This is a genomic window from Micromonospora sp. NPDC005686 (assembly GCF_042871665.1).
Classification (GTDB): domain Bacteria; phylum Actinomycetota; class Actinomycetes; order Mycobacteriales; family Micromonosporaceae; genus Micromonospora.
The window spans coordinates 1-56,185 of record NZ_JBIAIY010000015.1 but is presented as its reverse complement, the minus strand read 5'-3'; the positions used below and the strand labels follow the sequence as shown (position 1 = coordinate 56,185).

Below are 56,185 nucleotides of genomic sequence, written 5' to 3'. Positions count from 1 at the left end.
CCTCCTCAGTTTCGACGCAGCAATCGACGCAACTCGTAACCCTAGGGTACGCTCGCCCACATGGCCAACGACGCAGTTGCGGGTAATGCGCTCCGCGTCGCGCCGGCTCAGCCCGGGGCGACGGACGATCCGGTCCGCGGCGTACTGGCCGCGTTCACGAAAGACCTGATCAAAGGGGTCGACGAGACGCTCACGGCGTTCCTCGCCGCGGAGGTCGACTCGCTCACCGAGATCGACGCAGCGATGGGTGGTTTCGCCGCGACGGCACGTGACTGCGTGCTGGCCGGTGGCAAGCGGGTCCGCCCCACGTTCGCGTACTGGGGATGGCGGGGTGCGGTCGGCGGGGAGGAGTCGCTGTGCTCGGTGCTCCCGGCCCTGTCCGCGCTCGAACTGCTGCACACGTTCGCGCTTGTGCACGACGACGTGATGGACGCCTCCGACACCAGGCGAGGGCTGCCCACCGCGCACCGGGCCGCCGCCGCCCGGCACCGGGCCGCCGGACACACCGGTGACCCCGACCGGTACGGGGAAGCCGTCGCCGTCCTCATCGGCGACCTCTGCATGGTGTGGGCCGACCGGCTGATGGCACACGCGGCGGTTCCGGCGGACCGGCTGCTCGACGTACGCCGCTGCTACGACCAGATGCGGGTGGAGACGGTCGCCGGGCAGTTCCTGGACGTGCTCGGCGAGAACGACCCGGCGAGCTGGACCGTCGACCGGGCGCTGCGGGTGGCCCGGTACAAGACCGCCAGCTACACCGTCCAGCGTCCGCTGCTGTTCGGTGCCTGCCTGGCCGGCGCCGATGCGGACGACCCGCTCATCACCGCGTACACCAGGTACGGCCTGGCCGTCGGTGAGGCGTTCCAGCTCCGCGACGACCTGCTGGGCGTCTACGGCGACCCGGAGACCACCGGCAAGCCGGCCGGGGACGACCTGCGTACCGGCAAGCCGACCGCCCTGCTGATGCTGGCCCGGCAGCTCGCCGACCCGACGCAGCGCCGGGCCCTGGGCCGGGCCGGCTCGGTCACCGAGGACCACGAGGTGGACCGGCTCGCCGACGTCGTCCGGGACACCGGTGCCGCGGCCCGGGTGGAGCGGATGATCTCCGACCGGGTCACCGAGGCGCTCGCCGCGCTCGACACCGCACCGATCGATGAGACCGCGCGCACGGCGCTGACCGGTCTCGCCACCGCCGCCACGGCGCGGCGGGCATGATGAGCAACTTCGTGAGCAAGGGGGCCGGAATGCGTACCGTCAAGGGACGGACCGACCGGGTGGTAGTGGTCGGCGCCGGGCTGGGTGGGCTGGCCTGCGCGCTGCACCTGGCCGGCAGCGGCCGGCAGGTCACAGTGCTGGAACGCGAGCCGGTGCCGGGCGGGCGCGCGGGACGGCTGAGCGTCGACGGGTACGAGTTCGACACCGGCCCGACGGTCCTCACCATGCCCGACCTGATCGCCGAGGCGCTCGGCGCGGTGGGCGAGGAGCTGACCGACTGGCTGGACCTGACGCCGCTCGACCCGGCCTACCGCGCGTACTACCCGGACGGGTCGACGCTCGACGTCATCACCGACACCACCCGGATGGCCGCCGAGATCGCCCGCGTCTGCGGCCCCCGGGAGGCGGACGGCTACCTGCGTTTCGTCGACTACGCCCGCAAGCTGTGGCAGTGGGAGCGGACCGACTTCATCGAGCGCAACCTCGACGCGCCGACCGACCTGCTCACCGGCAACCTGCTGAAGCTGTTCGCCAACGGGGCCTTCCGGCGGCTCCAGACGAAGATCAACCAGTTCTTCCGCGACCCGCGTACCCAGCGGATCTTCTCCTTCCAGGCCATGTACGCCGGCCTGTCGCCGCACGACGCGCTGGCGATCTACGCGGTCATCGCGTACCTCGACTCGGTGGCCGGCGTGTGCTTCCCGCGGGGCGGCATCCACGCGGTCTCGCGCGGCATGGCCGGCGCGGCCGAGAAGCACGGCGTGCAGATCCGGTACGGCACCACCGTGACCCGGGTGGAGACCGCCAACGGCCGCGCCACCGGCGTGGTCACCGCGGACGGCGACTTCATCCCCGCCGACACGGTGGTGCTCAACCCGGACCTGCCGGTCGCCTACCAGGACCTGCTGCCGCCCAGCCGCCAGCGCAAGCTCACCTACTCGCCGTCCTGCGTGGTGCTGCACATCGGCTCGACGCAGGGCTATGACAAGATCGCGCACCACAACATCCACTTCGGGCGCTCCTGGAAGGGCACGTTCGACGAGGTGATCCGGCGAGGCGAGCTGATGACCGACCCGTCGCTACTGGTGACGAATCCGAGCCGCACCGACCCGTCGGTGGCGCCGGCCGGAAAGCACACCTACTACGTGCTGGCCCCGGTGCCGAACCTGGAACGGGCGCCGTTCGACTGGCCGGGCGACCTCACCGACCGGTACGCCGAGCAACTCGTCGGCACGCTGGAGGAGCGCGGCTACATCGGCTTCGGCGACGGCATCGAGGTGATGCGAGCCGTCACTCCGGCCGACTGGGAGGCGCAGGGCATGGCCGCCGGCACACCGTTCGCGGCCTCGCACAGCCTCTTCCAGACCGGCCCGTTCCGCCCCGCCAACCTGCACCGGACGCTGGAGAACGTGGTCTTCGTCGGCTCCGGCACCCAGCCGGGCGTCGGCGTGCCGATGGTGCTGATCAGCGGCAAGCTCGCCGCCGCCCGGGTCACCGGGGCGATGTCGTGAGCGAGCGGGAGACCCACCTGGTCGAACTGGTCGACGACGACGGGCGGGTGCTCGGCGAGACCACGGTCGCCGCCGCGCACCAGCCACCCGGGCGGCTGCACCGCGCCTTCTCGGTGCTCCTCGTCGACCCCGAGGGACGCGTGCTGTTGCAGCAGCGGGCCGCGGTCAAGACGCGGTTCCCGCTGCGCTGGGCGAACTCCTGCTGCGGGCACCCGCTGCCCGGCCAGTCGCCGGCCGAGGCCGCCAACCGGCGGCTCGCCGAGGAACTCGGCGTCGACCCGGTCGACCTCACCGAGGTCGGCGTCTACCTCTACTACGCCGAGGACCCGGCGACCGGCCGGGTCGAGTTCGAGTACGACCACGTGTTGCGCGCCGACGTACCCGCCGACCTGGCCACGCGGCCCGACCCGGACGAGGTGGCCGACCTGCGCTGGGTCGACCCCGGCGCGGCGGTGGCCGACCTGGACGCCCACCCCCGCGAGTACGCCCCGTGGCTGGGCGGTGTGGTCAACCGGCTGCTGCACCCGACCGACGCGTCCCGGCCGGGTGTACCGGCCACCGAGGCACCGGAGCGGTCGGGTGGCCGATGAGGCGCTGAGCGCGGGGGCCGTCGCACGCCGTCTGGGCGTGGCGGTCACCACGCTGCGTACCTGGCACCAGCGCTACGGTCTCGGCCCCAGCGAGCACGTACCGGGCCACCACCGCCGTTACACGCCGGCCGACCTGGCCCGGCTGGAGATCATGCGTCGGCTGACCACCGAGGGGGTCGCGCCCGCCGAGGCCGCCCGCTGGGCCCGGCAGGCGCCGGCCGTGCTGCCGCCGGAGCGGCTCGGCCCCAAGGCACGAGCCTCGACCGTGCGCGACGGCGGCGGCACCACCATCCCGGTCGGCCGGGCCGGACCGGCCGCGCGCGGACTGGCCCGTGCCGCGATGCGACTGGACTCGGTGACCATCGCCCGGACCCTCGCCGACGCGCTGGCTGCCGACGGGGTGGTGGCCACCTGGGAAGGGCTGCTGCGGCCGGTGCTCGCCGGCATCGGGGAGCGGCACGCCGCCACCTCCGCGCTGATCGAGGTGGAACACCTCATGTCCCGGTGCGTCTCGGTGGCGCTCGCCACGGTCGCCCGGGCCCATCCGACCACCGGCCCGCCCCGGATTCTGCTCTCCTGCGCCGACGAGGAGCAGCATTCGCTGCCACTGGAGGCGCTTGCCGCCGCGCTGGCCGAGGTCGGTGTGAGTTGCCGCATGCTCGGCGCCCGGGTGCCGGTGCCCGCCCTGGTCGAGGCGGTCAACCGGACCGGGCCGGCGGCCGTGGTGCTCTGGTCGCACGCCCGCGCCACGGCCGACCCGTGCCAGCTCACCGCGCTGCTGGCGGTGCCGCGCCGGCCGCTGCTGGTGCTCGCCGCCGGGCCCGGCTGGCGGGCCGACTCGCTGCCGGCCGGGGTGGTCCGGCCGGTCGACCTGGCCGAGGCGCTGTCGCTGGCCGTGGCGGTACGGGACTCGCTGGACCAGTCGACGACGAGCTGAACCCCTCTCCCGTTCCGGGGCGGCGTCCACTACGGTCGGAAAGTCCGTCTGACCCCGACCCCTCCGGGAGTGACGAATGCGTCCACGCGCCCTGTCGGCGCTCGCCCTGGGCCTGGCACTCCTCGTCACCGGCTGCGGCGACGCCGGAAAATCGCCCGAAAAGGTCGCCGCGCCTCCGTCGGCCTCGGCGTCACCCTCACCGACGCCGGTGACGAAGCCCTCACCGGCCCACACCCCCGCGAAGCCGAAGCTGCGCCCGCTGCCGAAGAAGCTGCCCACGGGCCTGCACCGGGCCAGCGGGAGCAAGGGCGTGGCGCTCACCTTCGACGACGGGCCGGATCCGCGCTACACCCCGCAGATCCTGGCCCAGCTCCGGTCGGCCGGCGTGAAGGCCACCTTCTGCGTCGTCGGCAAGCAGGCCAAGCGCTACCCGGAGCTGGTGGCCCGGATCGCCCGGGAGGGCCACCAGCTCTGCAACCACAGCTGGCACCACGACGTGAACCTGGGCCGGCGCTCCCCCGCCGAGATCCGATCCGACCTGGAGCGGACCAACCAGGCCATCCACGCCGCCGCGCCCAAGGCACCGATCACCTGGTTCCGCCAGCCCGGCGGCCGCTGGACGGCCGAGGAGGTCACGATCGCCAAGCAGATGGGCCTGCGCCCACTGCACTGGAGCGTCGACCCGCAGGACTGGGACCACCCTCCGGCGAAGGCGATCATCAAGCGGGTGACGGGTGCCACCCGGCACGGCTCGGTCGTGCTGATGCACGACGCGGGCGGCGACCGGGCTCAGACGATGGCCGCCTGCCGGCACCTGATTCCGGACATCAAGCGGCGGTACGGCGTCGTCCTACCGCGCTGAGCTGCGGTTTCGCCCGGCACCGCGGTCACGCCCATACCGGTTTTGTCGTCCGTGCAGGCATGGCATATGCTTCTCCTGCCTCCGGCGGGGCCGGATGGGAGCAAGTCCGCTTGAAGTTGCGAGTGTGCAATGATGGCGGGGCCGCCCTCATCGTCTAGCGGCCCAGGACGCCGCCCTTTCAAGGCGGTAGCACGGGTTCGAATCCCGTTGGGGGCACGGTCCGGCTCGCGCCGGATGCAACACCAGCCAGGTCCTGTGGAGCAGTTGGAGTGCTCGCCGCCCTGTCAAGGCGGAGGTCGCGGGTTCAAGTCCCGTCAGGACCGCAAGCGCTGACGCCGCGCAGATCTATGCGCGGCGTTCTGCGTATCGGCCCGTGCGGTAGCATGTGCCGAGCACCACGGCCAGGTAGCTCAGTTGGTACGAGCGTCCGACTGAAAATCGGAAGGTCGGCGGTTCGACCCCGCCCCTGGCCACATAGCCTTTCGCCGGGCTACAGAGATCCCCACCAGCGGAAACGCGGGTGGGGATCTTGCTTTGTGCCCTCATCCCGCATCTGTCAGCGTTGCCCGTGAGGGCGACAGCTCTTGCAGTCCGCCGACTGTCCGTCCCGTCCGGCCGAACCTGGCACCTTCCGTCGCCAGCCCGCTACCGAGCCTCGACGGGCGACGATGGCGGCATGGCTCGGCGGATGAAAGTCTCCTCCAGCCGCGCGAACGACGCGGTCGAATGGAGACCCAGCCATGGTTGTCGTGACAGGCGCCACCGGGAACGTGGGCCGTACCCTCTTGTCGATCCTCGCGGCGTCGGACGCCGAGGTGACGGCGGTGTCCCGTGGGCGACGGCCGGTCGTCGCGCCGGACGGGGTTCGCCACCACCACGCGGACCTCGAACGGCCGGAGAGCCTGCGTCCGGCGCTCGACGGCGCCGAAGCGCTGTTCCTGCTCGTCGAGGGCGCCGGAGCGCACCTCGACGTGCCCGAGATCCTGCGGGCCGCCACGGCCGGTGGCGTGAAGCGCATCGTGCTGCAGTCCTCGCAGGCCGTCGGGACGCGGCCGGGGGCGCCGTCGCACGCGCCCCTGCACGCCATCGAGGACCTGGTGCGCCGGTCCGGCCTCGGTTGGACGATCCTGCGCCCCGGCGGCTTCGCCTCCAACGCCCTGGTGTGGGCCGAACCGGTCCGGGCCGGGCGGCGGGTGGCCGCGCCGTTCGGCGACGTCGGCCTGCCCGTGGTCGACCCGGACGACATCGCCGAGATGGCAGCCGTCGCGCTGCGCGACGACACGCACGACGGCCGCACGTACGAGCTGACCGGCCCGGCGCTGAGCACGCCGCGCCAACGGGTCGCCGATCTGTCCGCCGCGCTCGGGGAGCCGATCGACTTCGTCCAGCAGACGCCGGACGAGGCCCGCGAACAGATGCTGCGGTTCATGCCACCACCCGTGGTCGACGGCACGCTGGCCATCCTCGGCTCGCCGACCGAGCGGGAGCAGCGGATCAGCCCGGACGTGGCGGAGGTGCTGGGCCGATCGCCACGCCCCTTCGCGGCATGGGCCGCGCGGAACATCGACGCCTTCCGCTGACCTCCGACGTCGGTGCATGCTGCAAGAATGCGGCCATGAGTTCACAGCCGGGCACGGTCGTGGTCACCGGGGCCGCCGGGCGGATCGGTTCGGCCGTCCGCCGATACCTGCGCGACGACGTCCGCCGACTCGTCCTGGTCGATCGGGTTCCCGTGCATCCGAGTCCCCGGCGGAGCGGGCGGTCCAACTGGATCTGGCGGACCTCGACGCGGTCGTCGCCGCGCTGGAGGGCGCTGACGCCGTGGTGCACCTGGCCGGCATTCCGGACGAGGCGCCGCTGGCCGACCTGCTCGACGCCAACGTGCTGGGCGCCTACCACGTGCTGGAGGCGGCCCGCCGGCAGGGCGTGGGGCGGGTCGTCCTGGCCAGCAGCAACCGGGTCACCGGCTTCTACCCGGTGGGCCAGGTCGTCGCACCGGACGCGCCGGTACGGCCGGACGGGTTCTACGCGGTGAGCAAGGTTGCCGTGGAGGCACTCGGGCGCATGTACGCCGACAAGTTCGGGCTGTCCGTCGTGTGCCTGCGGATCGGCAGCTTCGAGGACGTGCCGGACGAGGCGCGGTATCTGGCGACCTGGTTGAGCCCGCGCGACGGCGTGGGCTTCATCGGCGCGGCGCTCAGCGCGCCGGGGGTGCGGTTCCTGACCGCCTATGCCGTGTCCGCCAACACCCGCTCGTTCTGGGACACCACCACCGGCGCCCAGCTCGGCTATCTACCGGTGGACGACGCTGAGGTCTTCGCCCCTCAGGTGCCCGGTTCGGAGGACCCGATCGACGCCGCCGCCTTCCAGGGCGGCGCCTACACCAGCGCCGAATATTCCCTGCGGCACATCAGAGCCGCTCCTCCACCCTGACACCCGGCAGCGCGGCGGTGCCGGAGTCGCAGCAGGCTCTCCCGGCCACCTTTTCCAACTGCGGCGAGTCGCCCTTGACCGTGTAGACCTCCCAGCGCTCGTCGCCGGGGCCGCGTACCCAGACCTTGTCCTGGAGCGCGTAGCAGCACTCGGTGTCGTTCTCCTCCAGCGTGATCAGGCCGGACTCGGTGAGCCGGTTGGTCGCGGCGTCGACCTCCTCGGTGGTGGCCACCTCGACCCCGAGGTGGTCCATCACCGTCGGCAGGCCGGGCTCACCTTCGAGGAGTACGAGCTTCAGCGGCGGGCTCTCCACCACGAAGTTGGCGTAGCCGGGGCGGCGCTTGGCCGGCTCAGCTTGCTGTAGAAGGCCACGGAGCCTTCGAGGTCGGACACGCGCAGGGCGAGCTGGACGCGGGACATGTGCGCTCCCTATCTAGATGCCTGCCGAAGCAGCGCTAGCCTTGGCTCTTGTTTCGAACTCTGTCAACCTAGATAAGGGTCGAAAAAGTCACTTGCGGTCGTGAACCTCGACGCGGTCGCCGCTGCCCGCCGATGTCCGTACGCCTGGTGGAGCCGTGCCGGTGGTCCGGACACAAACTCTCGGATCACCGGAGCGAGGGCCGGGCGAGGGGTGCGACGGCGGTCAGGGTTTGGGAGGTTGGCGGTTCTGGGAGGGGTTGCCCTGGATCGCCTCCCAGACGCTTCGGCCGGCCTGCCGGAGTGCCTGTCCGGCCTGGCCCGCCAGTTGTGCCGCCTCGGCGGTGGCGCTCGCCGGCTGGCCGGAACGCTCCGAACCGCGCTTCTTCTCGGCGGGGCGGCCGGCCGACGGGCCAGCGGCCGGCGCCGACCCGGACTCCGCCTTTTCCTTCCGCCCGGCATCGGACCCCGGTGGCGGCTCCGGCCGTCGGGCACCGGCTGCCGGTGCGGGCTTCGCGCGATCACCACCGGTCGGCGGTGATGGCTCCGCCCGCGCCGGACCGGTGCGCTCGACCACCTCGCCGGCCGCGGCCACCGTACGGCCGTTTCGATTTACCACCGGCGCGGTGAGCCGGTGCACGTCGTCCAGGGTGGCAGTGGCCGAGCGGGCCAGCGCGTCGATCAGCTGCGGGTTGCGGTCGATGGTGGTCAGCGCCCGGTCCAGGATCCGCATCAGATTCTCCAGCCGTACCTTGAGCAGAGCCTCGGCGCTCACCCCGGTGACGTCGAGTTCGACGCCCGTCAGGTGTACCCGCACTCCGGCGTCGATCTGGAGCAGGTCGGCCAGCCGGGCGCGCAGCGACAGGTCGGCGTCGAGCCCGTCCACCGCGAGCCGGATCTCGTCGACAGTCAGTTCGGGCACGTCGAGCAGGACATCCGGCTCCGGCTCGGGACCGCCCGGCGAGGTGGGCTGCTCGTCGCCGGGGTCCGGAACTGGTTCGGTGGCTCGGCTGTCGGTCATGCTCCCCGCTCTCCCATCGGTCCGGTCGGCGGCGCTTACCCGCTTTCCGGTACGGCATCCGTCGCCCGCCGACACCTCCCGAAGCGCCGCCGCCCTTTGCGCAGAGCGTCTGTCCCGCCACTCAGCGCTGTCGGGAACCGGAGCTGCGGATGTCCGAAAGCGGCCGCTTCGGGAGCTGCACACCGAGACATGAGCCGGTATGGTCCGGACCTATGGGACAGGAGATGGCCGATCCGGATGAGGTCCGGCAGGAATCCGACCGCTTCTCCCTCCGCAGCAACCTGCTCGTCCCGGCGTCCGCCGAGCGGGCGTACGCCGTCTTCACCGGCGCACTGGCCGACTGGTGGGTACGTGAATACACCTGGTCCGGCCCGGAAGCGCTCACCGCGATCGGCATCGAACCGCGAGCCGGCGGCATGCTCTACGAGATCGGGCCCTACGGCTTCCGCAACGACTGGGGCCGCGTGCTGACCTGGGATCCGCCCCGACGGTTGGTGTTCACCTGGCAGATCGGCCCGGACCGGGTGCCGGTGCCGGATCCGGCGCGGGCCAGCGAGGTGGAGGTGCTGTTCCACTCCGACGGCCCGGAGCACACCCGGGTGGACGTCGAGCACCGCTACTTCGACCGGCACGGCACGGCGGCCGAGGGCTACCGCGAGGCGCTCACCGCGGGCTGGCACGAACTGCTCTGCCGCTACCTCGCGACCGTCGCCCGCACCACCGCCTGACCCGCACCGCCGGACGCACCCCGGGCGTCCCGAGGTCAGCCCGCGATGCCGGGCGCCGTGCCGCTGCCGGCCACGCCGGTGCCGCCCAGGTCGGCCCGGCGGCCGGCATCCGCGCCGGAACCGAAGCCACCGCCCGCCAGCCGCCGTCGCGGGGCGGTGCGTAACCGGGGGTACGCCTCGACGACCCGGCGCTGCACGCGGTCGGAGCGATCGGCGAGCACCAGAGCCGTCGAGGGCCCACCCGCCTCCGCCACCGCCTTGCTCTCGGCCGCGCGCAGTCTTTCCGCGACGACGTACGCGAACCCGGCCAGCCAGGTACGCCGGAACGCCGCCGGATGCTCCCCGGCCGGTACGGCAGCACCGGCGAGCCCGTGCGCGGCCTGCACCAGCAGCGAGGTGAACAGCAGCTCGACCCGTTCCAGGTCGCTGGCGAAGCCGAACAGGTGCATGACGAAGCCGTTGCCCTGCCGGCGGCGTACGCATCGGCAGCGCAGCGGTTCGGCGACCGCCGCGAGCAGGCCGGCCTTGTCCCGCGCGTACGGCGCGACCAGCTCGACGGTCCGGTCACCCACCGGGTCGACGGCCGGATCGCGTGCGGCGAGCAGCGCCCGGTCCACCCCGTAGCGGGCGATCAACTCGGTGGCCTTGGCCATGAAGGCCGCCGACTCGGCGGGCGTGCAGGCCCGGTCCTCGGCCTGGGCGAGCAGCTTGCGCACCTTGCTGAGCATCGCCTCGGACATGCACCCAGAGCTACCACAGTCGGGGGCGCCGACCGCGCGGCGGGCTCAGTCCGACCGGCTGCGCAGCGTGGCGATGGTCGAGCCGGCGAGGGTGAGGAGGCAGTCGGGCAGCAGCCCGTCGGCCGCCGCCGCCCCGAACAGCGCCTCGCCGGTGTCCGCGTCGTCGTTGGCGCACGCGCTGACGAAGCGGGCCACCCAGCGGGTGTCGTAGTCGGCCTGGTCGATGCCGGGGAAGTCGAGGGCGGCGCCGCCGGCCGGGGCGTCGTCGCCGAGCATGGTGGCGGCCAGGCACCACGCCACTCCGTACGCCCCGGCGAGGCCGGAGCGGTCCACCACCGCGTCGAACGTGCCCACCACCCCGGCGCCGTCCCCGGCGAGGGCCGAACGGAGCACGGCGGTCGCGTCGTCGAGCGTCTGCTGTGCTTCGTCGTTCACCCGCGGAACAGTATCGCCGGAGGTCAAGCGGTGACCCGGAAACAGCCCGTCGACCACGCACAGTGATACCCGCAGTCGGGGTGCCGACGCGGCCCACTCCACGGCCCCGTGTGCCGCACGAGCACGCTAAGGTGCGCAGCGGACCTTCGCCGGAGGAAGGACGACCATGCTGAGAACACGCACGTCGCGCGCGGCCCTGTCCATGGCCTGCGCGGCGCTCCTGCTCGCCACGAGCGCCTGCGGGAGCGACGAGCCGGAGGAAGCGCCCGCCACCCAGCTGCGCCTCTACGGCACCGACGGCAACATGACCAATTCGTACGCCGCGGAACTCAAGGACCGGGCGGATCTGGTGAACGGGATGAAGGGCACCACGCCCCTCACTCCGCTGCCGGAGAGCTTCAAGGAGCGGCTACTCGCCGTAGATCCGAAGCTGACCGACTTCCTCTACTCCGCCGAGTCCTACGACGCGGTCGTGATCAGCGTGCTGGCCGCCCAGCTCGCCGGCACCACCGCGCCGGCCGAGATCGCCAAGCAGATCGTCGGCGTGACAAACGGCGGCGAACGCTGCGACGACGTGACGGCCTGCCTCCAGCTCGCCCGCGCCGGCCGGGACATCGAGTACCGGAGCGTGTCGCTGATTCGCGCCGGATTCACCGACGCCGGCGAGCCATCCACCGCGAGTTACGGCACCCGGCACTTCGACAACCAGAAGATCGACGACAGCAAGACGGAGTTCGTCGGCGCCGGTGAGGAGTCCGGGGCGAGCGCCAAGACCGCGCCGCGTGGTCGCAAGCTGCGTGACGGCAAGGCCAAGGACGCCCCGCTGGTCCTCGGCGGGCTGCTGCCGAAGACCGGTGACCTGGCACTGGCGGGACCGCCGCTTGTGGCCGGCGCCGCGCTGGCGATCCGCGAGGTGAACGCCGCCGGCGGCGCGCTCGGTGAGCCGGTCAAGTGGATCGAGGGCGACGACGGCACCAACCCGGAGATCGCCAAGGCCACTGTCGCCTCGCACGTCAGCAAGGGCGTCCACGTCATCATCGGCGCGGGCGGCTCCGGCATCTCCCGGGCCGTGCTGCCGGACGTGGTGGCCGCCGGGCGGATCCTGTTCTCCCCGACGAACACCGACGCCGGGCTGAGCACCGTGGACGACAAGGGCCTCTACTTCCGTACCGCGCCGCCGGACAGCCTCCAGGGTCGCGCGCTGGCCGACGTGATGCTCCGGGACGGGCCCCGCAAGATCGTGATTCTGGCCCGTAAGGACTCCTACGGTGAGGGTCTGCAGGAGAACGTCCGCTCCGAGCTGGAGAAGGCCGGGATCGGCGCGGACCGGGTCAAGCTGCTGACCTACGAGCCGCCCGCGGACCCGAAGACGCCGCTCGACTTCACCGGCGTCGCCAAGGAGATAAAGGCCTTCGGGCCGGAGGCGCTGCTGCTCATCGGCTTCGGTGAGTCCGCACCGGCCATTCCGGCGCTCGCCGACGCGGGAGTCGACATCAAGCACTGAGGCCTACCGACGTGGGGGCCGCACCGGAGGACACCGGTGCGGCCCTTGTCGTCTCTCGCCGTCGTCAGCGCGACCGGCGCCGCTCCAAGAACTCGGTCATCCGCCGGTGCTTCTCCTCGTCCTCGAACAGCACCGCCTGGCTCAGCAGGTCGAGCTGCGGGTGCGCGGCCGCAGGGGCGTCCACCGCCAGCTTGGTCAGCCGCAGCGCCAGCGCGGAGCCCTTCGCCATCTCGTCGAGCAGGCCGTGCGCGGTCGGCAGCAGCTCCGCCGGGTCGGCAACCACCCGGTTCACCAGCCCGATCCGCAGCGCCTCCTCGGCGTCCACCCGCCGGCCGGTGAACAGCAGCTCCTTGGCCCGGGCCTCACCGATCAACGCCGGCAGCCGGTAGGTCGCGCCGGCGCCGGCCAGGATGCCCAGCCGTACCTCGGGCTGGCCGAACACCGCGCGGTCCGTGCACACCCGGAGATCGCAGGCGTACGCCAGCTCGGCGCCGCCGCCCAGCGCCGGCCCGTCGACGGCCGCGACGGTGGGCATCGGCAGCGCCCGGATGCGGGCGAAGACGCCCTGGTTGATGGCGGCCAGCGCGTCCAGCCGGCCGCGTTCACGGAGCTGGGCGATATCGGCGCCGCCGGCGAAGATGCCCGCCGTCCCACCGGTGAGCAGCAGCAGCCGGGGGCGCGCCTCCAGGTCGGCGCAGACCGCGTGCAGCTCACCCACCAGGTCGGCGTCGATGGCGTTGCGCTTCTCCGGCCGGTCCAGTGTGACCACGAGCCGGTCCGGCAGCTCCTCGATCCGCAGCCCGCTCACCGTGCCAGCCTTTCGTTCGCGACTGCGGGGCTCGCAAGCTCACTCCTCGCGCTCACTGCTTCACGCCGTCCTTCCAGGTGTAGAAGCCCTGCCCCGACTTCTTACCCAGTTTGCCGGCGGCGACCATCTCGACGAGCAGCGGCGGCGGCGCGAAGCGGTCCCCGTACGCGGCCTGGAGCGTGCGCGCGATGTCGAGCCGCACGTCCAGCCCGACCAGGTCGGTCAGCTCCAGTGGGCCGATCGGGTGCCGGTAGCCGAGCACCATCGCCTTGTCGATGTCGGCCGGGCTCGCCACCTCGTCGGCCACCATCCGGATCGCCTCCAGCCCGAGCGTGACGCCGAGCCGGGAGGTGGCGAAGCCGGGCATGTCGCGTACCACGACGGGGTCCTTGCCCAGCCGGCCGGCGAGCGCGACGGCCGCCTCGGTGGTCTGCGGTGCGGTGGCCGGGCCGACCACCACTTCGAGCAGCGCCATCGCCCACACCGGATTGAAGAAGTGCAACCCGAGGAAGTCAGCGGGACGCTCCAGCCCGGCGGCCAGGCCGGTGATCGGGATGCTCGACGTGTTGCTGCCCAGCAGCGCCGGACGGCGGCTCTCCGCCTCGCGCAGGACGGCGCGCTTCAGGTCGAGCCGCTCGGGCACCGCCTCCACGATCACGTCGGCGCCCTCGGCCACCTCGGCGAGCCCGCCCCGGAGCGTGACGCGGGCCCGGTTGGCGGTGGCGGCCGCCTCGGTCAGCTTGCCGCGCCGCACACCCCGGTCCCACAGTTCGCCGAGCCGGCGCAGTGCCTCGGCGCCCCGGGCGGGGTCGACCTCGACCAGTTCGACCGCGTACCCGGCGCCGGCCGCCACGTACGCGATGCCGAGGCCCATGGTGCCGGCCCCGACAACCACAAAACGACCACTCATCGGTGTCCCCTCGCCGCGGCGGGGGCGCGCGGGGTCTCCGCCGCCGGGCCCGTCCGCTCGCTCGTTCCTGCATGCGACCCTATGCATGGCCGGGCCGCCGGAGATGCGTGGGGGCGAAGCGGACGGGGTAAGGACGGCCGTCAACGCCGAAGGAAGGAACGAGATGAGCCAGGCACCGGAGAGCGCGGAGAGCACCGAGACGGTCGAGACCCGCGGCGACGAGCGGGTGGACCTGCTCCGTGCGGACACCAACAACGACGGCAAGACCGACGTGTGGGTGGTGGACACCGACGGCGACGGCAAGGCCGACCTGTTCCAGTTCGACACCGACGGTGACGGCAAGGTGGACATCACCATGGTGGACATCGACGAGGACGGCACGCCGGACGAGGTGGTCGACGGCGACGGTGGGCTGCCCCCGGAGGAGACCACCCCCACCATCCAGGTCTGAGCGGTACGGGGGAACCGCCGGATGCCCGGCGGCTCCCCCGCTCACCGCAGCGCCAGCGTGGCGAGGTAGTAGGGGTGGTCGGTGTCGTCCACGTCGGTCAGTCGCCACGGTGAGCCGTGGGCCAGCTCGGCGAACTCCTCGGGCGAGCAGACCAGGTAGTCGAACCACTCGGTGCCGAGCATGCGGTACCGCAGCCGAAGCCGCAGTTGCCCGCCGATCCGGCCCCGCTGCCGGTTGCGCTCGTGATAGGCGGTGTGCACCGGGTCGGTGGTGCCGTACGGGTCGGTGCCGTGGGCGATCACCCGCGCGCCGGGGCGGGCCAGCGCGGCGAGCGCGGCGAGCATCGCCGGGGCCCGTTCCCGCCCCTCGAACAGGCCGAGATTGTTGCCGAGCAGCAGGAACGTGTCGTACCGGCGGCCGTCGGCGGCGTGCTCGTCGACGGTGCCGTGCACGAGGTCGCGTACGCCCCGGTGGCGGCTGACCCGCAGCGCGCCGAGCGAGGTGTCCAGCCCGGTGACCGGCACGCCCCGGTCCTGGAGGTGCAACGCGATCCGGCCGGCGCCGACGCCGACGTCGAGCACGTGCCCGCGTACCCGGTCCACGGCCCGGTGGTCGTGCGGCTGCCACAGCTGCGGCGGGTCCAGGTAGTGCCCGGCGGGAGCGCCGTTGACGAGCCCGTCGTCACGCTCGATGATCTCGATGACCGGCCGGGGCAGGCGACCGCCGGCCATCGGGCGCGGCCCGATTCCGGTGGCGACCGCGTACGCGTCGCGGATCATCTCGCCGAACACGTCGCCGATCTCGGGTTCCCCGGTCATGCCCGCAACGCTATCCGGGGGTCGGCGACGCCGTATCCTTGGCGGCGTGACCGACCTGGACCGCCTGGCAGCGGAGAAGTACGTCCTGCTCACCACGTTCCGCAAGGACGGCCGGGCGGTGCCGACTCCGGTGTGGGCGGTACGCGACGGCGACGGCCTCGCGGTGTGGACGGTGGCCGACTCCGGCAAGGTGAAGCGCATCCGGCGGGACGGCCGGGTCACCGTCGCGCCGTGCGACGTGCGCGGCCGGCCGCACGGTGCGGCGGTGCCGGGGCACGCGACGATCGCCGATCAGGAGGGCACCGACCGGCTGCGGGGCCTGCTGAAGCAGAAGTACCGGCTGATCGGGCGGCTGAGCCTGCTGGGCAGCCGGCTGCGCCGGGGTGGGCGCGGCACGGTGGGGCTGCGGATCGTGCTGGACGGGCCGCCCCCCGGACACGACTGAGTCCTGGAAACGACTGAGGGCGGTGGATCGTCGCTGCCGCGACGGCACCGCCCCTGATCGGAACGCCGGAGAACGCCGGTTCGTCAGTCTCCTTGGCGCTGCTGGGGGATCTGCCCCTGTAGCAGAGCCCGAACCTCAGACTCGCGGTAGCGGCGGTGGCCGCCCAGGGTCCGGATGGCGCTGAGCTTGCCAGCCTTGGCCCACCGGGTCACCGTCTTCGGGTCGACACGGAACATCGACGCCACCTCGGCCGGTGTGAGTAGCGGCTCAGGTTCGTGCGTTCGCGATGCCATCGGGGTCACTCCTCCACATGTATAGACATCGGCCGGGGTCCCGCCGGCCGACGCGTCTCCCATGGTCCGGCTAGTCCCCGATGTCCGACATGGGCCGAACGGCTGAAGGTCCCTAGACGGACGGATGAACCATGCCCGATTTTTACGACTTTTATGCCGCAGAACCTGCCTTATCCGGACTCATGATCACGGGTCGTGACGCATCAACTACGAGACACACTCGTGTCCAAGGCCATTAAATATGGCAAACCGGGCGTCAGTTGCAGCGCTCCAGCAGTTGCACCGCGCGCCAGCGGGCGACCAGCTTGTCGTACGCGGCGGACGCCTCCTCGGCCTCGCCCCGGCCCAGTCCGGACAGTCCGGTGGCGACCAGTTCGGTCGAGTCGTCGGCCTCCAGCGTCTCGTCCGGCAGCAGTTGCACCAGGCCGCCGTAGTCCAGCTCGACCACCGAACGCGGGTGGAACTCCTCCAGCCACCGGGCCGCCTCCTCGACCGCCTCGGTGATCGGCGCCTCGCCTATCGACTTGCGCAGCACCGACAGCGCCCGGGACGCCCGGCGACGCGCCTTGGAGATCTCCGTGCGGTAGCGCAGCGCCCGCCGCTCCGGCTCGGTGACCAGGTGCCGCTCACCGGCCTCGAACAGCACGAACCAGCGCAGCGGCACCCCCCAGGTGGCGATCTGCTCGTGCACCCGCGGCACCCCGTGCTCCAGCACCCGGGCCCCGCTGCGCCAGTCCTCCACCACGGCCTTCGCCTGCCCGGCGAGCACCGGCGGCACGAACGCGTCGGCCAGCACCGGGGGCACACCGTCGCGGGCGCTCAGCGCCGCCTCGGCGACCCGGATCCGCAGGTTCCACGGGCAGACCAGCAGCGCGTCGTCGGCCTCCAGGACGTACGCCTCGTCGGGCAGGTCGGGCAGCCGGGTCCAGCCGGCGCCGAGCGCCTCGATCACCGCCGTCCGTTGCCGTACCGGCCCCTCCAGCGGGGCTATGGCGCGGCCCTCGCTGACATACCGGCGCCAGTACGACTGCCGATCCCGGTCGAAGGCGGTGAGCGGCTCGTACACGCGCAGGTATGAGGCGAAGAGCGACGGCACGGCGCGATCCTCCCACGAGACGGGACCGCCCGTCGCCGCCCTCGGGTCCGTGGCGTGACATGCGCGACAGTACGGCTCGGGCCGATATTAGGCTCAACGACACCGGCAGCATCCCGCCGGCGTGCCACCAGGTTCCGCACCCCACAAGGGCGCTCACCGACACAGGAGTCAGCCATGAGCGTATTCGCCAGTACCGACGACCCCGTTCCCACAGGGCATGAGCAGGTCGTGTTCTGCCAGGACAAGCAGTCCGGCCTGAAGGCGATCATCGGGATCTACTCGACCGCGCTGGGTCCCGCGCTCGGCGGCACTCGGTTCTACCCGTACGCCAGCGAGGCCGACGCCCTCGCCGACGTGCTCGACCTCTCGCGCGGCATGGCCTACAAGAACGCCCTGGCGAACCTCGACCTCGGTGGCGGCAAGGCGGTCATCTGGGGTGACCCCGACCAGATCAAGAGCGAGGCGCTGCTGCGCGCGTACGGCCGCTTCGTCGAGTCGCTCAACGGCCGCTACTACACCGCCTGCGACGTGGGCACCTACGTGGCGGACATGGACGTGGTCGCCCGCGAGACCCGCTTCGTGACCGGGCGCAGCGTGGAACACGGTGGCGCCGGCGACTCCTCGATCCTCACCGCCTGGGGCGTGTTCCAGGGGATGCGGGCCGCCGCCGAGCACGTCTGGGGCAGCCCGACGCTGACCGGCCGCCGGGTCGGCGTGGCCGGGCTGGGCAAGGTCGGCAAGTACCTCACCGCCCACCTGCTCGACGACGGCGCCGAGGTCGTGGCGACCGACGTCAGCCCGCGCGCCCAGGAATGGGCGCGCACCACCCACCCGCAGGTCACCCTGGTCGACGACACCGCGGCGCTGGCCGCCTCCGACATCGACGTGTACGCCCCGTGCGCGCTCGGCGGCGCGCTGAACGACGACACGGTGCCGGTGCTGCGGGCGAAGGTGGTCACCGGGGCGGCGAACAACCAGCTCGCCCACCCGGGCATCGAGAAGGTGCTCGCCGACCGGGGCATCCTCTACACGCCGGACTACGTGGTGAACGCGGGCGGCGTGATCCAGGTGGCCGACGAGATCGAGGGCTTCAACTTCGACCGCGCCAAGCTGCGCGCCACCCGGATCTTCGACACCACCCGGCAGATCCTCCAGCTCGCCGACGACGAGGGCGTGCCGCCGGCGGTCGCCGCGGACCGGCTCGCCGAGCGGCGGATGGCCGAGGTCGGCCGGCTGCGCACGATTCATCTGCGGTGAAGCTCACCTCCGAGGGCGGAGCGGCGGCTCCACCCTCGGGGGCCGCGCACGTTAAGCTGACCATCGGCCCCGTTCATACCGGTTCGTCCGGTGTCACGGCCAGCCCCGGGTTCTACCCCTTACCCGGTACACTTTGTGACGGCTGGACCACAGCGACGCGCAGGTCCGGTCGACGGTGACCCGAGGTGCCGAACGATGGCATCCCCATGTACCGTAAGAGCCACGAGAGATGCCTGACGTCATCGGGGCCCGCCTTCGGGCTGCCCCGCATTCTGTGCGAGGGGGTCGAGCCATGGGGCGCGGCCGTGCTAAGGCCAAGCAGACGAAGGTGGCCCGGGAGTTGAAGTACCACTCCCCGAACACCGACCTAACCGCCTTGCAGCGCGAACTGGCGGGTAGTGGAAAGTCTGAGCACAACTTCGACGACGACTACAAAGAGTATGTCGACGACGATGACGAGGACCATGCGGACGACGACCCGGACACCTGGGCTCGTCCGACCCGCTGACCTCCGGTCACATCTGAGCACGCGGTAACCCCCGCGTGCTCACGCATGTGCTCTGCTGAGTCGGCGTACGACCGACGATGCAGGGGCCTGCCGTGCCGACTCGCCGGCAGGTCCCTGATCGCGGAACCGACCCTCAGCGCGGCCGGTTGTTCCAGTTGTAGAACGTCGGGATGTTCTCGAAGTGGTTCCAGGCGCAGACCGCGTTGGCGCCGTCGCCCGACACCTCCGCCCGCAGCAGCCGTGCCGCCTCCGCCTCACGGAGCAGAGCGGTAAGCCCCGCAGCGGCCTCCCGCACCCGGTCGGCGACGGCCTCCCGGTCGGTGTCACTGATGGTCTCGGGCATGCTCCAACACTCCCTCCAGTAGGCGGATCTTGCTGTTGCGGCAGTGCTCGGTCTCCGTGCCGTCGAAACGCCCCAGCTCGAAGTAACGGTTGGCGGCGTGCCCGCCACCGCAGAACCCGAAGTACGCGCAGGACTCCCGGCACGCCTCCACGCCGGTGAGGAACTCGCCCACCCACGGCGTACCGGCCGCGCCGGCGAGGATGTCGCGCAGCGGCGTGGCGAGCACGTTTCCGCTGGCGAAGTCGCCGTAGTGCGGGTCGGTGAAGCCGGCCAGCTCCGGCGAGAGCACCACCACCGAGCCGTCGTGCCCGACCGTCGGGATCGGGTCGAGGCTACGGGGCAGCAGGTCGTGAGCGGTGCCGGCCAGCACCGCGCCCGCGTATCGCAGCGACCACTCCACCTCACGCAGGTGGATCCGGGGATCCCGCCGCCAGGCCGCCACCAACTCCGCCCAGAACCCGGTGACCGCGCCCGCGTCCCGGGCGTTCGTCCGGGTGTTGACGCCCTCGGTCTCCTCGATGTTGACGCCGAGCACGTCGCAGCCCAGGTCGAGGAAGTAGTCGTACAGCTCGGTCGCCAGGCCCGGCTCCGGCCGCGAGACCACCGCGAGCGCCGAGAACGGCAGGCCGTGGCGGCGCAGCGCCGTCACGCCCGCCACGATCCGGTCGTACGCGGGCCGCCCGCCCCGGGTGACCCGCTCGGCGTTGCGCGCCTGCGGCCCGTCCACGCTGACACTGACCCGCACCCGGTGCTCGGCGAAGAACGCGCACCAGGCGTCGTCGATCAACGTGGCGTTCGTCTGCACGTGGTGCTCGACATCCGGCCCGAACGGCGCCAGCAGCGCGGCCAGGTGCTCCCGGCCGGCCGCGAGCGGCTCGCCGCCGTGCCACACCACGGAGAAGCGACCGTCCGCGGCCCACTGGTTCACCGACGCCGCCACCGCCTCGGCGACGGCCACCGGCATCCGCCTGTCGACGGCCCGCAGGGGCAGGTAGCAGTAGGCGCAGTCGAGGTTGCACAGCGTCGTCGGCTGCATCACCACGTACGACGGGACGACGGCGATGCCCCGCATACCCTCGGGCGTGCGCGCAGCCATCAGCACCTCCCCCGCCTGCCTGAAAACCGAACCTCCAGGCTAGGCCGAGGCGACCGCCCGGGTGAACCCCCGATCAGCTGCCCGGCCGATTGGCGCAGGGTGATCAGCCTCGGGTGTGCTGCCCGACCATCTGCACGTTGCCGGACCCCTCGATGATCTCGCCGGCCTGCCAGGCGTCCACGCCCCGGCCGGTCAGGGTGGCCAGCGCGCGGTCGGCGTCCTCGGCGGAGACGATCGCGAACATGCCGACGCCCATGTTGAACGTCGCCTCCATCTCCGGGTCCTCGATCCGGCCCTTGGACTGGATCAGGTCGAAGATCGGCTGCGGCTTCCAGGTGGAGCGGTTCACCACGGCGTCGACGTGCTCGGGCAGCACCCGGACCAGGTTGCCGGGGATGCCGCCGCCGGTGACATGGGCCAGCACCCGCACCTCGGCCTCGGTGATCAGCTTGAGGCAGTCCTTCGCGTAGATCTTGGTCGGGGTGAGCAGCTCCTCGCCGAGCGTCCGCTGGCGGCCGAAGTCGTCGATCACCACGTCCAGCCGCATCCGGCCGGCGCCGAGCAGCACGTGACGGACCAGCGAGTAGCCGTTGGAGTGCAGGCCGGACGAGCGCATCGCGATCACCACGTCGCCCACCTCCACCCGCTCCGGGCTGAGGATCTCGCTCTCCTCCACCACGCCGACGCCGGTGGCCGAGATGTCGTACTCGTCCGGGCGCAGCACGCCCGGGTGCTCGGCGGTCTCGCCACCGAGCAGGGCGCAGCCGGCGTACCGGCAGCCGTCCGCGATGCCGGCGCCGATCTCGGCGACCTTGTCCGGCACGACCTCGCCGGTGGCGATGTAGTCGAGCAGGAACAGCGGCTCGGCGCCGCAGGCCACCAGGTCGTCGACGACCATGGCGACCAGGTCGATGCCGACCGTGTCGTGGATGTCGAGCTGCTGGGCGATCACCAGCTTGGTGCCCACGCCGTCGGTCGAGGAGGCCAGGATCGGGTTCTTGTACTTCTTCGTGTCCAGCCGGAACAGGCCGGCGAAGCCGCCCAGGTCACCCATGACCTCGGGGCGCCGGGTCTCCTTGACCTTGGACTTGAGCAGCTCGACCGCGCGGTCGCCCGCCTCGATCGACACCCCGGCGTCGGCGTACGAGACCGAGCGTTTGCGCTGCGTCCGGCCGGACCCCGCCGACCAGGGCTGGCGGTCGCCCCCGGCGCCCGTCGGGCTGGATCCTGCGCCGCTGCGCTCGGACACGTGCGTCACGGTTCTCCCCTTTGTGGTTCCGCGGTCCCGGAGCGGCCGGACCCGCGTCGGTGGTGCTACGGGTGGTGGGTCGGTGTGGCGACGAGCGGAGTGGCGGACTCGGCCGCCTCGGCGGCGACCCGGCGTCCCACTCCTTCGAGCACGTGCTTGCCGATCAGGTTCCCGGCGGGCAGTTCGATCGGGTACTCCCCATCGAAGCACGCCCGGCAGAGCCGGCTCTTCGGCTGCTCGGTCGCGGCGATGAGACCGGGCAGCGATACGTAACCGAGCGAGTCGGCGCCGATGGACCGCCGGATGCCGTCGTTGTCCAGCCCGTTCGCCAGCAGCTCGGCGCGGGTGGCGAAGTCGATGCCGTAGAAGCAGGGCCAGCTCACCGGCGGCGAGGAGATCCGGACGTGCACCTCCAGGGCGCCCGCCTCGCGCAGCAACCGGACGATCGCCCGCTGGGTGGTGCCCCGCACGATCGAGTCGTCCACCACCACCAGGCGCTTGCCGCGCACGTTCTGGCGTAGCGGGTTCAGCTTCAGCCGGACGCCGAGCTGGCGCAGCGTCTGCGAGGGCTGGATGAACGTGCGCCCGACGTACGGGTTCTTCATCAGGCCCTGGCCGTAGGTGATGCCGGACTCCTCGGCGTAGCCGATGGCGGCCGGTGTGCCGGACTCCGGCACCGGGATCACCAGGTCGGCCTCGACCGGGTGCTCCTTGGCGAGCTGGCGGCCGATCTGCACCCGCGCGGCGTGCACGTTGCGGCCGGCGATGGTGGCGTCCGGCCGGGCGATGTACACGTACTCGAAGAGACAGCCCTTGGGCTCGGGCGAGGCGAACCGGCTGGACCGCAGCCCGTTCTCGTCGATGGCGATCAGCTCGCCCGGCTCGACCTCGCGGACCACGCTCGCGCCGACGATGTCCAGCGCGGCGGTCTCGCTCGCCACCACCCAGCCGCGTTCGAGCCGGCCGAGCACCAGCGGGCGTACGCCGTGCGCGTCGCGCGCCGCGTAGAGCGTCGACTCGTCCATGAAGACGAAGCTGAACGCGCCGCGGAGCTGGGGCAGCACCTCCAGCGCGGCCGCCTCGACCGACAGGTCGGGACGGCTGGCCAGCAGCATCGTGACCAGCGAGGTGTCGTTCGTCGAGCCGTCGGAGTCAAGCCCTCGCACGGCCGCCTCGCGCTGCAACTCGGCGGTGTTCACCAGGTTGCCGTTGTGCGCCAGCGCGATGGTGGTGCCGGCGCTCGTGGCCCGGATGGTCGGCTGGGCGTTCTCCCAGGTCGAACCGCCGGTGGTGGAGTAGCGTGCGTGCCCGATCGCGACGTGCCCGCGCAGGCTCGCCAGCGTCGGCTCGTCGAACACCTGGGCGACCAGGCCGAGATCCTTGTAGACGACGACACCGGAACCGTCGCTCACCGCGATGCCCGCGGCCTCCTGACCGCGGTGCTGGAGGGCGTAGAGCCCGAAGTAGGTGAGGTTGGCGACCTCTTCACCCGGCGCCCAGACGCCGAAGACGCCGCACGCGTCCTGTGGGCCGGGTCGCTGGGGGTCAAGGTCGTGGCTCAGCCGGCCATCGCCTCGGGGCACCTGCCGCTCCCTCGCAGTGGGGTCTGGACCGGCCTGGCGGAGTCGGGGGGTCAGCTCCCCACACATGGGCCGGGACCGTCGTCGGGTTCTCAGTGTACGCGACCAGCAGTCGCCACCGACAGTCACGAGATGTCAGCTCAGCGTGAGCGGCGTTCCCGCTGTCCAATGCCTAAATCGGGAGGTACGGGGAGAGGTCAGCCCGGTTTCCGGACACCCGGATGCGACCTTCGGTGACGGTCTGCGCCCAACCCAGGCGGCCGGTGGCGACCGCCAGCCACGTCGGCGGATCCATCTCCACCACGTTCGGCGGCGTGCCGCGGGTGTGTCGTGGACCACTCACGCACTGGACCGCACCGTAGGGTGGGACGCGCACCTCCACCGATCGGCCGGGCGCACGATCCGCGAGGGCAGCCAAGAGCGTCCGGACCGCCTCCCGGAGCACCGGCCGTTCGGGCGTACGCCCCTCATCCAGCGCCGCCAGCGCGGCGCGTACCGCTTCGGAATAAGCGTGCGGAGAGGACACGACGGGACGATACGACCCGCCGGGACGCCGCCCGACGGCGGCCCTGGGTAGAGATGATCCGGTCAGACAAGGCATAGTTGCCGACGGCGTTATTCGTACCGTGAGTGATCAACCTCGGCCCGGCGGCCGGCGGAGAGGTCAGACCCGGAAGGCGGTGGACGTGTCAACACACCGACGTGCCTGGAAGCAGCGGGCCGGTGTGGTCGTGGCGCTGGTTTCCGGCGCCCTGCTCACCGTCCCCGCAGCCCCCGCCCTCGCAGCCGGCGTCAGCGTCGCGCCCGGATCGATCACGGTCAACGCCGGAAGTGACGCGACCGTGAGCGTTCAAGTCACTCCCGGCGACGGCGACGAGAACGCGGAGATCGGCCTGACGGGCCTGCCGGCCGGTGTCAGCTGCGCCTCGGGCTGCGGCCAGATCAACTTCCCGCCTGGGAACAACAGGCCGAGGACTCAACTGCTCACCATCCGCGCCAGCGACAACGCGCAGGACGCAAACGCCTCGGTCACGGTGCAGGTGCGGCCCAGCAACTCGGACCCGGCCACCGGCAACTTCCAGCTGGCGGTCAAGGGCAAGGCCCCGGAGCCGCAGCAGCCGCAGACGGTCAAGACGGTCTCCGGCAAGGTGGTGAACGCCGACGGCGAGCCGATCTCCGGCGCCCTTGTCATGCTCCGCGACAGCGCGGGCAAGGAACGCCGCACCAACACCAGCGGCAACGGCAACTTCAGCTTCAGCGGCTCCGAGTCGAACCCGATCGCACCCGGCCGGATCGACCTCGGCGCCTCCACCGACGGCGCCTCGCCCGTCGCCCGGTCGATCAACGCGAACGCCGGCCAGTCGGTGACCGGCGTCCGGCTCAGCATCCAGGTGAAGGCGTCGGCGAGCCCGAGCGCCACCCCGTCGGCCAGTGAGTCCGCGCCGCCGTCGGAGGAGCCGATCGAGGAGGAGCCGGCCGACACACCGTCGGCCGAGGCGCCCGCCGCGCAGCAGCCGACCGCGAACGAGGACTCCGGCGGCTTCGGCTCCTGGCTGCTCATCCTGCTCGGTGGCCTCTTCGTCGCCGTCGGCGTGGGCACCATCGTGCTGCTCTACCTGCGCCGCAAGAACGAGGGCGACGACGACGGCGACGGTCCGGGTGGGCCGGCCGGTCCGGGTGGCCCCGGTGGCCCCACCGCGATCCCGGCGGCCCGGGGCGCCTACCACGGCACTGACGACCAGACCCGGGTGGTGAACGGGATGGGCGCCGGGCCGGCCGCGACGATGGCCGGCGGCCCGTCGATCAGCGACGCCCCCACCATGCTCCAGCGGCCGGTCGTGGACGACGTCCCGCCGGACCCGTACGGCGCACCGCCCGGCACGTCCTACAGCGTCGGCGGCGGCCAGGGCGGTTACGGCTACGGTGAGGACGCGCCCGGTCAGGGCGGTTACGGCGCGGGCGGCTACGGCAACGCGCCCTCCTCGGGCAGCGGCTACGGCAACGGCCCCACCTCCGGCGCCGCCTACGGCAACGGCCCCACCTCCGGCGCCGCCTACGGCAACGGCCCGTCCTCCGGCGCCGGCTACGGCAGCCCGGACTACGCCGCCGGCGCCGCGGCCGGTGCGGCCGGTGCGGCCGGTTACGCGGCCCAGGGCGGCGGATACGGCAACGAGCGCTTCGACGAGCCCACCGGCCGCTACACCGGGGACAGCAGCACCCAGTACGCCCCGGCTGCCGACCCGTACCCGACCAGCACCTACCAGCCGGAGCAGGACCGCGGCTACGACCAGGCCGGCTCGGCCTCGTACGGCCGTGGCCCGGAGCAGGGCGACGGCTACGGTGCTGCCGCCGGTGGCTACGGCGCGGCCCCGGGCGGCTACGACAGCGGCCAGCAGGGCGGGTACGGCGAGCCGACGGGCGCCTACGGCAACGCCGCGGGCGGCGGCTACGGCGACAACCCGCCCGGCGGTTACGGCGACGCCCCGGCCTACGGCGACGCCCCGGCCTACGGCGACGCCCCGGCCTACGGCGGCCGGGCGGCGGGCGCGGGCTACGGCGACGCCCCCGCCGGCGGCTACGACAAGCAGCCCGGCGGCTACGACAGCGGCCGTCAGCAGGGCGGATACGGCGACGCGCCGACCGGCGGCTACGACAACCCCGGCGGTGGCTACGACACCCGCTCGCCGGGTGGCTACGACAAGAGCGCCGGTGGCTACGACAGCGGCGCGACCGGCGGCTACGACAGCGGCCGTCAGCAGGGCGGGTACGGCAACGCGCCGACCGGCGGGTACGGCAACGCCGGTGGCGGCTACGACGGCGGTCACCAGTCGGGCGGCTACGGCCAGCAGGGCGGCGGATACGGCGACGGGTACGGCGACGGGTACGGCCAGGCCCCGCAGGGCGGATACGGCCAGCAGGGCGGATACGGCCAGGAGCCGCCGCAGCAGCAGCGCGGGGGCGGCTACGACAACGACCCGGCGCAGGCCGGTGGTGCCCGCCCGGACGCACAGCCGGACCGTTCCGGACGACGCCTCGACTGGCTGGACGACTGACCCGTACCAGACGTAGGAACTGTGGCCGCCCGCGAGAAGTGGGCGGCCACATTCTCGTCAGCGCGCCGCGCTCCCGGAAGGCGTGAAGGCGCTGCTCAGGCGGGGGCGAAGTAGCCCTGGCGGAGCACCGGCACCACGTCGGAGGCACCCACAGCGGTCGCCACCGCGACGTCCTCGGCGAAGCCGCCCTCGGCGAGTTCCCGCCCGGAGACGCATCCCCGGACCGCGGCCGGCACGTCCGGCGTGCTAGCCAGCGCGGCGAGCGCCATCGCGGCCTCCACCGAGAGCCCACCGGGCACCCCGGCGAGCGCGTCGAGTACGCAGGCCGCACCGAGCTGGTCCTCCACGCAGGGCCGCAGTGACCCGTCGGGCCAGCGCTCGCCGGCCGCCACCACGCCCACCGGGGCGTCGTTCGAGCCGTACCCCTCGGCGCGGAGCCAGCGCCCGACGGCGGGTGCGTTACGCAGGCAGGCGGCGACCACCGGCACGCCGGTGGCGCTCGCGGCGGCGCTGATCGCCGAGCCGTTCGGCGACGGCAGCACCAGGTCGGCCACGACGGGCGCGGACCGCAGCGCCGCCGGGGAGAGCGACCACGGATGCTCCGGAGTCGTCTGCCGGCGGCCCACAGCGGTCACCGCCCCCAACCGGCGGGCGTAGTCGGCGGCCTGCTCACCCCACGGGAACGGGTGCACCCGCATGCCGCGGCTCACCGCTACCTCCACGGCGGTGGTGAACGACAACACGTCCACCACCACCAGGGCGGCACAGACCCGGCCGAGTTCCGCCGCCCCGGTCAGTCCCCAGTCGAACCGGGCACCGGCGCCGGGTTGGGCGAAGACGGCCAAGGCCACCGCCTCAGCGCTGACCCGGCGCCGGCTCACCAGAAGCCGGACCGTCGGACCCGTCGGCGGGCGCCGACTCGTCCTGGGCCGGGGTTCCGTCGACGGCAGGCGTCGCGTCGGCCGGCACGTCCTCATCCGACGCCGCAGCCGGCGCGTCGGGCTCCGCCGTGGCGGCGGGCGCGAACGCCTCGGCGTCGGCCGGCGGGGTGTCCCGGCCGGCCTTGGCGATCGGCTCGGCGTCGACCTCGGCCGGGTCCACGCCGACCGGCTGCTCGGCGGTGGCCGGAAGCACAGTGGTGGTCCCGGTACGGGTCGCCGCCACCTCCACCCGGGCCGCCTCGGCGGCGCCGAACAGGCGCGGGAGCGTACCGGTGTGCGCTTCGCGCAGCTCGTCCAGGCCGATCCGGAACTGGCCGTGCACCTCCAGCGCGCCGGAGGCCGGGTCGGTGACGCCGACGAACTCCCACGGCACGCCGCGCTCGGCGCACAGCGCGGTGAACGCCTTCTCGTGGCCGCGCGGTACCGACACCAGCACGCGGCCGGCGGACTCGCTGAACAGGAAGACGAACGGCATCGAGCCGTCGGCGAAGTGCTCCGGCACCACGACTCGGGCGCCGACGCCCCGGCGCAGGGCCGACTCGACCAGGCTCTGCGCCAGGCCGCCGTCGGAGAGGTCGTGCGCGGAGCTGAGGTGCCCGACCCGGGCCGCCTCGGCCAGCAGCTCGGCGAGCTGCCGCTCGCGGGCCAGGTCCACCTGCGGCGGGATGCCGCCCAGGTGCTCGTGCGTCACCCAGGCCCACTCCGAGCCGGACAGCTCGACGTGCGTCTCGCCCAGCAGGAAGAGCTGGTCGTGGTCGCCGGCCGGGCGCGGCACGAAGCCCATCGGCACCCGGTTGGCGACGTCGTCGAGCACGCCCAGCACGCCGACCACCGGGGTCGGGTGGATGGCCGCCGCGCCGGTCTGGTTGTAGAAGCTGACGTTGCCGCCGGTGACCGGGATGCCCAGCTCCAGGCAGCCGTCCGCCAGGCCACGCACGGCCTCGGCGAACTGCCACATCACGCCCGGGTCCTCCGGCGAGCCGAAGTTCAGGCAGTTGGTCACCGCGATCGGCTTCGCACCGGTCACCGCCACGTTCCGGTACGCCTCGGCCAGCGCCAGCTTCGTCCCGTGGTACGGGTCGAGGCGGGCGTACCGGCCGTTGCCGTCGACGGAGAGCGCGACACCGAGGCCGCTGCGCTCGTCGATCCGGATCACGCCGGAGTCCTCCGGCTGGGCGAGCACGGTGTTGCCGAGCACGTACCTGTCGTACTGCTCGGTGACCCAGGTCTTGTCGGTCAGGTTCGGCGACGCGATCATGCGCAGCACGGTTTCCCGGAGCGCCTCCGGGGTGCTCGGCCGGGGCAGCGTCTCGGCGCGGTCGGCCTGGAGCAGGATCAGGTCGGCCGGCTCGCGCATCGGCCGGGCGTACACCGGGCCGTCGTCGACGAGCGAGCCCGGCGGCACGTCCACCACGAGCTGATCGCGCCAGGTGACGACGAGCCGGCCCGGCTGGCCGTCCGCCGACGGGGCGGTGACCTCGCCGATGGCGGTGGCCCAGACACCCCACTTCTCGGCGGTCTTGAGCACGGCGTCGAGCTTGTCCGGCGAGACGACGAGCAGCATCCGCTCCTGGGACTCGCTGGCCAGGATCTCGTGCGGCTCCATCGAGGGCTCGCGCAGCGGCACCCGCTCCAGCCAGACCCGCATGCCGGTGCCGGCGGAGGCGGCGGTCTCGGTCAGGGCGCAGGTCAGGCCGGCGCCGCCGAGGTCCTGGATGCCGACGACCAGTTCGGCGTCGTACAGCTCCAGGCACGCCTCGATCAGCAGCTTCTCCATGAACGGGTCGCCGACCTGCACGGACGGGCGACGCTGCTCGCTGCCCTCGTCGAAGGTGGCGCTGGCCAGCACGGACACGCCGCCGATGCCGTCGCGGCCGGTCTTGGCGCCCATCAGCACCACGATGTTGCCGGGGCCGGTGGCGTCCTTCTTCTGCAGCCGGTCGACCGGCAGCACGCCCAGGCAGAGCGCGTTGACCAGCGGGTTGCCCTGGTAGCAGGGGTCGAAGACGACCTCGCCGCCGATGTTGGGCAGGCCCAGGCAGTTGCCGTAGCCGCCGACGCCGGCGACCACGCCGGGCAGGACCCGGGCGGTGTCCGGGTGGTCGGCCGCGCCGAAGCGCAGCGGGTCCATCACGGCGACCGGGCGGGCGCCCATGGCGAGGATGTCGCGGACGATGCCGCCGACACCGGTCGCCGCGCCCTGGTACGGCTCGACGAAGCTCGGGTGGTTGTGCGACTCGACCTTGAAGGTCACCGCCAGCTCGTCGGAGACCTGGACCACGCCGGCGTTCTCCCCGATGCCGGCGAGCAGTCGGTCACTCGGCGGCGCCTTCTCGCCGAACTGGCGCAGGTGCACCTTGCTCGACTTGTAGGAGCAGTGCTCGCTCCACATGATCGAGTACATGGCCAGCTCGGCCTGGGTGGGCCGGCGGCCGAGGATGTGCCGGATCCGGTCGTACTCGTCGTCACGGAGGCCCAGCTCGGCGTACGGCTGAAGCTCCTCCGGCGTGCCGGCGGCCCGGGGGACGGTGTCCACGCTCAGCGCCCAGTCGTCGATCGCGCCGGCCTGCGGCACCACGCCCTGGCGCTCGCGCAGGGCCGGGTCCGGATGGGTGGTCATGACGTCTCCTTGCTGCGCTCGCCGCCGGTACGGCGGGTGAGCCGACCGATGTTCCCGGCCACCATCACGCCGGCGCTCCCACCAGATGCTTGAGCACCGAGGTGAAGAAGCCGAGGCCGTCCAGGGAGGGGCCGGTGAGCGCCTCCACCGCGTGCTCGGGGTGCGGCATGATGCCGACGACGTTGCCGGCCTCGTTGGTGATCGCCGCGATGTCGCGCTGCGATCCGTTGGGGTTGCCGCCGATGTAGCGAGCGACGACGCGGCCCTCGCCCTCCAGCCGGTCGAGCGTCGCGGTGTCGGCGACGTAGCAGCCCTCGCCGTTCTTGACCGGGATGAGCACCTCCTGGCCGGGCTGGAACGCGTTCGTCCAGGCGGTGCCGGTGCTCTCGATCCGCAGGACCTGGTCCCGGTTGCGGAAGTGCAGGTGCTGGTTGCGGGTGAGCGCGCCGGGCAGCAGGTGCGCCTCGCAGAGGATCTGGAAGCCGTTGCAGATGCCGAGCACCGGCAGGCCACCGCGCGCGGCCTGGACGATCGTCTCCATCACCGGGGCGAACCGGGCGATGGCGCCGCAGCGCAGGTAGTCGCCGTAGGAGAAACCGCCGGGCAGGACGACGGCGTCCACCCCGTGCAGGTCCGGGTCGCCGTGCCAGAGCCGGACCGCCTCGGCGCCGGCGATCCGTACGGCCCGGGCCGCGTCCCCGTCGTCGAGGGAGCCGGGGAAGGTGACCACACCGACCCGGGCGGTCACGACTGCGCGCCCGCGGTCTCGTCGGCGGTGACCACGTGGACGGTGAAGTCCTCGATGACCGGGTTGGCCAGCAGCTTGTCGGCGATCTCCCGGGCCCGGTCCAGGTCTGGTTCGCCGGTGAACTCGATCTCGATCCGCCTGCCGATCCGAACCGAGGCGACGTCGCTGACGCCGAGTCGGGGCAGCGCGTTTGCGACGGCCTGGCCCTGCGGATCGAGGATCTCGGGCTTGAGCATGACGTCGACTACGACGCGAGGCACTGGGCACTCCTGACTGTGTACGCAGTTGGGTGCCGGCCCAACAATCGGGCGAGCGCAGCCAGCCTACCTGGCAGATACCGCCCGGCCCGCACCGGCCGGGGGCAGTTCCGGCACTGACGGACGCGCCCGACGGCGGTGGAAGGGTGTCGTTGCCCGTTCGTTGCGGCGTCGATGCGAATTCGTTGCGCTGCGTGCTTGCGAGCACCCCTCGACAGCACCTCCCAGCAGGCATTCTGCCGCTAAACACCCCACCTTGGACCGGTATCCGACAGCCCGCCCGCGCGGCGCGCGGCACACGTCAGGCATCAGCGAGTTTCGATCAACGCCTTGTGACACCGGGCGGCGCCGCCGTAACATGCATCGTCAGATGTCGATGAGGTAGATCGACCTCCCTCGCCGGCCACCCCACCCGGCGGGTGTCACCCCCTGCCCGGCAACCCCGGGCGCCTGCGCAGAAGGAGCCCCGACATGCGCCTCCGTCCCCTGCTCGCCGTGCTGACCACCGCGCTGGCCGGCGTCCTCGCCACGGCCTCCGGCGCCACCGCCGCGCCGGCCGGCCCGCAGCCGATCATCGGCGGCGGCACCGTCTCGTCGGCGCCGTGGGCCGCCGCCGTCTTCAGCAACGGCTCGTTCACCTGCTCCGGCAGCGTGATCGCGCCCCAGTGGGTGCTCACCGCCCGGCACTGCGTCAGCGGCACCATGTCCGTCCGGGTCGGCAGCGTCTACTACGCCTCGGGCGGCGTCACCCGCACCGTGAGCGCCTCCTACACCCGCAACGACCTGGCCCTGCTGCGCCTGTCCAGCACGGTCAGCACCTCCGCCGTGTCGCTGGCCACCAGCAACCCGCCGGTCGGCTCCACCAACACCATCTACGGCTGGGGCATGACCTGCTACAGCGGCTGCGGCGCGTCGCCCCAGCTCAAGACCGCCAGCGTACGGGTGACCAGCACCAGCGTCACCGACGCGTACGGCGGCCAGGCGATCCGGAGCACCCGGGTCAACGGCAACGCGTGGCGGGGCGACTCGGGCGGCCCGCAGTTCTACAACGGCCGGCAGGTCGGCGTCGCCTCCACCGCCGACGGCTCCAGCATCCAGAACTACGGCAGTGTCGCGTACAACCGGTCCTGGATCACCTCGACGGCCGGTGTCTGACGGTTGATGCCGGTGCGGCGCGGATCGGCCGGGTGCGACCCGGGCGTCCGCGCCGCGCCGTTTTTCAGCATCCGATCAGCTGAACGGGGCTCGCGAAACACCCGCCCGGGGACTGACAGCATCGGAAGCGTGCTGGTCGTGACGACGGATCAACTGCCCGGCTACGAGATCCGCCAGATCCTCGGCGAGGTGGTCTCCTCGATGGCAAGGACCCGCAACCCGTACCGCGAGGGGGTCAAGAACCTGCGCGGTGGCGCCTACGACCCGCTTGCGCCGGACAACCTGACCCGCTGGCGCACCGACTCGGTGGCCCGCCTCGGTGAGGAGGCCCGCCGGCTGGGCGCGAACGCGGTGATCGGCATGCGCTTCGACAGCCGCGACTGCGGCGAGATGTGGATGGAGATCTGCGCGTACGGCACTGCGGTGATCGTCGCGCCGAAGACGCCGGACGTGATGCCGCCGGACCAGCCGGCGATCGCGGCCGAGACCGCCCACGACCCGGAGATCGCCTCCGCGCCCGGTGGCATCGCCGAACCGGCAAGCGCCCCCAACCTGAGTTCCGCCGCCGAAACCCCCACCGGCACCTGACCGCCCTCGTTGGCCGCGTCGATCATGAAGTTGACGGCAGGAATGATCTCCTTGAGGGCCGCCAACTTCATGATCCACGAGACCGGGCCAGGCGGTCAGAGGATGGGAGGCGGGGAGTAGGTGGCGGCCTGGGGGTGGGCCTCCACGATCCTGGTAATTCTGGCGGTCACGCGGTTGACCTGGTCGGCGGCGGCACCCACGAAGGCGTTGCGGTCCGCCACCAGGGTGTCGATCTCGGGCCGGGTCAGGCCGAGGCGGCCGTCGGCGGCCAGGCGGTCGAACAGGTCGTTCTCGGTCGCGCCCTTCTCCCGCATGGCCAGCGCCACGGCGACCGCGTGCTCCTTGATCACCTCGTGCGCGACCTCCCGGCCCACACCCCGGCGTACGGCCGCCACCAGGATCTTCGTGGTGGCGAGGAACGGCAGGAAGCGCTCCAGCTCCCGGTTGATCACCGCCGGGTAGGGGCCGAACTCGTCCAGCACGGTGAGGAACGTCTGGAACAGCCCGTCGGCGGCGAAGAACGCGTCCGGCAGCGCGACCCGGCGCACCACCGAGCAGGAGACGTCGCCCTCGTTCCACTGGTCACCGGCCAGCTCGCCGACCATCGACAGGTAGCCCCGGATGATCACCGCGAAGCCGTTCACCCGCTCCGACGAACGCGTGTTCATCTTGTGCGGCATCGCGCTGGAACCGACCTGACCGGGCTTGAAGCCCTCGGTGACCAGCTCCTGGCCCACCATCAGCCGGATCGTGGTCGCCAGCGACGACGGCGCGGCGGCCACCTGCGCCAGCGCGGAGAGCACGTCGAAGTCCAGCGAGCGCGGATAGACCTGGCCGACGCTGTCCAGCACCCGGCGGAAGCCCAGGTGCCCGGCCACCCGCTGCTCCAGCTCGGCCACCTTGCCGGCGTCGCCGTCGAACAGGTCGAGCTGGTCGGCGGCGGTGCCCACCGGCCCCTTGATCCCGCGCAGCGGGTAGCGGCCGATCAGGTCCTCCAGCCGCTCGTACGCGATCAGCAGCTCCTCCGCCGCGGACGCGAAGCGCTTGCCGAGCGTGGTGGCCTGCGCGGCGACGTTGTGCGACCGGCCGGTCATCACCAGCGCGGAATACTCGCCCGCGTGCCGGCCCAGCCGGGCCAGCGTGGCGACCACCCGGTCCCGGATCAGCTCCAGCGAGGCGCGGATCTGGAGCTGCTCGACGTTCTCGGTGAGGTCCCGGGAGGTCATCCCCTTGTGCACGTGCTCGTGCCCGGCGAGCGCGCTGAACTCCTCGATCCGGGCCTTCACGTCGTGCCGGGTGACCCGCTCACGCGCGGCGATCGAGGCCAGGTCGACCTGGTCGACCACCCGCTCGTACGCCTCGACCACCCCGTCCGGCACCGGCACGCCGAGATCACGCTGGGCCTTGAGCACCGCCAGCCAGAGGCGGCGCTCCATCCGGACCTTCTCCTCCGGCGACCAGAGGGCGACCAGTTCGGGCGAGGCGTACCGGTTGGCGAGCACGTTCGGGATCGTCGTCACGTACCTCAGTCTTTCACGACGCCCGGGCGGGCCCCGGCGACGCCGGTCCCCGGTCCGGCCTGTGGGCAGGCCGGACCGGGAGCCCTCAGCCCAGCCGGATCTTCGGGTCCAGCGCGACGGCGGCCATCTCCTCGGCGGTCAGGAGGTACCGGTCGGTGAACGAGGTTGTCTGCACGCTCACCCGGGTGCCGTCGGCCCGCTTCACGATCACGAACCGCACGTTGATCGGCCCCCGCCCGGACGTGGGCGGCGCACCGAGGCCCCGCGACTCGAACGTCACCACCCGCTCGCCGTCCGGCCCGGTGAACAGGCGACAGGCGACTCGGGTTGCCCGCCCGGCCGACGAACCGGGCGGGCGTCGCCCGTCAGCGCTCCAGGATCGCGGTCACACCCTGCCCACCGGCCGCGCAGATGGAGATCAGGCCGCGCCCGCTCCCCTTCTGATCCAGCAGCTTGGCGAGCGTGGCGACGATCCGGCCGCCGGTGGCGGCGAACGGGTGCCCGGCCGCCAGCGACGAGCCGTTGACGTTCAGCTTCTCCCGGTCGATCGAGCCGAGCGGGGCGTCCAGGCCGAGGCGCTCCTTGCAGAACTCCGGCGACTCCCAGGCGGCGAGCGTGGCCAGCACCTGCGAGGCGAACGCCTCGTGGATCTCGTAGAAGTCGAAGTCCCGGAGGCTGAGCCCGGCGCGGGCCAGCATCCGGGGCACCGCGTACGCGGGGGCCATCAGCAGGCCCTCGTCGCCGTGCACGAAGTCGACGGCGGCGGCCTCGGACCAGGAGAACCAGGCCAGCACCGGCAGGTTGTGCGCCTGGGCCCACTCCTCGGAGGCGAGCAGCACCGTGGACGCGCCGTCGGTGAGCGGCGAGGAGTTGCCGGCGGTCATGGTGGCCCGCTCGGCGTCCGCGCCGGAGGCGCCGAAGACCGGCTTGAGCGAGCCGAGCTTCTCCAGGCTGGTGTCCGGCCGCAGGTTCTGGTCGCGGGTCAGCCCCAGGTAGGGGGTCATCAGGTCGTCGAAGAACCCCTTGTCGTACGCGGCGGCGAGCCGCTGGTGCGAGCGCAACGCGAGTTCGTCCTGCGCGGTCCGGTCGACGTTCCAGCGCAGCGCGGTCCGGGCCGCGTGCTCACCCATGGACAGCCCGGTACGGGGTTCGGCGTTACGCGGGATCTCCGGCTTGAACGGCTGGTGCGGGCGCAGCTTCGCGGCGACCTTGAGCCGTTCGCCGAGCGTACGGGCCGAGTTGAGCTGGAGCAGCGTGCGCCGCATGTCCTCGTTGACGGCCAGCGGCGCGTCCGAGGTGGTGTCGACGCCACCGGCGATGCCGACCTCGATCTGCCCGAGGGCGATCTTGTTGGCGACCAGGATGGCGGCCTCCAGGCCGGTGCCGCAGGCCTGCTGGATGTCGTACGCGGGGGTGTGCGGGTCGAGCCGGGAGCCGAGCACGACCTCGCGGGTGAGGTTGAAGTCGCGGGAGTGCTTGAGCACCGCGCCGGCCACCACCTCGCCGACCCCCTCGCCGGCCAGCCCGAACCGGGCGACCAGCCCGTCGAGCGCCGCGCCCAGCATGTCGGAGTTCGACGCGTGCGCGTAGCGCGAGTTGGACCGGGCGAAGGGGATGCGGTTGCCCCCGATGACCGCGACCCGCCGGACACTCTGCACGATCGGCCTCCCTCGAAACTGTTGCCCCAACCCTACTCGCCAGTAGGCTACGCCTATGACCGACAGGTACGCGAGCTTCGTCCAGACGGGGGCCGGTCGCGCGCTGGTCAAGCGCCTCGGGCTGCCCGACCCGCCCCGACTGCGCCGGCACAAGCCGGGCGACCCGCTCGTTCCCGGGCCGGTCCTGCTCGGCTCCTCGGCCGGTGGCCGGATCGCCGAGCCGGCCGGAAAGATCCTGACCGCCGCCGGGGTCGAGCTGGCCGACCCGGTCGCCACCCACGACGCCGACCGCCGCTTCGCGGCCCTGGTGTACGACGCCAGCGGCATCACCGACTCCGCCGGGCTGCGCCAGCTCTACGACTTCTTCCACCCGCAGGCCCGGTCGCTGCTGCCCAGCGGTCGGGTGATCGTGCTGGGCACGCCGCCGGCCGAGTGCGGTTCTCCCCGGGAGGCCACCGCCCAACGTGCGCTGGAGGGCCTGACCCGCAGCATCGGCAAGGAGTTCGGCCGGGGCGTGACCGCCCAGCTGGTCTACGTGACCCGCGACGGTGACGCCGGCACTCCGGTGAGCCTGGAGTCCACGCTGCGGTTCCTGCTCTCCGGCCGGTCCGCGTACGTCTCGGGCCAGGTCGTCCGCGTCGGCACCGGCACCGCCGTGGCGCCGGCCGACTGGGACCGGCCGCTGGACGGGCAGGTGGTGCTGGTGACCGGCGCGGCCCGGGGCATCGGCGCGGCGCTGGCGAAGGTGCTGGCCCGCGACGGCGCCCAGGTGGTGGCGCTCGACATTCCGGCGGCCGGGGACGAGTTGGCCGCTGTCGCGAACGACATCGGCGGCAGCGCGGTGCAGCTCGACCTGACCGCGCCGGACGCGCCGACCCGGCTGGCGGAGCATCTGGCGTCCCGGCACGGCCGGGTCGACGTGGTGGTGCACAACGCGGGCATCACCCGGGACAAGACGCTGGGCCGGATGGACGCCGACCGGTGGGACTCGGTGATCGACGTGAACCTGTCCAGCCAGGAGCGCATCAACGACGTGCTGCTGGAACGCGACCTGATCCCGGCCGGCGGCCGGATCGTGTCGGTCTCCTCGATCGCCGGGATCGCCGGCAACCGGGGGCAGACCAACTACGCCACCAGCAAGGCCGGCGTGATCGGCCTGGTCGACTCGCTCTCCCCGGTGCTGCGCGAGCGCGGGATCAGCCTGAACGCGGTCGCGCCGGGCTTCATCGAGACCCGGCTGACCGCGCGTATTCCGCTGACCATCCGCGAGGCGGGCCGGCGGATGAACAGCATGGCCCAGGGCGGCCTGCCGGTGGACGTGGCCGAGACGATCGGCTGGCTGTCCTGGCCGGCGACCGGCGCGGTCAGCGGCAACGTGGTCCGGGTCTGCGGCCAGAGCCTGCTGGGGGCGTGATGGCGAAGGACCACGAGGAGGATCTGACCCTGCACGACCTGATCGAGGGCCCCACCCGCGACCTGACCTCCGCCCGAGCCGCCGCCCTCGCCCAGACCAACGCCCGCCCGGCGTCCGGCGATCATGAAGTTGACGGCACTTCTGGAGATCCACAAGGCGGCCAACTTCATGATCGACCGAGCCAAGGGGCGGCGGGGCGGCGGCGGGTCGCGCTGGACGGGTTGCCTGCCAGTGGGGCGCTCTACCGGCGTGCGCTGCTGGGAGCAGTGCCTGGGGTTGGAGGGCGGCGCGGGACGGACGTGCCGGGACTGGAACTCGCCGTCTCCGGGGTCGCCGTGGACCAGCGGCACCTGGCGGACTACGACCGGGTGTGCGGGTTCCGGCTGACCGACCGGCTGCCGGCGACGTACCTGCACGTGCTCGGGTTCCCGCTGTCGCTGCGGCTGATGACGAGTCCGGGCTTCCCGATCCCGCTCACCGGCGTGGTGCACATGGCCAACCGGATCACCGTGCACCGGCCGGTCGAGGTCGGCGAGAGCGTCGACTTCCACACGTACGCGGAGAACCTGCGCCCGCACGAGCGGGGCCGCCAGCTCGACGTGGTGCTGATCGGGTCGATCGGTGGCGAGGAGGTGTGGCGCGGCGTGTCCACTTACCTCGGGAAGGAGCGCGCCGCAGGCGGCGGCCCGCGGCGCGACCGGGGTGACCGCCCGGCGCCGCCGGCCTTCTCGGCCCAGTGGCGGGTGACGCCCCAGGTGGGTACGGATTACGCGCGCGTCTCCGGCGACCACAACCCGATCCACACCTCGAAGCTGGGCGCGCGGCTGTTCGGCTTCCCGCGCCCGATCGCGCACGGCATGTGGAGCAAGGCCCGCTGCCTGGCCGCGCTGGAGCCCCGGCTGCCCGAGGCGTACACGGTGGACGTGTCGTTCAAGCTGCCGGTGCCGCTGCCGTCGACTGTGGCGTTCAGCGCCTCGGCGGCGGGCGCGGGCTGGGACTTCTCGCTGCACAGCGCCCGGGACGGAAGGCCGCATCTGGTCGGCTCCGTGCGCTGAGTGAAAGAGGGGACTTGCCGTCCCCTCTTTTCGGCGCTAAGTTGTTCTCAGATTGAGTTGTTCTCAACCTGAGAGAGTGAGCGACCGTGAACGAGCAGGACTTCCTTGCCGGATACGACCCCCGGGACTACCCGGCGGTCGCGGTCACCGTCGACGTGGTCGCGCTGACCATCCGCGAGGGCGCGCTGCACCTGCTGCTGATCCGTCGCGGCGCACCGCCCTACGCGGGGCACTGGGCGCTGCCCGGCGGCTTCGTCCAGCCGGGCGAGGACCTGGCCACGGGCGCCCGGCGCGAGCTGGCCGAGGAGACCGGCCTCGGCGGCGAGCGGCTGCGCCGGGTGCACCTGGAACAGCTCGGCAGCTACGGCGCCCCGGACCGCGACCCGCGCATGCGGGTGGTCTCGGTCGCGCACCTGGCGTTCGCCCCCGACCTGCCCGACCCGGTCGCCGACACCGACGCCGACGAGGCGATCTGGCTGCCGGTGACCGCGCTGACCAGTCGCCAGCTCGCGTTCGACCACGGCCGGATCATCGACGACGGGCTGGAGCGCGCCCGCTCCAAGCTGGAGTACACGCCACTGGCCACCCGGTTCCTCGCCCCCGAGTTCACAGTCACCGAGCTGCGGGAGGTCTACGAGACGGTCTGGGGCCACCCGCTGCACGCCGGCAACTTCCACCGCAAGGTGCTCTCGGTGCCCGGCTTCGTGGAGAGCACCGGTGCCAGCACCGAACGCGGCGGCGCGCGCGGCGGCCCTCGGGCCAAGCTCTACCGCGCCGGAGACGCCCGGCTGCTGCACCCGGCGCTGCTGCGCCCCGCCCGGGAGGAGACGGTGCGGTGAGGACCGAGGAGGCGATCCGGCTGGTCACGGCCGCGCGCACCGACGCCGACCTGTTCGGCACGCAGGAGCCGGCCCGCCGCTACCGCGAGCTGGTCGGCGCGCTGCACCCCGACCGGCTGGGCGCGGCCGACCCGGGGGTGCGCGCCGCCGCCAGCGACGCGCTCGTCACCGTCACCACCCGGTGGCGCACCCCCGCCCCGATGTACGCCGGCGACGTCGCCGACCTGCACGACCACGGGAACGGGCGGCTGCTGAAGGTGGCCCGGCACCCGGGCGACAACGACCTGATGGCCCGCGAGGCGCGCGCGTTGCGCCGGATCGCCGAGCGCGGCGACGCCCGGCATCTCGCGTACGTGCCGCAGCTCGTCGACTCCTACCCGGCGCGGGACCCGTCGAGCGGCGTGCAACGGCAGGTGAACGAGCTGGTGACAGTACCCCGGCTGCACAGCCTGGACGACGTGCGCCGCGCGTACCCGGACGGGCTCGACCCGCGCGACGCGGCCTGGATGTGGCGACGGCTGCTCGTGGCGCTCGGCCTGGCCCACCGGGCCGGCGTGGTGCACGGCGCGGTGCTGCCCCGGCACGTGCTGATCGAGCCGGACGCGCACGGCGTGGTGCTCGTCGACTGGTGCTTCTCGGCCGAGCCGGGCGGTCTCGTGCCGGCGCTGGTGCCCGGCCAGGAGGACTGGTATCCGCCGGAGGTCGCCGCGAAGCGGCAGTGCGGCCCCGGCACCGACATCGCGATGGCCGCCCGCTGCATGACCTGGCTGATGGCCGGCCGCGTGCCGCGCGAGCTGCGCGCCTTCGCCGACGGCTGCCAGGGCTCCGCGCTCGCCACCCGGCCGGACGACGCCTGGCGGGTGCTGCGCGAACTGGACGAGGTGCTGCACCGGCTGTACGGGCCGCGCACCTTCCGACCCTTCACCCTCAACCCCTAAGGAGGCTGCCATGGGCAGTGGAGCCTGGTCCACCGACGTGTACGACGCCGCCGACCGTTACCGGCGCCGCACCGGCAAGAGCGCGTTCGCCTACAGCGACAGCGGGGCCCGCAAGGTGCACCCGGCGCTCGACCCGCGCGACGCGGTACGGGAGAGCCGCGACTCCGCCGAGCACCCGCAGTCGACGCCGATCGCCGTGCTGTTCGACGTCACCGGCTCGATGGGGCACGTGCCGCGGGTGTTGCAGAGCAAGCTGCCGCACCTGCTCGGCCTGCTGCTGCGCCAGGGGTACGCGAAGGACCCGCAGGTCATGTTCGGCGCGATCGGCGACGCCACCTGCGACCGGGTGCCGTTGCAGGTCGGGCAGTTCGAGTCCGACAACCGGATGGACGACGACCTCGGCCGGATCGTGCTGGAGGGCGGCGGCGGCGGTCAGATGATGGAGTCGTACGAGCTGGCGCTCTACTTCATGGCCCGGCACACGGCCACCGACAGCTGGGACAAGCGCGGCCGGCGCGGCTACCTGTTCATCATCGGCGACGAGCTGGCGTACCCGGCGGTGAAGACCGCTGAGGTGGCCCGGCTGATCGGCGACGACCTGCGCGAGAACGTGCCGGTCCGGCAGGTCGTGGACGAGGTGACCGCACGCTGGGACACCTACTACCTGCTGCCCGCCGGCAGCCACTACGCGGGCAACCGCAAGGTGCTCGACTTCTGGCGCGGCCTGCTCGGGCAGAACGCGGTCGAGCTGGACGACCTGGACGCGGTCTGCGAGACGATCGCGCTCACCGTCGGCCTCGGTGAGCAGGCCATCGACCTGGAGGCCGGGCTGCGCGACCTGGACCGGGCCGGTTCGAAGGCCACCCGCACCGTGTCGAAGGCGCTGGCCCGGGTCGGCTCCGGCCGGCGCGCGGTGGCGACGCTGCCGTTCAGCCCGGCCGACGGCGGAAGCGGGGTCACCCGGCTGTGAACCACGTGATGGTGGTCGACCTCGGCTACGGCGACGCCGGCAAGGGCACAGTGGTGGACCTGATCTGCGCCACCCGGCAGGTGCACACGGTCATCCGCTTCAACGGGGGCGCGCAGGCGGCGCACAACGTCGTCCTGCGCGACGGGCGGCACCACACGTTCGCGCAGTTCGGCGCCGGGACGTTCCGTCCGGGCGTACGGACACACCTGGCGCGGCACGTGGTGGTGGACCCGCTGGCGCTGGCCGCCGAGGCCGACCATCTCGCGTCGGTCGGCGTCCCCGACGCGCTCGACCGGCTGACAGTGGACGGGGAGGCGCTGCTCGCCACCCCGTACCACCGGGCCGCCAACCGGGCCCGGGAGATCGCCCGGGGAGCCGACCGGCACGGCTCCTGCGGGCTCGGGGTGGGCGAGGCGGTCGCGTACGGCCTCGCCCACCCCGCCGAGGCGCCCCGGGTGGCGGACTGCCGCCGCCCGGCGGTGCTGCGCCGCCGCCTGGCCGCGCTGCGCGACCGGCTCACCGCCGAGCTGGGACCGCTGGACGCCCCGCCGGTGGAGGACTGCCTGCCCGCGTACGCGGCCTTCGCGCGGCGGGTGGCGATCGTCGACCGAAGCTGGCTGGCCGGCGCGCTGCGCGAGGGCACCTGCGTGTTCGAGGGCGCGCAGGGGGTGCTGCTGGACGAGTGGCACGGCTTCCACCCGTACACGACGTGGAGCACCACGACGTTCGCCAACGCCGAGACGCTGCTCGCCGAGGCGGGCATGGCCGGGACCGCGCAGCGGCTCGGCGTGCTGCGGACGACCACCACGCGGCACGGCCCCGGTCCGCTGGTCACCGAGGACGCGGCGCTGCCGTTCACCGACCGGCACAACGGGACGAACCCCTGGCAGGGCCGGTTCCGGTTCGGGCACTTCGACGCGGTCGCCCACCGGTACGCGCTGGAGGTGGCCGGCGGCGTGGACGGACTGGCGCTGACCCATCTCGACCTGGCCGGCCCGAAGCTGCGGATCTGCCGCCGGTACGAGGACACCGACCGGCTCGTTCCCGGCCCGGCCGGTGACCTGGACCGGCAGGCGGCGCTCACCGAGCGGTTGCTGCGCGCCCGGCCGGTGCTGGACGAGGCACCGGCGGACTGGCCGGCGGCCGTCTCGGAGGCGCTGGAGACGCCGGTGGTACTCACCTCGCACGGCCCCACGGCCGAGGAGAAGGAAGGGCCCCTCGTTAACGCATTTTGCCTGGGAAGGGCCCCCGCTTAACACCGCACCGCCCAGCATGGGTGCATGGGGGACGTGCTCGACCTGCTGCACCACACGGTGACCTCGCCGTGGGTGTACCTGGTGATCATCGCGGTCACCGCGGTCGACGCGTTCTTCCCGGCGGTCCCCGGCGAGACAGTGGTGATCACCGCCGGGGTCTTCGCGGCCGGCGGCGAGCCGAACCTGGTGCTGGTGATCCTGACCGCCGCGTTCGGCGCGCTCCTCGGCGACCACATCTCGTACGCGATCGGGCGCGGCGGCGGCGCGAACCGGCTGGCCCGCTTCCCGGCGGACAGCAGGCGGCGGGCCGGCTCGGAGTGGGCCCGCCGGGCCGTCGACAGGCGCGGCGGGATGATCCTGACCACCGCCCGGTACGTCCCCGGCGGCCGCACCGCCGTCACGCTCACCATGGGCGCGGTCCGCTATCCGGCACGCACGTTCTTCCTGTACGACGGCCTGGCCTGCGTCACGTGGGGGATCTACTGCGGGCTGCTCGGCTACTTCGGCGGGCTGGCGTTCGAGCACAACCCGGTCTCCGGGCTGCTCGCCGGCGTCGCCATCTCGCTGGCCGTCACCGGCCTGTTCGAGGCCGTCCGCTGGGGCCGGCGGCGGGCGCACCGGCGGGCCGCCGTCCGTCGCTGACCGGCGTCACGCCACCGGTGGGTGCCAGGTGACGCCGCGCAGGAGCTGGTCGGCGCCGAGCCAGGCCACGTTCATCATCCGGGTCGCGGTCTTCCCGGCGTCGGCCTCGGGGTGGTCGGCCAGCCAGTCGGCGAGCGACTCACTGGCGCCCACCAGCGCGTACGCGACCACCTCCAGGTCGGTGGCGCCGATCTCGCGGCCGGACGCGCGCAGGGCGTGGTCGAGCATCCCGGCGACCACGTCGACCAGCCGGCCGCGCATGGTGGCGAGTTCGGCGGCGAACGGCTGGGAGCCGCGGGCCTGCCGGTAGAGCACCGCCCAGCCGTCCCGGTGTGCGCCGACGAACCCGAAGAACGCGCGCAGCCCACGCCAGAGCCGCTCGTCGGCGGGCAGATCGGGCGCGGCGGCGCCGGCGATCGCCTCCATCATCCGGGTGCTCTCCCGGTGCAGGCAGGCGATGAAGAGCTCCTCCTTGGTGCCGAGGTAGGCGTAGACCATCGGCTTGGAGATGCCGGCGTCGTCGGCGATCTCGTCCATGCTGGCGGCGTGGAAGCCGCGGCGGGAGAACACCTTCACCGCCGCGTCGAGCATCTGCTGCTCGCGTACGGCCCGGGGGAGGCGCTTGAAGGTCGGCGTGCTGGACACTCTTGCGAGCATACCTACCCGTGCGTAAGGTTACGCCAGAGTAACCAAAGTGGCCCCGCCCGAGAGGTGCAATCCCTTATGACTGACTTCGACCCCGCCAACTTCGCGAACGTCGGCCCGAAGGAGTTCGCGCAGCTGGTCAAGTCCACGCCGGACGCCAAGATCGCCGAGGTCATGTCCGGCGAGTCGCGCGACAAGATCCTCAGCGAGGTCTTCAACCGGATGCCCGCGCTGTTCCGCGCCGACCGCGCCGGCGCCACCAACGCGGTCATCCACTGGAACATCACCGGCCGCCCGGACGGTGGCACCGACACGTACGAGATCGTCATCGAGAACGGCACCTGCACCGTCTCGGAGACCGCGACCCGCGACCCGAAGCTGAGCCTCACCATGGGCCCGGTCGAGTTCCTGAAGATCGTCTCCGGTGGCGCGAACCCGGTGATGATGTTCATGACCGGCAAGCTGAAGGCCAAGGGCGACCTGGGCCTGGCCGCCAACATCGCCAACCTGTTCGACATCCCCAAGGCCTGACATGGCCGAGTTCTCGCTCGACCTGAACGAGGAACAGCGGGATCTTCGCGACTGGGTGCACGGCTTCGCCGCCGAGGTCGTGCGCCCGGCCGCGGCCGAGTGGGACGCCCGGGAGGAGACCCCCTGGCCGATCATCCAGGAGGCGGCGAAGGTCGGCCTGTACGGGTTCGAGTTCCTCGCCACCTGCTGGGCCGACCCCACCGGCCTCTCCCTGCCGATCGCCAGCGAGGAACTCTTCTGGGGTGACGCCGGCATCGGCCTGAGCATCTTCGGCACCTCCCTCGCGGTCGCCGCGATCTACGGCGCCGGCACCCCCGACCAGCTCGTCGAATGGGTGCCGCAGTGCTTCGGCGACGTCGACTCGCCGGCCGTCGCCGCGTTCTGCACGAGCGAGCCGGAGGCCGGCTCCGACGTCGGGTCGATGCGTACCCGCGCCGTCTACGACGAGGCCACCGACGAGTGGGTGCTCAACGGGCAGAAGGCGTACGCCACGAACGGCGGCATCGCCGGGGTGCACGTGGTCACCGCCTCGATCGAGCCCGAGCTGGGCTCGCGCGGGCAGGCCGCGTTCGTCGTACCCCCGGGCACGCCCGGCCTCGCCGCGACCCGCAAGCTGCGCAAGCTGGGCCTGCGCGCCTCGCACACCGCCGACGTCTTCCTCGACGACGTCCGGGTGCCCGGCCGCTGCCTGCTCGGCGGCAAGGACGCGCTCGACGAGCGGCTGGCCCGCGCCCGGTCCGGGCAGCGCGCCTCCGGCCAGGCGGCGATGCGGACGTTCGAGCTGTCCCGCCCGACGGTCGGCGCGCAGGCGCTCGGCGTGGCCCGCGCCGCCTACGAGTACGCCCTGGACTACGCCAAGGAGCGGGTCCAGTTCGGACGCCCGATCATCGCCAACCAGGCGGTCGCGTTCGCGCTCGCCGACATGAAGATGGAGATCGACGCGGCCCGGCTGCTGGTCTGGCGCGCGTCCTGGATGGGCCGCAACAACCGGCCGTTCACCGCGGGCGAGGGCTCGATGTCCAAGCTCAAGGCCGGCGAGGTGGCCGTCTCGGTGACCGACAAGGCGGTCCAGCTCCTCGGCGGCGCGGGTTTCCTGCGCGACCATCCGGTCGAGCGGTGGTACCGCGACGCCAAGATCTACACCATCTTCGAGGGCACCTCCGAGATCCAGCGGCTGGTCATCTCCCGGGCCATCTCCGGGATGCAGATCCGCTGACCGCCGGCGGGCCGCGGCCCGGCCCGTGACGACACCCCGTGCCGTCGCGGGCCCGGCCGCCGCTCCCGGGCCGACCCGAACCGCGATCGGGCACAAGATCACGCCGAACCGGACGGCAGACCGCCCGGAGCCTGGTCGACGAACCACGAACGCGAAGGAGTTGCGCCGTGGACCTGCCGTTCATCGCCGCCACGCTGACCCGACGTGGACTGCTCGCCCCGGGCGGACCGATCCGCGTGGTCTCCCAACTGAACGCGCTGCGCCGGTGGGGCTGGAGCCTCGCCGGAGAGCTGCGCCAGGCCGCCGTCCGCGACCCCGGCCGCGTCGCCGTGGTCGACGAGCAGGGCACCACCATGACGTACCGGGAACTGCTCGACCGCTCCGAGCGGCTGGCCCGGTCCCTGCGCTCCCACCTCGGCGTGCAGAGCGGCGACCGGGTCGGTGTGCTCTGCCGCAACCACCACGGCCTGATCGAGGCGATAGTGGCGGCGATGCTGCTCGGCGCGGACGCCGTCCTGGTCAACACCGGGCTGTCCGCCGCGCAACTCGTGACGGTGGCCGAGGAGCAGGGCCTGCGCGTCCTCGTGCACGACGGCGAGTTCACCGAACGCGTCCTCGGCCTGCCGCCCGAACTGTACCGGGTCGACGAGCGGCGGCAGGAGGAGCTGATCGCCGCCGCCGTCCCGGGTGAGAAGCTCACGCCGCCGGACCGGGACGGACGCACCATAGTGCTGACCTCCGGCACCACCGGGGCGCCGAAGGGCGCCCGCCGGCCCACCCCGCACGGCTTCGGCCCGCTGGTGTCCATCATCGACCGGATCCCGCTGCACGCGAAGAACACCGTGATGGTCGCCGCGCCGGTCTTCCACACCTGGGGGTACGCCGCGCTCCAGGTCTCGTTCGCGCTGCGCGCCACAGTCGTGCTGCACCGCCGCTTCGACCCGGCCGCCACGCTCGCCGCGCTCGTCGACCAGCGGTGCGACGCCATGTTCGCCGTACCGGTGATGCTGCAACGGCTGATGGAGGTGGCGCCGCCGCAGCCCCGGCCCCCGCTCAAGGTGGTGGCGGTCAGCGGATCCGCGCTGCCCGGCAACCTGGCCACCGCGTTCATGGACCGCTACGGCGACGTGGTCTACAACCTCTACGGCTCCACCGAGGTCTCCTGGGCCTCCATCGCCGGCCCGGCCGAGCTGCGCGCCGCGCCCACCACGGCGGGCCGCCCGCCGCACGGCACCCGGCTGGCCATTCTCGACGGCAACGGCCGGCCGGTTCGCGACGGCGAGGTCGGGCGCATCTTCGTGGGCAACGAGATGCTGTTCGAGGGCTACACCTCGGGCACCGGCCGGGAGAGCCGCGACGGCCTGCTGGACACCGGCGACCTGGGCCGGCTCAACGCCGACGGGCTCCTCTTCGTCGACGGCCGGGCCGACGACATGATCGTCTCGGGTGGCGAGAACGTCTTCCCGTCCGAGGTGGAGGATCTGATCGCTCGGCTGCCGCAGGTCCGCGAGGTCGCCGTGATCGGCGTACCGGACCCCGACTACGGTCAGCGGCTCGCCGCGTTCCTGGCGCTGCACACCGGCGAGACGCTCGACCCGGAAGCGGTCCGCGAGTACGTCCGCCGTTACCTGGCCCGCTTCTCCGTGCCCCGCGACGTGGTGTTCGTCAAGTACCTGCCGCGCAACGCCACCGGCAAGGTACTCAACCGGGAGCTGCGCCGCTACTTCGACTGATCAACATCGGTCAGACAGCTCGGGCCTCCCGGTGCTACGGTCTCCCCCGATCGAACGGGGAGACGGGGTGTACCACAATGGACCGGTTTCGGCGCCGTACCGCTCTCGGCCTTCTCGTCGGCGGCGCGTCCGCCGCCGCCCTCGGCCCGCTCGACCCGGTCTTCGGCGACCGGCCCGGCGACTCACCCAACCGACTGCCGATCCCGCCGGTCTCGCCGGTCGAGCGGGAGAACCGCGCCGTCGGTGAGCCGTGGTGGCCGGAGGACGACGGCCGGGCCGCCGACGACCGGCGGCGCCAGATCCAGGGGTACGCCTCGACGACGAGCGTCGCCCCCGGCGAGGAGATCGAGTTCCACGTCGCGGTCAAAGCGGCCGGCCGGTTCCGGATCAGCGTGCACCGCCTCGGCTGGTACGGCGGCGCGGGCGCCCGCACGATGCTGACCAGCCCCGAGCTGCGCGGCGTGCCGCAGCCGGTGCCGATCGCCGACCCGGACACCGGCGTGCTCGACTGCCGCTGGCCGGTGTCCTGGCGGCTGTCCGTCCCGCACGGCTGGGCCTCCGGCCTCTACCAGGCGGTCTTCACCTCGGCCGACGGCTGGCGGGCCTGCACGCCGTTCGTGGTGCGCGACGACCGACGCCCGGCCGCGCTGTGCGTGGTGCTGCCGGTGACCACCTGGCAGGCGTACAACCAGTGGCCGCGCGACCGGCGGGTCGGCAAGAGCCTGTACGGCGGCTACCGGCCCGACGGGCGGCGCGACCCCGAGCTGCGGGCCCGCGCTGTCACGTTCGACCGTCCCTACTCCGGTGCCGGCCGGCCCTTCCACTTCGACCGCGACGAGGCCGCGATCCGGTGGCTGGAACGCAACCCGTACGACGTCAGCTACGCCACCAGCTTCGACCTGCACTCCGGCCGGCTCGATCCGACCCGGTACCGGGGCCTGGTCTTCTGCGGGCACGACGAGTACTGGTCGGCCGAGATGCGCCGGGCCACCGAGGTCGGACTGGCCGGGGGCACCAGCCTGGCGTTTCTCGGCGCGAACAGCGTCTACTGGCACGCCCGTATCCACCCCGCCGCCGACGGCCGCCCCGAGCGGGTCGTCGAGTGCGCCAAGACCGACCCCCGCCGGGGTGCCGACGGCAGCGACCCGACGTTGACCTGGCGCAACCTCGACCAGCCGGAACAGGCGCTGCTCGGCGTGCAGTACAACGGCATCGTGCTGACCCCGCAGCCGCTCGTGGTGCGCGGTGCCGACAACTGGGTGTGGGCCGGCACCGGCGTGGCAGACGGCGACCGCATCCCGGGGGTGGTCGCGGGCGAGGCGGACGGGGTGCACGCCGCCCTCGCCCGGCCCGCCGGGACCACGCTCAGCTCGTCGCCGTACCCGGCCCAGCAGGGCGGGCGGCGGGTCCAGAACAGCCACGTCTACGAGACGGCACGCGGCGCGGTGGTCTTCGCCAGCGGCACGCTCGGCTGGACCATGGCACTGGACCAGCAGGGGCACCGTGACCCGCGCATCGAGCGGGCCACGGCGAACGTGCTCGACCGGATGGCCGGCCGGCGTCGCACGACATCGACCTGATCCGAGCCGCTACGGGCTGCCCGCCGCCCCGTCCGCCGAGCGGGAGAACACCACTCACGGATAGAGCGTCAGCCCCGGTGCCTGCGCCAGAGCCGCCAACTGACCGACGGTGAGCAGTGGATACCGGGCCCCGCGGGTCGGCTCGCGGTTCGCACCGACCTCCGCGTTGCTGGTGGTCACCGTCACCGTGGTGCCGTCCGTCCGCGCCACGACCGCTTGGCGGTGCACCACCCCGGGCACCCCGTCCGGCGTCTCGACGACCAGCAGCTCACCGCCGTCGGGCAGCTCGGTCCTCGTGCAAGCGGCGCCGGAGGGGGCGCGCTGCTCGCAGTCGAGCCGCTCGCCCACCCCGGTGGGTCGGACCGAGACGTGCAGGGGCCCCTGCTCGGTGGCCGTGGCCAGTCGCCCGCCCGCGGTGTACTCCCGGTAGCTCCGCTCGTACTGGAACTGCGGCGCGGTGCAACCGGGCAGGACCCCGCGCACGGTGACGCCGGACGGCACGTCGTTCTTCAACGCCTCGCGCAACTCCGCCGACAGCCGTTGCACGGCCGCCGCCGGCGCTTCGGTGGGAAGCGTCCGCACCGTCGGATCCGACTGCATCGGCGCGGTTGGTCCACTCGGCTTCGGCGTCACCGGTGCGCAGGCGGGCGACGTGGGAGAGCCGGCGGGCCCAGGCCATCCTGGGGCTGGGCGGCCCGAGGACGTGTCGACTCCCAGGCCCCGCACGACGGGCGGGGCGACGAGCACCGACGCCAGCGTCACCGCCACCACGGCACCACCTGTCATCCATCCCCGCCTCCGGCGATCCCGGTGATACGTGGTGATCAGTCGGTCCAGGTCGATTCGGCTGGGTGGCGCCTCCATTGTCGCCGCCCGCAGTTCCCGCATCAGCTCATCCATCGGTCCGCACCTCCAGACGGCCTCGCAGCGTCTTGAGCGCTCGCGCGGCTTGGCTCTTCACTGTAGTCAAGGGTTGTTAAGAGCCAATCCGTGTACGCAGGGCGCTGAAATCCGACACTCGGCGGCCTTCCTGTCAGAGTGACAGTAAGTCTATGGTCGATTCATGTCTGACGATCACTGGGTTCCGCCGACCGTCCTTCTTGCGGTTGACCTCGTCATCCTCACCTTGCGGGAGTCGTGCCTTCATGTGCTGTTGATCGAGCGCGGGGTTGAGCCCTATCAGGGTGCCTTGGCCCTGCCTGGCGGTTTCCTCGGCCACGAGAAGGAAGACCTCGTGACGGCTGCCCATCGAGAGCTTGCCGAGGAGGCGGGCTTGGGGCCGGATCAGTTACACCTCGAACAACTTGGCGTCTACGGTGCGCCAGATCGTGACCCCCGAGGGCGGGTGGTCTCCGCGGCTTACCTGGCCATTGCCCCTCGGCTACCCGAGCCGGTCGCCGGCACGGACGCATCTCGGGCGTGTTGGACGTCGGTGGAGCAGGCGTTGTCCGGTGACGTGCAGCTCGCCTTCGATCATGAGCAGATCCTGACCGATGGGGTCGACCGTGCGCGGGAGAAGTTGGAGCGCTCGGCGCTCGCCACCGCCTTTTGTGGTCCGACCTTCACGATCTCCGAGCTTCAGGACGTCTACGAGGCGGTGTGGGGCGTGCCGCTCGATGCGCGGAACTTCTACCGGAAAGTGCAGAGCGTGGACGGCTTCATCGTCCCCGCCGGGCCGAGTCGCAAGACCGATGGCGGGCGTCCCGCTCGGCTATTCCGTCCCGGGCCCCGCACGACTCTTCACCCTCCGATGATGCGACCCCTCAGCGAGGCAGACAGGGAGACAGCGTGAGCACGAACAGCGGTTTCGTCGTGATCCTCACGGCGCTGGACCTTGAATACGCAGCGGTCCGGGACCAACTGACCGACCTACGTGTACGGCGGCACCCCGCCGGCACCCGCTTCGAGGTCGGCCGGATCAGTCAGAGCGACTGCCGGGTCGCCTTAGGGCTGGTCGGTAAGGGCAATCATCCGGCCGCGGTGCTCGCCGAGCGGGCGATGGCCGAGTTCTCCCCGGCCGCTGTGCTGTTCGTGGGAGTCGCCGGTGGCCTTTGGCCCAACATCCGACTCGGTGATGTCGTCGTCGCCAGTAAAATTTACGCCTACCACGGCGGCACCAGCGAGGACGACGGTTTGAAGGCCCGGCCGAAGGCGTGGGAGATCCCCCACGAGGCCGACCAGATCGCCCACCACGTCGACAGGTCCGCCGCGTGGCGCCAGGGTCTTCCCGCAGGCGCAGCGCCCAAAGTCCACTTCGGGCCGATCGCGGCAGGGGAAGTGGTGCAGGACTCGGGAATCTCCGAACAGGCCCGCTGGATCCGCCAGCACTACAACGACGCGGTAGCGATCGAGATGGAAGCGGCCGGTGTGGCCCAGGCGGGCCATCTCAACCGTGCCCTGCCCGTGGTGGTCGTGCGCGGCATCAGCGACCACGCCGACGGCAGCAAGGCAGCCACGGACGGACAGGACTGGCAACCGAAGGCCGCACGCCACGCCGCCGCGTTCGCCACCGCACTGGCGCGAGACCTGATCATCGACGGGCCGGCCAGCCGAGGCGGCGCGGACCGGGACGGGAGCCCCACGATGCCGACGACCAACCGCAACATCGCCACCGGGAACGCCCACGTCGGGGTGCAGGCCGGGCAGATCTACGGCAACGTCACCGTCGGTGCTGGCGCCAATCAGCCGACCGATCTGACAGCGAGCATCGGAGACCTGCGAACCCACCTCAAGCAGGCCCACCTCGACGGACAGTTGGACGAAGAAACCTACGCCGCGGCCGAGTCGGAACTGGAGGCGGCAACGGCATGCGTCGCGGCGGGCACAACCGAGAAGAAGAGTGGCCTGATGGTCGCGCTCAAGCGGTTGTGGGGCCTGGTGGCCGACGTTTCTGAGCTGGCGGCGCGGCTTACGGCGATCATCGCCGTGGTGCGGGGGATGTGATGACGACCGCGACCAACGTCGCACAAGGAGACGCACACGTCGACGTACAAGCAGGCGTAGTTCACGGTGACATCAACTTCTACCGGCTGCCACCGGACTCCAGCCCGCAGGAACAGTTCGCCGCCGCACTACACTATCTCGACGGGCGTGTTCGCGATGAGGCGCGCACGCTCATCGAAAAGGCGGTCGCTGGCGGCTATGTCACCACTAAGGTCCAGTTCTTTCGGCTCATCACCCTGCTGAGCGGACGTACCCTGCGCCAGCTCGCCCCCGAGGAACTAGATCGCCTCTTCGCTATCTGCGCCAGCCTGCCCAAACTCGACGACCGTGACGAATGGGCGGCGGGGTTGAAAGCGATCATCCGCCTCCTGGCCCCGGTTTGCGACGCCGAGACGGATCTCGTGGTCAAGGAAATCGATGCGCTGGACCAGCGTCAACGCGACGAGATCTACGGCCACCTCGAGGCGCTGCTCGAGGGTGCGATGCAGGACGAGATGTGGCAGAAGTCCGTCGCCCTGGCGCAGTCGCAACGCACGAAGGACGACCGATCCAGCAGGATTTGGAAGTTCTTCCACCCCACACCCGCTCAGCCTCGGACCCTGCCGGTGCAGCCCGCCGCTGTTCCGCTCCGGGACTGGCTACGCGCCGTCGCCGGTGCTGCCCTGTTCACCCTCGCCGTGGTGCAGATGACCCTGCTGGTGGCGGTACGCGGCGCGCTCGACCCGTTCCTCGGTCTACTCGCCGGTCTGGTCGGGCTTACCGCCTTCTGCGTCGGCGGGGCAGACCGGTACTACCGCGGGACACGACTGCGCGCGAAGGAAGCACAGACCCGTCCACCACAGCAGCGGCGACGGGAGGCACCACCGGATGGCTTCGCCCGCAAGGTGGACCGGCTCTTCAACCGCTACTTCGGCCAGTACGTGCCCGAAGGAACCGACCGAACCTACTGGGTCGCACAGACGGCAGGAATCCGGCGGCACCTCCGCGACGAGGTGGTTGAGATCTACCGGGAACAGCGCATCGAGGCTGAACGAATCGCCTGGCTGGTCCGATATCTGGTAGGCGATGTCCGAGGGCAATGGGAACGGGACACGCTGACGGCGTACCGCCAGCAGTTGCGCACTCCTGCCAGGACCTGGTTCCTCCGCGTCGGGGGATTGACTCTCCTCGCCGCTGGGAGCCTCTGGGCCGTTCCTGCCGTAGTGACCAGCGCCCCCTTGTCCGGCACGGGTTGGTTCCTGCTCGCGGTGGCGTCCGCCGTGCCGGCGGTGCGCTCGATGTTCCGAATTGTTGCCGAGCAACGCAGGGTCGTCGACGACCAAGCAGAACGAGACGACAAGGCCACCGCACGCTGGGAGGCATACCACAGGTGGTGCCACAAGCTGTCCGACAAGCCATCGGACACCGAGATGGCCGCCTGGTTGGAAAGCGACCGCAAAGTCCTGGTCAACCAGGCCATGCAGCAGTACCGACTGCGTCCCAGCCACGTGATCGCACACGCCTTCATCGAGGCACCAGCACCCTCCTGCAAGAAAGCTCGGTACCCGCAGGGTCCGTGGCGGTACTCCCGGTATCGCCTGCTGCTGTTTCTGCTCACCGACGACGGTGTCCGGCAGGCCAACATCGATCTCGACTTCGAAACCGCCGCAAGCCGCACCACCCAACGACTCAACTACCGCTTCGACGCGGTCGCCGCGGTCCGGATCGACGGGATCGCCACCCAACAGCAGACCTTCGAGCTGACGCTGTTCAACGGGAAACCCATCTCCATCCGGGTCAGCGAACCTGACAACGAGACGCTCCAGCACGACGAGAACGCAACCAAGATCGCTGAACTGTCGCTGGACGCCGCTGGACTCAGTCACACCTTGCACGTCCTTGAGGGTGTTGCCGCAGAAGGTAAGGAGTGGGTCAAACACCGACGCCGCCGTGCCGACGAAAGACTCGCCAACCTCGCGGGTGCCCTACGCGGGCTGCTCAGTTAAGCCAGGATGGCTGACGCCCGGGACGGGATCGGGCCAGAGTCCACTCATCTGGACGGTGCAGGAGAGCCAGACCCGCAGAGCCACGAGAGGCTCGATCGTAGCCAAGGCAAGGAAGCGGGCCAACGTACTGACGTATTGACGCTTTCCAGATCGCACGAATGTCCATTCGGCTCCGCCTAACCGTCCTGACGGCCGCTAGGACAGACGCATCTGAGCGGTCGTGAACACAACCCGCGTGCGCGGTGGGATGCAGGAAGTGGGATACCCGTCGTACGGGCAACGGCTCATCCACCAATCAAACGTGACTCTGCACCCAAACGTACTAGGCATTTCAGCAGCCGTTCGAACGCTTGAGCGAATTGATCTAGATCGCTCACCCTCCACACAGGGCCGCCGTTAGTGCAGCATGGAACTCGCCCAGCAGATCCAGATCAGTCAGCGCTTCGCGATGTATCATGAGCCCTCCCCCGAGTTCTGCACCGAGAGGCAAGTTCATGACAACCTCACCCTCCAAGTCGGCAGATACTCCTCGCGCTCACGGCGCTAGTTTCCCATGGCATTCGCTGGTCGATTCCGTCCAACTCATCAAGGATGCAGGTAGTCACGGAAGAGCCCACTCGGCACAAGCCCTAGCCGGGTACGCCGGGCACAAGACGCACACGAGCGGCCCATTCCGGCGGAAGATCGCAGCACTCAAAGACTGGGGGCTAATCACAGGATCTAATGACCGCTACACGTTGACTGAGTCTGCGGTAGTAATCGCGCACCCTCCATCCAAGGACGAGGAGCGCGAGGCTCTCATGAACTCATTTAAACAGAGCGGCTTATTCTGGAGCGTCTACGAAAATTCAGCCAAGGGGCGTTTTATTGAACTCGCCTCAATTGGAAACTCTGCCGTAGGCAATCTCGGAGTTGCGGTCGCCTCGAAGGACCGTTTTGTCAAGAGTCTGGTAGACAGTGCAGTGCTTGTAGGTCTGGCGGAGCGGGTAGGGAACGACAAGCTCCGCTTCATTCCGGCTGGAGACCATACGTTGGACGATGGGGAAAGCCTCCATCCGTCGGCGCCTTCGCCGCGCCAAGGCGAGCCAGTGGGGTCCGCGACATCCGGTTTCCAAGGTTCAGCCACCCCTTCATCACCGATCGTTCGCCAGGCGTTTCCCGTTGCCGGAGGCGAAGTATCCTTTCAAGTTACAACGAGCGAGGCGCTTTCGCCCTCAGCGTTCATGCAGCTTGCAAAGGTTATGGAAGAGCTTGGAAACTTGGCGAAAATCATCTCTCCGACGGAGACCTCGAGTGCCGATCTTTCCGAGTAAGGGTTGGAACGCTTACGAACAAGCTCTGAGAGCGGTAGGCGAAGAGAGGTCGGTAGGCGCAGACTGCGAGTTTCTCCGAGCGATAGGGATGATCCAGGAGGACGGACGGCTATCGGCCGCAGGGCGCCAATACTTCAATCTCAAATTCATTCGTCAAGACAAAGGCGCTGCTCTGGAGATTCTGCAGACTTGCCTGATCAACTATCGGCCCATCGAGGCTATTTGTCAGCTTCTCTCCGGAGTTGTTGGCGCAGACCGGGGCAGTGCCGAGTCTATACTGCGCAGCCAAGGAATGGGTGATGGCCTCACTGACAGGGCCTTGGGGTCGCTACTTTCGCTGATGTCCTCAACAGAAGTAATTCGCTACCACAGAGGCAGGATTGAAGTTCTGATTCAGCCTTCCCAGCTCGATTCCCCTCCCAGTAGCGTCTTTGTAAGCAGAGCAACTTCCTATGGCAATAAAGTTTGGCTACGACGGATCCTTGAAGAATGCGAAGGCTTCATATACTGGCTCGACAAGCATTTCCTGCCGATCGCACTTGAATCGCTTTGGGAGGCGGCAGACGGTAACCGAGTTTCCGAGGTACGCATCCTGTCATTGCGCTTGGAGCAAAACTCCGGAAGGAAAGCCCTGCGTGACTATCGTGATCTGCGGGGAGAGCTAGGCCATAGAGGCATCTCTTTAGAATGGCGGGTTGTTGATAGTTCCCAGATCAAGGACACCCATGACCGTTGGATCATCGGAGTTTCTAGCGCCCGAAACGTTCCAGACGTCGGCACCATCTATTCAGGTAACCACTCTGAGCTGAACCGCAGCGAACAGTCGAAAGCTCTCCAAAAGCTCTTCGATGGCTACTGGCATGTCGCTCAACCAATAGATCCGCAATGAACCAATCAGACCGAACAAGCGATGTGTAGAGTCAAAAGCTTGAAATCTTCGCCGCGTGGACGGATGTCGTTCTAAACCTTCGGGCCAAGCTGACGTAAGAACGAACCTTCGACGGCCTTGACCGACTGCGGATAGAGCGGACGAGGGTTCTAGAGGACGCCCCGTCTTCCGTGCACAAAAAGATCGATCACAATCCCACGGTCAGCTTATCCGTTCGCCTTAAATGAAACCAGGCCGGGACGAGTCGTCCCCGGCAGCGCGGCCCCGAGCGGGAACCGAGTGCGAAACGGCCATCCGCGGAGCCATCGGAACGGTCATCGCGCTGGCCCGCTGTGAAGCCGGCTAGATCCTCTTAGAGCGTGTTTGAGAAGGTCTGTTGTGGACGGCGTGGTGGCATGACTTCCACCGGCGAGACGGGCAGGGTGGCGCGGTGTCTGCACGCCGTGGCT

At 71.5% G+C, this 56,185-nt stretch carries 54 protein-coding genes, 3 tRNA genes and 1 pseudogene; 35 read left to right on the top strand and 23 right to left on the bottom strand.

The genetic code is table 11. The features are described from left to right. The first annotated feature begins 60 nt into the window (after window positions 1-60). The 10 genes from ACFYON_RS27065 (at window position 61) to ACFYON_RS27020 (ending at window position 7,548) form a co-directional block, all read left to right on the top strand. Window positions 61-1,215: a polyprenyl synthetase family protein gene (locus ACFYON_RS27065; RefSeq protein ID WP_355014984.1), complete on the top strand. Its 1,155-nt coding sequence runs from the start codon at window positions 61-63 to the stop codon at window positions 1,213-1,215. Between the two features lie 29 nt (window positions 1,216-1,244). After that, window positions 1,245-2,726, top strand: a complete 1,482-nt coding sequence (gene crtI / locus ACFYON_RS27060) for a phytoene desaturase family protein (RefSeq protein ID WP_355014997.1) — start codon at window positions 1,245-1,247, stop codon at window positions 2,724-2,726. After that, window positions 2,723-3,316, top strand: coding sequence for an isopentenyl-diphosphate Delta-isomerase (idi, locus tag ACFYON_RS27055; protein ID WP_354866081.1), 594 nt, complete (start codon window positions 2,723-2,725; stop codon window positions 3,314-3,316). Before crtI ends, idi begins: the two co-directional genes overlap by 4 nt. Further along, window positions 3,306-4,253 carry a MerR family transcriptional regulator gene (locus ACFYON_RS27050; RefSeq protein WP_355014983.1) on the top strand — a complete coding sequence of 316 codons (948 nt, stop codon included), beginning with the start codon at window positions 3,306-3,308 and terminating at the stop codon, window positions 4,251-4,253. Before idi ends, ACFYON_RS27050 begins: the two co-directional genes overlap by 11 nt. A gap of 76 nt (window positions 4,254-4,329) precedes the next feature. Continuing rightward, window positions 4,330-5,115 (top strand): polysaccharide deacetylase family protein, encoded by a 786-nt coding sequence (locus ACFYON_RS27045; RefSeq protein ID WP_354866085.1) that lies wholly within the window; start codon window positions 4,330-4,332, stop codon window positions 5,113-5,115. 143 nt (window positions 5,116-5,258) lie between these two features. Then, window positions 5,259-5,331, top strand: a tRNA-Glu gene (locus ACFYON_RS27040). 33 nt (window positions 5,332-5,364) lie between these two features. Then, window positions 5,365-5,438, top strand: a tRNA-Asp gene (locus tag ACFYON_RS27035). Between the two features lie 76 nt (window positions 5,439-5,514). Continuing rightward, window positions 5,515-5,588 (top strand) — tRNA-Phe (locus ACFYON_RS27030). Between the two features lie 267 nt (window positions 5,589-5,855). Beyond that, on the top strand, window positions 5,856-6,695 hold the full coding sequence (locus ACFYON_RS27025) for an NAD(P)H-binding protein (RefSeq protein ID WP_387188345.1): 840 nt from the start codon (window positions 5,856-5,858) through the stop codon (window positions 6,693-6,695). A 16-nt stretch (window positions 6,696-6,711) separates the two neighbouring features. Continuing rightward, window positions 6,712-7,548: an NAD(P)-dependent oxidoreductase gene (locus tag ACFYON_RS27020; RefSeq protein WP_355095459.1), complete on the top strand. Its 837-nt coding sequence runs from the start codon at window positions 6,712-6,714 to the stop codon at window positions 7,546-7,548. On the opposite strand, the pseudogene ACFYON_RS27015 reads toward ACFYON_RS27020, so the two are convergent. Together ACFYON_RS27015 and ACFYON_RS27010 are read right to left on the bottom strand one after the other, a co-directional pair. Further along, window positions 7,526-7,968, bottom strand: a pseudogene (locus tag ACFYON_RS27015) (ArsI/CadI family heavy metal resistance metalloenzyme). The gene ACFYON_RS27020 and the pseudogene ACFYON_RS27015 sit on opposite strands and share 23 nt — an antisense overlap. Window positions 7,969-8,191: 223 nt before the next feature. Continuing rightward, on the bottom strand, window positions 8,192-8,986 hold the full coding sequence (locus ACFYON_RS27010; RefSeq protein WP_355095457.1) for a hypothetical protein: 795 nt from the start codon (window positions 8,984-8,986) through the stop codon (window positions 8,192-8,194). 212 nt (window positions 8,987-9,198) lie between these two features. Between ACFYON_RS27010 and ACFYON_RS27005 the strand changes: the two genes are divergently transcribed. Next, window positions 9,199-9,714, top strand: a complete 516-nt coding sequence (locus ACFYON_RS27005) for an SRPBCC family protein (RefSeq protein ID WP_354866093.1) — start codon at window positions 9,199-9,201, stop codon at window positions 9,712-9,714. A gap of 35 nt (window positions 9,715-9,749) precedes the next feature. On the opposite strand, the gene ACFYON_RS27000 is transcribed toward ACFYON_RS27005, so the two are convergent. After that, on the bottom strand, window positions 9,750-10,454 hold the full coding sequence (locus ACFYON_RS27000; RefSeq protein ID WP_355095455.1) for a DUF2786 domain-containing protein: 705 nt from the start codon (window positions 10,452-10,454) through the stop codon (window positions 9,750-9,752). Window positions 10,455-10,499: 45 nt separating this feature from the next. Next, complete coding sequence (locus ACFYON_RS26995) at window positions 10,500-10,889, bottom strand: hypothetical protein (protein WP_043327529.1); 390 nt, start codon at window positions 10,887-10,889, stop codon at window positions 10,500-10,502. 166 nt (window positions 10,890-11,055) lie between these two features. Here ACFYON_RS26995 and ACFYON_RS26990 point away from each other — a divergent pair, with 166 nt between their 5' ends. Then, window positions 11,056-12,393, top strand: a complete 1,338-nt coding sequence (locus ACFYON_RS26990; RefSeq protein ID WP_354866097.1) for an ABC transporter substrate-binding protein — start codon at window positions 11,056-11,058, stop codon at window positions 12,391-12,393. A gap of 64 nt (window positions 12,394-12,457) precedes the next feature. Here ACFYON_RS26990 and ACFYON_RS26985 read toward each other — a convergent pair whose 3' ends face one another. Both ACFYON_RS26985 and ACFYON_RS26980 read right to left on the bottom strand, forming a co-directional pair. Continuing rightward, on the bottom strand, window positions 12,458-13,201 hold the full coding sequence (locus tag ACFYON_RS26985) for an enoyl-CoA hydratase/isomerase family protein (protein ID WP_355095452.1): 744 nt from the start codon (window positions 13,199-13,201) through the stop codon (window positions 12,458-12,460). Between the two features lie 52 nt (window positions 13,202-13,253). Beyond that, a complete protein-coding gene (locus ACFYON_RS26980) occupies window positions 13,254-14,111 on the bottom strand; it encodes a 3-hydroxyacyl-CoA dehydrogenase family protein (protein ID WP_355095450.1) in 858 nt (285 codons plus the stop codon). A gap of 163 nt (window positions 14,112-14,274) precedes the next feature. Here ACFYON_RS26980 and ACFYON_RS26975 point away from each other — a divergent pair, with 163 nt between their 5' ends. Next, entirely contained in the window at window positions 14,275-14,562 is a 288-nt protein-coding gene (locus ACFYON_RS26975; protein ID WP_354866102.1) for a hypothetical protein, read from the top strand. Between the two features lie 41 nt (window positions 14,563-14,603). On the opposite strand, the gene ACFYON_RS26970 is transcribed toward ACFYON_RS26975, so the two are convergent. After that, entirely contained in the window at window positions 14,604-15,380 is a 777-nt protein-coding gene (locus ACFYON_RS26970; protein WP_355093843.1) for a class I SAM-dependent methyltransferase, read from the bottom strand. Window positions 15,381-15,426: 46 nt separating this feature from the next. On the opposite strand from ACFYON_RS26970, the gene ACFYON_RS26965 reads away from it, so the two are divergent. Further along, entirely contained in the window at window positions 15,427-15,825 is a 399-nt protein-coding gene (locus tag ACFYON_RS26965; protein ID WP_355093841.1) for a PPOX class F420-dependent oxidoreductase, read from the top strand. A gap of 83 nt (window positions 15,826-15,908) precedes the next feature. On the opposite strand, the gene ACFYON_RS26960 is transcribed toward ACFYON_RS26965, so the two are convergent. Both ACFYON_RS26960 and ACFYON_RS26955 read right to left on the bottom strand, forming a co-directional pair. Beyond that, the gene (locus ACFYON_RS26960) at window positions 15,909-16,118 is read right to left on the bottom strand and encodes a BldC family transcriptional regulator (protein ID WP_007073996.1); all 210 of its coding nucleotides are present in this window, start codon (window positions 16,116-16,118) and stop codon (window positions 15,909-15,911) included. Window positions 16,119-16,374: 256 nt separating this feature from the next. Continuing rightward, window positions 16,375-17,214 (bottom strand): hypothetical protein, encoded by an 840-nt coding sequence (locus tag ACFYON_RS26955; RefSeq protein WP_354866108.1) that lies wholly within the window; start codon window positions 17,212-17,214, stop codon window positions 16,375-16,377. A 174-nt stretch (window positions 17,215-17,388) separates the two neighbouring features. On the opposite strand from ACFYON_RS26955, the gene ACFYON_RS26950 reads away from it, so the two are divergent. Continuing rightward, window positions 17,389-18,471, top strand: a complete 1,083-nt coding sequence (locus tag ACFYON_RS26950; RefSeq protein ID WP_355093839.1) for a Glu/Leu/Phe/Val dehydrogenase dimerization domain-containing protein — start codon at window positions 17,389-17,391, stop codon at window positions 18,469-18,471. 292 nt (window positions 18,472-18,763) lie between these two features. Beyond that, complete coding sequence (locus ACFYON_RS26945; RefSeq protein ID WP_013283429.1) at window positions 18,764-18,979, top strand: DUF3073 domain-containing protein; 216 nt, start codon at window positions 18,764-18,766, stop codon at window positions 18,977-18,979. Between the two features lie 133 nt (window positions 18,980-19,112). Here the strand turns inward: ACFYON_RS26945 and amcA are convergent, their stop codons facing one another. From amcA to ACFYON_RS26920, 5 genes are all read right to left on the bottom strand, one after another. Further along, window positions 19,113-19,322, bottom strand: coding sequence for a multiple cyclophane-containing RiPP AmcA (amcA, locus tag ACFYON_RS26940; protein ID WP_354866112.1), 210 nt, complete (start codon window positions 19,320-19,322; stop codon window positions 19,113-19,115). Beyond that, window positions 19,303-20,394, bottom strand: coding sequence for a cyclophane-forming radical SAM peptide maturase AmcB (amcB, locus tag ACFYON_RS26935; RefSeq protein WP_354866758.1), 1,092 nt, complete (start codon window positions 20,392-20,394; stop codon window positions 19,303-19,305). The genes amcA and amcB overlap by 20 nt, the downstream gene beginning before the upstream one ends. Window positions 20,395-20,521: 127 nt before the next feature. Further along, window positions 20,522-21,676, bottom strand: a complete 1,155-nt coding sequence (gene purM / locus ACFYON_RS26930) for a phosphoribosylformylglycinamidine cyclo-ligase (protein WP_354866114.1) — start codon at window positions 21,674-21,676, stop codon at window positions 20,522-20,524. Between the two features lie 56 nt (window positions 21,677-21,732). Beyond that, the gene (purF, locus tag ACFYON_RS26925; RefSeq protein ID WP_354866116.1) at window positions 21,733-23,250 is read right to left on the bottom strand and encodes an amidophosphoribosyltransferase; all 1,518 of its coding nucleotides are present in this window, start codon (window positions 23,248-23,250) and stop codon (window positions 21,733-21,735) included. Window positions 23,251-23,419: 169 nt separating this feature from the next. Further along, window positions 23,420-23,773 carry a sterol carrier family protein gene (locus ACFYON_RS26920; protein WP_354866118.1) on the bottom strand — a complete coding sequence of 118 codons (354 nt, stop codon included), beginning with the start codon at window positions 23,771-23,773 and terminating at the stop codon, window positions 23,420-23,422. Between the two features lie 160 nt (window positions 23,774-23,933). Here ACFYON_RS26920 and ACFYON_RS26915 point away from each other — a divergent pair, with 160 nt between their 5' ends. Further along, window positions 23,934-26,300, top strand: coding sequence for a carboxypeptidase regulatory-like domain-containing protein (locus ACFYON_RS26915; RefSeq protein WP_357708078.1), 2,367 nt, complete (start codon window positions 23,934-23,936; stop codon window positions 26,298-26,300). A gap of 95 nt (window positions 26,301-26,395) precedes the next feature. On the opposite strand, the gene ACFYON_RS26910 is transcribed toward ACFYON_RS26915, so the two are convergent. From ACFYON_RS26910 to purS, 4 genes are all read right to left on the bottom strand, one after another. Continuing rightward, complete coding sequence (locus tag ACFYON_RS26910; protein ID WP_355093835.1) at window positions 26,396-27,145, bottom strand: 2-phosphosulfolactate phosphatase; 750 nt, start codon at window positions 27,143-27,145, stop codon at window positions 26,396-26,398. A 10-nt stretch (window positions 27,146-27,155) separates the two neighbouring features. Beyond that, window positions 27,156-29,861 (bottom strand): phosphoribosylformylglycinamidine synthase subunit PurL, encoded by a 2,706-nt coding sequence (purL, locus tag ACFYON_RS26905; RefSeq protein WP_354866124.1) that lies wholly within the window; start codon window positions 29,859-29,861, stop codon window positions 27,156-27,158. A 64-nt stretch (window positions 29,862-29,925) separates the two neighbouring features. Next, the gene (gene purQ / locus ACFYON_RS26900) at window positions 29,926-30,609 is read right to left on the bottom strand and encodes a phosphoribosylformylglycinamidine synthase subunit PurQ (RefSeq protein WP_354866126.1); all 684 of its coding nucleotides are present in this window, start codon (window positions 30,607-30,609) and stop codon (window positions 29,926-29,928) included. Then, the gene (purS, locus tag ACFYON_RS26895) at window positions 30,606-30,869 is read right to left on the bottom strand and encodes a phosphoribosylformylglycinamidine synthase subunit PurS (RefSeq protein WP_013283420.1); all 264 of its coding nucleotides are present in this window, start codon (window positions 30,867-30,869) and stop codon (window positions 30,606-30,608) included. Before purS ends, purQ begins: the two co-directional genes overlap by 4 nt. Window positions 30,870-31,337: 468 nt before the next feature. Here purS and ACFYON_RS26890 point away from each other — a divergent pair, with 468 nt between their 5' ends. Next, window positions 31,338-32,021 (top strand): trypsin-like serine protease, encoded by a 684-nt coding sequence (locus tag ACFYON_RS26890; protein ID WP_354866128.1) that lies wholly within the window; start codon window positions 31,338-31,340, stop codon window positions 32,019-32,021. A gap of 6 nt (window positions 32,022-32,027) precedes the next feature. Further along, complete coding sequence (locus ACFYON_RS26885; RefSeq protein ID WP_354866130.1) at window positions 32,028-32,609, top strand: YbjQ family protein; 582 nt, start codon at window positions 32,028-32,030, stop codon at window positions 32,607-32,609. A gap of 95 nt (window positions 32,610-32,704) precedes the next feature. On the opposite strand, the gene purB is transcribed toward ACFYON_RS26885, so the two are convergent. The 3 genes from purB to ACFYON_RS26870 form a co-directional block, all read right to left on the bottom strand. Continuing rightward, entirely contained in the window at window positions 32,705-34,129 is a 1,425-nt protein-coding gene (gene purB, locus ACFYON_RS26880; protein ID WP_354866132.1) for an adenylosuccinate lyase, read from the bottom strand. A gap of 85 nt (window positions 34,130-34,214) precedes the next feature. Further along, window positions 34,215-34,409, bottom strand: coding sequence for a hypothetical protein (locus ACFYON_RS26875; RefSeq protein WP_354866134.1), 195 nt, complete (start codon window positions 34,407-34,409; stop codon window positions 34,215-34,217). Window positions 34,410-34,494: 85 nt separating this feature from the next. After that, window positions 34,495-35,787, bottom strand: coding sequence for an acetyl-CoA C-acetyltransferase (locus ACFYON_RS26870; protein WP_354866136.1), 1,293 nt, complete (start codon window positions 35,785-35,787; stop codon window positions 34,495-34,497). A gap of 55 nt (window positions 35,788-35,842) precedes the next feature. On the opposite strand from ACFYON_RS26870, the gene ACFYON_RS26865 reads away from it, so the two are divergent. The 7 genes from ACFYON_RS26865 (at window position 35,843) to ACFYON_RS26835 (ending at window position 42,901) form a co-directional block, all read left to right on the top strand. After that, window positions 35,843-37,201 (top strand): 3-oxoacyl-ACP reductase, encoded by a 1,359-nt coding sequence (locus ACFYON_RS26865; protein ID WP_354866138.1) that lies wholly within the window; start codon window positions 35,843-35,845, stop codon window positions 37,199-37,201. Beyond that, window positions 37,201-38,256, top strand: a complete 1,056-nt coding sequence (locus ACFYON_RS26860) for a MaoC/PaaZ C-terminal domain-containing protein (protein WP_354866140.1) — start codon at window positions 37,201-37,203, stop codon at window positions 38,254-38,256. The genes ACFYON_RS26865 and ACFYON_RS26860 overlap by 1 nt, the downstream gene beginning before the upstream one ends. Window positions 38,257-38,342: 86 nt before the next feature. Beyond that, window positions 38,343-39,095 carry an NUDIX domain-containing protein gene (locus tag ACFYON_RS26855; RefSeq protein WP_354866142.1) on the top strand — a complete coding sequence of 251 codons (753 nt, stop codon included), beginning with the start codon at window positions 38,343-38,345 and terminating at the stop codon, window positions 39,093-39,095. Further along, window positions 39,092-40,033, top strand: a complete 942-nt coding sequence (locus ACFYON_RS26850) for a serine/threonine protein kinase (protein ID WP_354866144.1) — start codon at window positions 39,092-39,094, stop codon at window positions 40,031-40,033. Before ACFYON_RS26855 ends, ACFYON_RS26850 begins: the two co-directional genes overlap by 4 nt. Window positions 40,034-40,043: 10 nt before the next feature. Continuing rightward, the gene (locus tag ACFYON_RS26845) at window positions 40,044-41,003 is read left to right on the top strand and encodes a hypothetical protein (RefSeq protein ID WP_354866146.1); all 960 of its coding nucleotides are present in this window, start codon (window positions 40,044-40,046) and stop codon (window positions 41,001-41,003) included. Further along, on the top strand, window positions 41,000-42,259 hold the full coding sequence (locus ACFYON_RS26840) for an adenylosuccinate synthetase (protein WP_355093829.1): 1,260 nt from the start codon (window positions 41,000-41,002) through the stop codon (window positions 42,257-42,259). The genes ACFYON_RS26845 and ACFYON_RS26840 overlap by 4 nt, the downstream gene beginning before the upstream one ends. 24 nt (window positions 42,260-42,283) lie before the next feature. Next, the gene (locus ACFYON_RS26835) at window positions 42,284-42,901 is read left to right on the top strand and encodes a DedA family protein (protein WP_387190405.1); all 618 of its coding nucleotides are present in this window, start codon (window positions 42,284-42,286) and stop codon (window positions 42,899-42,901) included. A 6-nt stretch (window positions 42,902-42,907) separates the two neighbouring features. Here the strand turns inward: ACFYON_RS26835 and ACFYON_RS26830 are convergent, their stop codons facing one another. Continuing rightward, window positions 42,908-43,546 carry a TetR/AcrR family transcriptional regulator gene (locus tag ACFYON_RS26830; protein WP_354866152.1) on the bottom strand — a complete coding sequence of 213 codons (639 nt, stop codon included), beginning with the start codon at window positions 43,544-43,546 and terminating at the stop codon, window positions 42,908-42,910. A 78-nt stretch (window positions 43,547-43,624) separates the two neighbouring features. On the opposite strand from ACFYON_RS26830, the gene ACFYON_RS26825 reads away from it, so the two are divergent. From ACFYON_RS26825 to ACFYON_RS26810, 4 genes are all read left to right on the top strand, one after another. Beyond that, window positions 43,625-44,077, top strand: a complete 453-nt coding sequence (locus tag ACFYON_RS26825) for an SCP2 sterol-binding domain-containing protein (protein ID WP_354866154.1) — start codon at window positions 43,625-43,627, stop codon at window positions 44,075-44,077. Window position 44,078: 1 nt separating this feature from the next. Next, on the top strand, window positions 44,079-45,293 hold the full coding sequence (locus ACFYON_RS26820; protein ID WP_354866156.1) for an acyl-CoA dehydrogenase family protein: 1,215 nt from the start codon (window positions 44,079-44,081) through the stop codon (window positions 45,291-45,293). Window positions 45,294-45,460: 167 nt separating this feature from the next. Then, complete coding sequence (locus ACFYON_RS26815) at window positions 45,461-47,026, top strand: AMP-binding protein (RefSeq protein ID WP_354866158.1); 1,566 nt, start codon at window positions 45,461-45,463, stop codon at window positions 47,024-47,026. A gap of 77 nt (window positions 47,027-47,103) precedes the next feature. Continuing rightward, on the top strand, window positions 47,104-48,606 hold the full coding sequence (locus ACFYON_RS26810; RefSeq protein WP_354866160.1) for a N,N-dimethylformamidase beta subunit family domain-containing protein: 1,503 nt from the start codon (window positions 47,104-47,106) through the stop codon (window positions 48,604-48,606). Between the two features lie 54 nt (window positions 48,607-48,660). Here ACFYON_RS26810 and ACFYON_RS26805 read toward each other — a convergent pair whose 3' ends face one another. Continuing rightward, window positions 48,661-49,188 (bottom strand): hypothetical protein, encoded by a 528-nt coding sequence (locus ACFYON_RS26805; RefSeq protein ID WP_354866162.1) that lies wholly within the window; start codon window positions 49,186-49,188, stop codon window positions 48,661-48,663. A gap of 481 nt (window positions 49,189-49,669) precedes the next feature. Between ACFYON_RS26805 and ACFYON_RS26800 the strand changes: the two genes are divergently transcribed. The 5 genes from ACFYON_RS26800 to ACFYON_RS26780 all read left to right on the top strand — a co-directional run bounded on the left by ACFYON_RS26800 (window position 49,670) and on the right by ACFYON_RS26780 (window position 55,736). Next, entirely contained in the window at window positions 49,670-50,398 is a 729-nt protein-coding gene (locus ACFYON_RS26800; RefSeq protein ID WP_387190411.1) for an NUDIX domain-containing protein, read from the top strand. Beyond that, a complete protein-coding gene (locus tag ACFYON_RS26795) occupies window positions 50,395-51,549 on the top strand; it encodes a purine phosphorylase (RefSeq protein ID WP_387190414.1) in 1,155 nt (384 codons plus the stop codon). The genes ACFYON_RS26800 and ACFYON_RS26795 overlap by 4 nt, the downstream gene beginning before the upstream one ends. Beyond that, the gene (locus tag ACFYON_RS26790; RefSeq protein ID WP_387190418.1) at window positions 51,549-53,534 is read left to right on the top strand and encodes a hypothetical protein; all 1,986 of its coding nucleotides are present in this window, start codon (window positions 51,549-51,551) and stop codon (window positions 53,532-53,534) included. The genes ACFYON_RS26795 and ACFYON_RS26790 overlap by 1 nt, the downstream gene beginning before the upstream one ends. 800 nt (window positions 53,535-54,334) lie before the next feature. After that, window positions 54,335-54,847: a hypothetical protein gene (locus tag ACFYON_RS26785; protein ID WP_387190422.1), complete on the top strand. Its 513-nt coding sequence runs from the start codon at window positions 54,335-54,337 to the stop codon at window positions 54,845-54,847. A gap of 88 nt (window positions 54,848-54,935) precedes the next feature. Beyond that, the gene (locus ACFYON_RS26780; protein WP_387321147.1) at window positions 54,936-55,736 is read left to right on the top strand and encodes a hypothetical protein; all 801 of its coding nucleotides are present in this window, start codon (window positions 54,936-54,938) and stop codon (window positions 55,734-55,736) included. The last annotated feature ends 449 nt before the right edge of the window (window positions 55,737-56,185 follow it).

Excerpts from the sequence above, each read along its gene's own strand:
- ACFYON_RS27005 (WP_354866093.1), top strand. The coding sequence starts at position 9,199 with ATGGGACAGGAGATGGCCGATCCGGATGAGGTCCGGCAGGAATCCGAC.
- ACFYON_RS26950 (WP_355093839.1), top strand. The coding sequence starts at position 17,389 with ATGAGCGTATTCGCCAGTACCGACGACCCCGTTCCCACAGGGCATGAG.
- ACFYON_RS26890 (WP_354866128.1), top strand. The coding sequence starts at position 31,338 with ATGCGCCTCCGTCCCCTGCTCGCCGTGCTGACCACCGCGCTGGCCGGC.
- ACFYON_RS26825 (WP_354866154.1), top strand. The coding sequence starts at position 43,625 with ATGACTGACTTCGACCCCGCCAACTTCGCGAACGTCGGCCCGAAGGAG.
- ACFYON_RS26970 (WP_355093843.1), bottom strand. The coding sequence starts at position 15,380 with ATGACCGGGGAACCCGAGATCGGCGACGTGTTCGGCGAGATGATCCGC.
- ACFYON_RS26975 (WP_354866102.1), top strand. The coding sequence starts at position 14,275 with ATGAGCCAGGCACCGGAGAGCGCGGAGAGCACCGAGACGGTCGAGACC.
- ACFYON_RS26845 (WP_354866146.1), top strand. The coding sequence starts at position 40,044 with ATGGGCAGTGGAGCCTGGTCCACCGACGTGTACGACGCCGCCGACCGT.
- ACFYON_RS26785 (WP_387190422.1), top strand. The coding sequence starts at position 54,335 with ATGAACTCATTTAAACAGAGCGGCTTATTCTGGAGCGTCTACGAAAAT.
- ACFYON_RS26945 (WP_013283429.1), top strand. The coding sequence starts at position 18,764 with ATGGGGCGCGGCCGTGCTAAGGCCAAGCAGACGAAGGTGGCCCGGGAG.
- ACFYON_RS26860 (WP_354866140.1), top strand. The coding sequence starts at position 37,201 with ATGGCGAAGGACCACGAGGAGGATCTGACCCTGCACGACCTGATCGAG.
- ACFYON_RS26885 (WP_354866130.1), top strand. The coding sequence starts at position 32,028 with ATGCCGGTGCGGCGCGGATCGGCCGGGTGCGACCCGGGCGTCCGCGCC.
- ACFYON_RS26820 (WP_354866156.1), top strand. The coding sequence starts at position 44,079 with ATGGCCGAGTTCTCGCTCGACCTGAACGAGGAACAGCGGGATCTTCGC.
- ACFYON_RS26810 (WP_354866160.1), top strand. The coding sequence starts at position 47,104 with ATGGACCGGTTTCGGCGCCGTACCGCTCTCGGCCTTCTCGTCGGCGGC.
- ACFYON_RS26980 (WP_355095450.1), bottom strand. The coding sequence starts at position 14,111 with ATGAGTGGTCGTTTTGTGGTTGTCGGGGCCGGCACCATGGGCCTCGGC.
- ACFYON_RS26990 (WP_354866097.1), top strand. The coding sequence starts at position 11,056 with ATGCTGAGAACACGCACGTCGCGCGCGGCCCTGTCCATGGCCTGCGCG.
- purL (WP_354866124.1), bottom strand. The coding sequence starts at position 29,861 with ATGACCACCCATCCGGACCCGGCCCTGCGCGAGCGCCAGGGCGTGGTG.
- amcB (WP_354866758.1), bottom strand. The coding sequence starts at position 20,394 with ATGCGGGGCATCGCCGTCGTCCCGTCGTACGTGGTGATGCAGCCGACG.
- amcA (WP_354866112.1), bottom strand. The coding sequence starts at position 19,322 with ATGCCCGAGACCATCAGTGACACCGACCGGGAGGCCGTCGCCGACCGG.
- ACFYON_RS27065 (WP_355014984.1), top strand. The coding sequence starts at position 61 with ATGGCCAACGACGCAGTTGCGGGTAATGCGCTCCGCGTCGCGCCGGCT.
- ACFYON_RS26790 (WP_387190418.1), top strand. The coding sequence starts at position 51,549 with ATGACGACCGCGACCAACGTCGCACAAGGAGACGCACACGTCGACGTA.
- ACFYON_RS27045 (WP_354866085.1), top strand. The coding sequence starts at position 4,330 with ATGCGTCCACGCGCCCTGTCGGCGCTCGCCCTGGGCCTGGCACTCCTC.
- ACFYON_RS27025 (WP_387188345.1), top strand. The coding sequence starts at position 5,856 with ATGGTTGTCGTGACAGGCGCCACCGGGAACGTGGGCCGTACCCTCTTG.
- ACFYON_RS27010 (WP_355095457.1), bottom strand. The coding sequence starts at position 8,986 with ATGACCGACAGCCGAGCCACCGAACCAGTTCCGGACCCCGGCGACGAG.
- ACFYON_RS27000 (WP_355095455.1), bottom strand. The coding sequence starts at position 10,454 with ATGTCCGAGGCGATGCTCAGCAAGGTGCGCAAGCTGCTCGCCCAGGCC.
- ACFYON_RS26800 (WP_387190411.1), top strand. The coding sequence starts at position 49,670 with ATGTCTGACGATCACTGGGTTCCGCCGACCGTCCTTCTTGCGGTTGAC.
- ACFYON_RS26865 (WP_354866138.1), top strand. The coding sequence starts at position 35,843 with ATGACCGACAGGTACGCGAGCTTCGTCCAGACGGGGGCCGGTCGCGCG.
- ACFYON_RS26780 (WP_387321147.1), top strand. The coding sequence starts at position 54,936 with ATGATCCAGGAGGACGGACGGCTATCGGCCGCAGGGCGCCAATACTTC.
- ACFYON_RS26835 (WP_387190405.1), top strand. The coding sequence starts at position 42,284 with ATGGGGGACGTGCTCGACCTGCTGCACCACACGGTGACCTCGCCGTGG.
- ACFYON_RS26960 (WP_007073996.1), bottom strand. The coding sequence starts at position 16,118 with ATGGCATCGCGAACGCACGAACCTGAGCCGCTACTCACACCGGCCGAG.
- ACFYON_RS27020 (WP_355095459.1), top strand. The coding sequence starts at position 6,712 with ATGCTGCAAGAATGCGGCCATGAGTTCACAGCCGGGCACGGTCGTGGT.
- crtI (WP_355014997.1), top strand. The coding sequence starts at position 1,245 with ATGCGTACCGTCAAGGGACGGACCGACCGGGTGGTAGTGGTCGGCGCC.